At 41.9% G+C, this 57,671-nt stretch carries 51 protein-coding genes, 2 tRNA genes, 1 rRNA gene, 5 pseudogenes and 1 riboswitch (2 of these 60 cut by a window edge); of the genes and pseudogenes, 16 read left to right on the top strand and 43 right to left on the bottom strand.

Annotated elements, in window-relative coordinates:
- The 3 genes from NST16_RS14930 to NST16_RS14940 all read right to left on the bottom strand — a co-directional run.
- Positions 1 to 490: ribosomal RNA gene (locus NST16_RS14930) — 16S ribosomal RNA — on the bottom strand (it extends 1,060 nt beyond the left edge of the window).
- A gap of 103 nt (positions 491 to 593) precedes the next feature.
- Positions 594 to 667: transfer RNA gene (locus NST16_RS14935), tRNA-Gly, on the bottom strand.
- Between the two features lie 13 nt (positions 668 to 680).
- Positions 681 to 757: transfer RNA gene (locus tag NST16_RS14940), tRNA-Arg, on the bottom strand.
- A 335-nt stretch (positions 758 to 1,092) separates the two neighbouring features.
- On the opposite strand from NST16_RS14940, the gene NST16_RS14945 reads away from it, so the two are divergent.
- Positions 1,093 to 1,947 (top strand): manganese catalase family protein, encoded by an 855-nt coding sequence (locus tag NST16_RS14945; RefSeq protein WP_168747074.1) that lies wholly within the window; start codon positions 1,093 to 1,095, stop codon positions 1,945 to 1,947.
- Between the two features lie 55 nt (positions 1,948 to 2,002).
- Here NST16_RS14945 and NST16_RS14950 read toward each other — a convergent pair whose 3' ends face one another.
- The 8 genes from NST16_RS14950 to NST16_RS14985 all read right to left on the bottom strand — a co-directional run bounded on the left by NST16_RS14950 (position 2,003) and on the right by NST16_RS14985 (position 9,249).
- Positions 2,003 to 3,091, bottom strand: coding sequence for a glycoside hydrolase family 26 protein (locus tag NST16_RS14950; protein WP_340887334.1), 1,089 nt, complete (start codon positions 3,089 to 3,091; stop codon positions 2,003 to 2,005).
- A 19-nt stretch (positions 3,092 to 3,110) separates the two neighbouring features.
- A complete protein-coding gene (gene manA / locus NST16_RS14955; protein ID WP_340887336.1) occupies positions 3,111 to 4,058 on the bottom strand; it encodes a mannose-6-phosphate isomerase, class I in 948 nt (315 codons plus the stop codon).
- Positions 4,055 to 4,954, bottom strand: coding sequence for an ROK family protein (locus NST16_RS14960; RefSeq protein WP_340887337.1), 900 nt, complete (start codon positions 4,952 to 4,954; stop codon positions 4,055 to 4,057). Before NST16_RS14960 ends, manA (NST16_RS14955) begins: the two co-directional genes overlap by 4 nt.
- A 28-nt stretch (positions 4,955 to 4,982) precedes the next feature.
- Positions 4,983 to 5,696 carry a transcriptional regulator GmuR gene (gene gmuR / locus NST16_RS14965; protein ID WP_340887338.1) on the bottom strand — a complete coding sequence of 238 codons (714 nt, stop codon included), beginning with the start codon at positions 5,694 to 5,696 and terminating at the stop codon, positions 4,983 to 4,985.
- Positions 5,697 to 5,846: 150 nt separating this feature from the next.
- Complete coding sequence (locus NST16_RS14970) at positions 5,847 to 7,244, bottom strand: glycoside hydrolase family 1 protein (protein WP_340887340.1); 1,398 nt, start codon at positions 7,242 to 7,244, stop codon at positions 5,847 to 5,849.
- 18 nt (positions 7,245 to 7,262) lie between these two features.
- The gene (celB, locus tag NST16_RS14975) at positions 7,263 to 8,588 is read right to left on the bottom strand and encodes a PTS cellobiose transporter subunit IIC (protein ID WP_340887342.1); all 1,326 of its coding nucleotides are present in this window, start codon (positions 8,586 to 8,588) and stop codon (positions 7,263 to 7,265) included.
- Positions 8,589 to 8,605: 17 nt separating this feature from the next.
- Positions 8,606 to 8,938, bottom strand: coding sequence for a PTS lactose/cellobiose transporter subunit IIA (locus NST16_RS14980; RefSeq protein ID WP_010333194.1), 333 nt, complete (start codon positions 8,936 to 8,938; stop codon positions 8,606 to 8,608).
- On the bottom strand, positions 8,938 to 9,249 hold the full coding sequence (locus NST16_RS14985; RefSeq protein ID WP_168747067.1) for a PTS sugar transporter subunit IIB: 312 nt from the start codon (positions 9,247 to 9,249) through the stop codon (positions 8,938 to 8,940). The genes NST16_RS14980 and NST16_RS14985 overlap by 1 nt, the downstream gene beginning before the upstream one ends.
- Before the next feature lie 177 nt (positions 9,250 to 9,426).
- Positions 9,427 to 9,526: riboswitch (purine riboswitch) on the top strand.
- Positions 9,527 to 9,580: 54 nt separating this feature from the next.
- Between NST16_RS14985 and pbuE the strand changes: the two genes are divergently transcribed.
- A complete protein-coding gene (gene pbuE / locus NST16_RS14990; protein WP_168747066.1) occupies positions 9,581 to 10,747 on the top strand; it encodes a purine transporter PbuE in 1,167 nt (388 codons plus the stop codon).
- A gap of 16 nt (positions 10,748 to 10,763) precedes the next feature.
- Here pbuE and NST16_RS14995 read toward each other — a convergent pair whose 3' ends face one another.
- Both NST16_RS14995 and NST16_RS15000 read right to left on the bottom strand, forming a co-directional pair.
- Entirely contained in the window at positions 10,764 to 11,384 is a 621-nt protein-coding gene (locus NST16_RS14995; protein WP_168749393.1) for a YdhK family protein, read from the bottom strand.
- A 143-nt stretch (positions 11,385 to 11,527) separates the two neighbouring features.
- Positions 11,528 to 12,505, bottom strand: coding sequence for an HD domain-containing protein (locus tag NST16_RS15000; RefSeq protein WP_340887345.1), 978 nt, complete (start codon positions 12,503 to 12,505; stop codon positions 11,528 to 11,530).
- Positions 12,506 to 12,827: 322 nt separating this feature from the next.
- Here NST16_RS15000 and phoB point away from each other — a divergent pair, with 322 nt between their 5' ends.
- Both phoB and NST16_RS15010 read left to right on the top strand, forming a co-directional pair.
- On the top strand, positions 12,828 to 14,216 hold the full coding sequence (phoB, locus tag NST16_RS15005) for an alkaline phosphatase PhoB (RefSeq protein ID WP_168747064.1): 1,389 nt from the start codon (positions 12,828 to 12,830) through the stop codon (positions 14,214 to 14,216).
- Between the two features lie 64 nt (positions 14,217 to 14,280).
- Positions 14,281 to 14,988: a DUF4352 domain-containing protein gene (locus NST16_RS15010; RefSeq protein WP_339182058.1), complete on the top strand. Its 708-nt coding sequence runs from the start codon at positions 14,281 to 14,283 to the stop codon at positions 14,986 to 14,988.
- Positions 14,989 to 15,301: 313 nt separating this feature from the next.
- Here the strand turns inward: NST16_RS15010 and NST16_RS15015 are convergent, their stop codons facing one another.
- The 4 genes from NST16_RS15015 to NST16_RS15030 all read right to left on the bottom strand — a co-directional run bounded on the left by NST16_RS15015 (position 15,302) and on the right by NST16_RS15030 (position 20,386).
- Entirely contained in the window at positions 15,302 to 16,468 is a 1,167-nt protein-coding gene (locus NST16_RS15015; protein WP_340887348.1) for a collagen-like protein, read from the bottom strand.
- Between the two features lie 365 nt (positions 16,469 to 16,833).
- Entirely contained in the window at positions 16,834 to 18,018 is a 1,185-nt protein-coding gene (locus tag NST16_RS15020) for a macrolide family glycosyltransferase (RefSeq protein WP_340887349.1), read from the bottom strand.
- Positions 18,019 to 18,310: 292 nt separating this feature from the next.
- The gene (locus NST16_RS15025) at positions 18,311 to 19,573 is read right to left on the bottom strand and encodes a glycoside hydrolase family 18 protein (RefSeq protein WP_268471644.1); all 1,263 of its coding nucleotides are present in this window, start codon (positions 19,571 to 19,573) and stop codon (positions 18,311 to 18,313) included.
- 138 nt (positions 19,574 to 19,711) lie between these two features.
- On the bottom strand, positions 19,712 to 20,386 hold the full coding sequence (locus NST16_RS15030; RefSeq protein WP_339179887.1) for a GntR family transcriptional regulator: 675 nt from the start codon (positions 20,384 to 20,386) through the stop codon (positions 19,712 to 19,714).
- Positions 20,387 to 20,637: 251 nt separating this feature from the next.
- Between NST16_RS15030 and NST16_RS15035 the strand changes: the two genes are divergently transcribed.
- On the top strand, positions 20,638 to 21,375 hold the full coding sequence (locus NST16_RS15035) for a sulfite exporter TauE/SafE family protein (protein WP_340887352.1): 738 nt from the start codon (positions 20,638 to 20,640) through the stop codon (positions 21,373 to 21,375).
- A 41-nt stretch (positions 21,376 to 21,416) separates the two neighbouring features.
- Here the strand turns inward: NST16_RS15035 and NST16_RS15040 are convergent, their stop codons facing one another.
- The 3 genes from NST16_RS15040 to NST16_RS15050 all read right to left on the bottom strand — a co-directional run bounded on the left by NST16_RS15040 (position 21,417) and on the right by NST16_RS15050 (position 23,871).
- The gene (locus NST16_RS15040) at positions 21,417 to 22,622 is read right to left on the bottom strand and encodes a Bcr/CflA family efflux MFS transporter (RefSeq protein ID WP_010333181.1); all 1,206 of its coding nucleotides are present in this window, start codon (positions 22,620 to 22,622) and stop codon (positions 21,417 to 21,419) included.
- A gap of 203 nt (positions 22,623 to 22,825) precedes the next feature.
- Positions 22,826 to 23,149, bottom strand: coding sequence for an AzlD domain-containing protein (locus NST16_RS15045; protein WP_286058975.1), 324 nt, complete (start codon positions 23,147 to 23,149; stop codon positions 22,826 to 22,828).
- Positions 23,146 to 23,871, bottom strand: a complete 726-nt coding sequence (locus NST16_RS15050) for an AzlC family ABC transporter permease (RefSeq protein ID WP_168747056.1) — start codon at positions 23,869 to 23,871, stop codon at positions 23,146 to 23,148. The genes NST16_RS15045 and NST16_RS15050 overlap by 4 nt, the downstream gene beginning before the upstream one ends.
- A gap of 117 nt (positions 23,872 to 23,988) precedes the next feature.
- Here NST16_RS15050 and NST16_RS15055 point away from each other — a divergent pair, with 117 nt between their 5' ends.
- From NST16_RS15055 to NST16_RS15065, 3 genes and pseudogenes are all read left to right on the top strand, one after another.
- Entirely contained in the window at positions 23,989 to 24,546 is a 558-nt protein-coding gene (locus NST16_RS15055; RefSeq protein WP_010333178.1) for a helix-turn-helix domain-containing protein, read from the top strand.
- Positions 24,547 to 24,628: 82 nt separating this feature from the next.
- A pseudogene (locus NST16_RS15060) lies at positions 24,629 to 25,122 on the top strand (MarR family transcriptional regulator).
- Between the two features lie 15 nt (positions 25,123 to 25,137).
- Positions 25,138 to 25,767: a nitroreductase family protein gene (locus tag NST16_RS15065; RefSeq protein WP_229150107.1), complete on the top strand. Its 630-nt coding sequence runs from the start codon at positions 25,138 to 25,140 to the stop codon at positions 25,765 to 25,767.
- Between the two features lie 40 nt (positions 25,768 to 25,807).
- On the opposite strand, the gene NST16_RS15070 is transcribed toward NST16_RS15065, so the two are convergent.
- The 3 genes from NST16_RS15070 to NST16_RS15080 form a co-directional block, all read right to left on the bottom strand.
- Positions 25,808 to 26,098, bottom strand: a complete 291-nt coding sequence (locus NST16_RS15070; RefSeq protein ID WP_340887354.1) for an SDR family oxidoreductase — start codon at positions 26,096 to 26,098, stop codon at positions 25,808 to 25,810.
- Between the two features lie 142 nt (positions 26,099 to 26,240).
- Positions 26,241 to 28,898, bottom strand: a complete 2,658-nt coding sequence (locus NST16_RS15075; RefSeq protein WP_340887356.1) for an MMPL family transporter — start codon at positions 28,896 to 28,898, stop codon at positions 26,241 to 26,243.
- Positions 28,895 to 29,353: a MarR family transcriptional regulator gene (locus tag NST16_RS15080; RefSeq protein ID WP_340888383.1), complete on the bottom strand. Its 459-nt coding sequence runs from the start codon at positions 29,351 to 29,353 to the stop codon at positions 28,895 to 28,897. Before NST16_RS15080 ends, NST16_RS15075 begins: the two co-directional genes overlap by 4 nt.
- Before the next feature lie 166 nt (positions 29,354 to 29,519).
- On the opposite strand from NST16_RS15080, the gene dinB reads away from it, so the two are divergent.
- The 3 genes from dinB to abc-f all read left to right on the top strand — a co-directional run bounded on the left by dinB (position 29,520) and on the right by abc-f (position 33,567).
- Positions 29,520 to 30,029, top strand: a complete 510-nt coding sequence (gene dinB, locus NST16_RS15085) for a damage-inducible protein DinB (RefSeq protein WP_340887358.1) — start codon at positions 29,520 to 29,522, stop codon at positions 30,027 to 30,029.
- A 188-nt stretch (positions 30,030 to 30,217) separates the two neighbouring features.
- The gene (locus tag NST16_RS15090; protein WP_010333171.1) at positions 30,218 to 31,594 is read left to right on the top strand and encodes an amino acid permease; all 1,377 of its coding nucleotides are present in this window, start codon (positions 30,218 to 30,220) and stop codon (positions 31,592 to 31,594) included.
- Between the two features lie 338 nt (positions 31,595 to 31,932).
- Positions 31,933 to 33,567 carry a ribosomal protection-like ABC-F family protein gene (gene abc-f / locus NST16_RS15095; RefSeq protein WP_340887360.1) on the top strand — a complete coding sequence of 545 codons (1,635 nt, stop codon included), beginning with the start codon at positions 31,933 to 31,935 and terminating at the stop codon, positions 33,565 to 33,567.
- Positions 33,568 to 33,884: 317 nt separating this feature from the next.
- On the opposite strand, the gene NST16_RS15100 is transcribed toward abc-f, so the two are convergent.
- The 6 genes and pseudogenes from NST16_RS15100 to NST16_RS15125 form a co-directional block, all read right to left on the bottom strand.
- On the bottom strand, positions 33,885 to 34,358 hold the full coding sequence (locus NST16_RS15100; protein ID WP_340887361.1) for a GNAT family N-acetyltransferase: 474 nt from the start codon (positions 34,356 to 34,358) through the stop codon (positions 33,885 to 33,887).
- 590 nt (positions 34,359 to 34,948) lie between these two features.
- Positions 34,949 to 35,287 carry a thioredoxin family protein gene (locus NST16_RS15105; protein WP_010333167.1) on the bottom strand — a complete coding sequence of 113 codons (339 nt, stop codon included), beginning with the start codon at positions 35,285 to 35,287 and terminating at the stop codon, positions 34,949 to 34,951.
- A 184-nt stretch (positions 35,288 to 35,471) separates the two neighbouring features.
- Positions 35,472 to 35,861: a DoxX family protein gene (locus NST16_RS15110; RefSeq protein ID WP_340887363.1), complete on the bottom strand. Its 390-nt coding sequence runs from the start codon at positions 35,859 to 35,861 to the stop codon at positions 35,472 to 35,474.
- Positions 35,862 to 35,987: 126 nt separating this feature from the next.
- Positions 35,988 to 36,932 (bottom strand): ring-cleaving dioxygenase, encoded by a 945-nt coding sequence (locus NST16_RS15115; protein WP_340887365.1) that lies wholly within the window; start codon positions 36,930 to 36,932, stop codon positions 35,988 to 35,990.
- A 26-nt stretch (positions 36,933 to 36,958) separates the two neighbouring features.
- A complete protein-coding gene (locus tag NST16_RS15120; RefSeq protein WP_010333164.1) occupies positions 36,959 to 37,579 on the bottom strand; it encodes a nitroreductase family protein in 621 nt (206 codons plus the stop codon).
- Between the two features lie 303 nt (positions 37,580 to 37,882).
- Positions 37,883 to 38,068: pseudogene (locus NST16_RS15125) on the bottom strand (PLP-dependent aminotransferase family protein); the annotation flags it as partial.
- Between NST16_RS15125 and NST16_RS20870 the strand changes: the two are divergent.
- Positions 38,058 to 38,179 (top strand): annotated as a pseudogene (locus NST16_RS20870) (MBL fold metallo-hydrolase); the annotation flags it as partial. The pseudogenes NST16_RS15125 and NST16_RS20870 sit on opposite strands and share 11 nt — an antisense overlap.
- A gap of 86 nt (positions 38,180 to 38,265) precedes the next feature.
- Here the strand turns inward: NST16_RS20870 and NST16_RS15130 are convergent.
- Complete coding sequence (locus NST16_RS15130) at positions 38,266 to 39,039, bottom strand: GNAT family N-acetyltransferase (protein ID WP_340887366.1); 774 nt, start codon at positions 39,037 to 39,039, stop codon at positions 38,266 to 38,268.
- 207 nt (positions 39,040 to 39,246) lie between these two features.
- Positions 39,247 to 40,695 (bottom strand): MocR-like pyridoxine biosynthesis transcription factor PdxR, encoded by a 1,449-nt coding sequence (pdxR, locus tag NST16_RS15135; RefSeq protein WP_340887368.1) that lies wholly within the window; start codon positions 40,693 to 40,695, stop codon positions 39,247 to 39,249.
- A 132-nt stretch (positions 40,696 to 40,827) separates the two neighbouring features.
- On the opposite strand from pdxR (NST16_RS15135), the gene NST16_RS15140 reads away from it, so the two are divergent.
- Positions 40,828 to 41,721 carry a DMT family transporter gene (locus NST16_RS15140; RefSeq protein WP_340887369.1) on the top strand — a complete coding sequence of 298 codons (894 nt, stop codon included), beginning with the start codon at positions 40,828 to 40,830 and terminating at the stop codon, positions 41,719 to 41,721.
- 204 nt (positions 41,722 to 41,925) lie between these two features.
- Here NST16_RS15140 and NST16_RS15145 read toward each other — a convergent pair whose 3' ends face one another.
- The 4 genes from NST16_RS15145 to NST16_RS15160 form a co-directional block, all read right to left on the bottom strand.
- Entirely contained in the window at positions 41,926 to 42,351 is a 426-nt protein-coding gene (locus tag NST16_RS15145; RefSeq protein WP_010333159.1) for a MaoC family dehydratase, read from the bottom strand.
- A 392-nt stretch (positions 42,352 to 42,743) separates the two neighbouring features.
- On the bottom strand, positions 42,744 to 43,691 hold the full coding sequence (gene manA / locus NST16_RS15150; protein WP_340887370.1) for a mannose-6-phosphate isomerase, class I: 948 nt from the start codon (positions 43,689 to 43,691) through the stop codon (positions 42,744 to 42,746).
- 13 nt (positions 43,692 to 43,704) lie between these two features.
- Positions 43,705 to 45,645 carry a PTS fructose transporter subunit IIABC gene (locus tag NST16_RS15155; protein WP_340887372.1) on the bottom strand — a complete coding sequence of 647 codons (1,941 nt, stop codon included), beginning with the start codon at positions 45,643 to 45,645 and terminating at the stop codon, positions 43,705 to 43,707.
- 150 nt (positions 45,646 to 45,795) lie between these two features.
- Positions 45,796 to 47,748, bottom strand: coding sequence for a BglG family transcription antiterminator (locus NST16_RS15160; protein WP_340887375.1), 1,953 nt, complete (start codon positions 47,746 to 47,748; stop codon positions 45,796 to 45,798).
- A gap of 500 nt (positions 47,749 to 48,248) precedes the next feature.
- Here NST16_RS15160 and NST16_RS15165 point away from each other — a divergent pair, with 500 nt between their 5' ends.
- Positions 48,249 to 48,707, top strand: coding sequence for a GNAT family N-acetyltransferase (locus NST16_RS15165; RefSeq protein WP_340887378.1), 459 nt, complete (start codon positions 48,249 to 48,251; stop codon positions 48,705 to 48,707).
- Positions 48,708 to 48,847: 140 nt separating this feature from the next.
- On the opposite strand, the gene NST16_RS15170 is transcribed toward NST16_RS15165, so the two are convergent.
- The 5 genes from NST16_RS15170 to pdxR (NST16_RS15190) form a co-directional block, all read right to left on the bottom strand.
- A complete protein-coding gene (locus tag NST16_RS15170) occupies positions 48,848 to 49,738 on the bottom strand; it encodes a Vgb family protein (RefSeq protein ID WP_340887380.1) in 891 nt (296 codons plus the stop codon).
- A gap of 188 nt (positions 49,739 to 49,926) precedes the next feature.
- Positions 49,927 to 50,799, bottom strand: a complete 873-nt coding sequence (locus NST16_RS15175; protein ID WP_010333153.1) for a YitT family protein — start codon at positions 50,797 to 50,799, stop codon at positions 49,927 to 49,929.
- A 491-nt stretch (positions 50,800 to 51,290) separates the two neighbouring features.
- Positions 51,291 to 51,704, bottom strand: coding sequence for an ArsI/CadI family heavy metal resistance metalloenzyme (locus tag NST16_RS15180; RefSeq protein ID WP_340887383.1), 414 nt, complete (start codon positions 51,702 to 51,704; stop codon positions 51,291 to 51,293).
- A gap of 64 nt (positions 51,705 to 51,768) precedes the next feature.
- On the bottom strand, positions 51,769 to 52,077 hold the full coding sequence (locus tag NST16_RS15185; RefSeq protein ID WP_168747036.1) for an ArsR/SmtB family transcription factor: 309 nt from the start codon (positions 52,075 to 52,077) through the stop codon (positions 51,769 to 51,771).
- A 206-nt stretch (positions 52,078 to 52,283) separates the two neighbouring features.
- Entirely contained in the window at positions 52,284 to 53,675 is a 1,392-nt protein-coding gene (gene pdxR / locus NST16_RS15190; RefSeq protein ID WP_268450662.1) for a MocR-like pyridoxine biosynthesis transcription factor PdxR, read from the bottom strand.
- Between the two features lie 155 nt (positions 53,676 to 53,830).
- On the opposite strand from pdxR (NST16_RS15190), the gene NST16_RS15195 reads away from it, so the two are divergent.
- Complete coding sequence (locus NST16_RS15195) at positions 53,831 to 54,694, top strand: DMT family transporter (RefSeq protein WP_268450666.1); 864 nt, start codon at positions 53,831 to 53,833, stop codon at positions 54,692 to 54,694.
- Positions 54,695 to 55,086: 392 nt separating this feature from the next.
- Here NST16_RS15195 and NST16_RS15200 read toward each other — a convergent pair.
- Positions 55,087 to 55,680: pseudogene (locus NST16_RS15200) on the bottom strand (type 1 glutamine amidotransferase family protein).
- Between the two features lie 517 nt (positions 55,681 to 56,197).
- Between NST16_RS15200 and NST16_RS15205 the strand changes: the two are divergent.
- Positions 56,198 to 57,088, top strand: coding sequence for a DMT family transporter (locus NST16_RS15205; RefSeq protein ID WP_326332646.1), 891 nt, complete (start codon positions 56,198 to 56,200; stop codon positions 57,086 to 57,088).
- A 136-nt stretch (positions 57,089 to 57,224) separates the two neighbouring features.
- Here NST16_RS15205 and NST16_RS15210 read toward each other — a convergent pair.
- Both NST16_RS15210 and NST16_RS15215 read right to left on the bottom strand, forming a co-directional pair.
- Positions 57,225 to 57,402: pseudogene (locus tag NST16_RS15210) on the bottom strand (MFS transporter); the annotation flags it as partial.
- Positions 57,403 to 57,443: 41 nt separating this feature from the next.
- Positions 57,444 to 57,671 carry the end of an FMN-binding negative transcriptional regulator gene (locus NST16_RS15215; RefSeq protein ID WP_340887392.1) on the bottom strand. Its footprint extends 396 nt past the window's final position, so 228 of the gene's 624 nt are visible here — the last part of the coding sequence; the start codon falls outside the window, past its right edge; its stop codon occupies positions 57,444 to 57,446.

Below are 57,671 nucleotides of genomic sequence, written 5' to 3' on the forward strand. Positions count from 1 at the left end.
GTCAAGGTACCGCCCTATTCGAACGGTACTTGTTCTTCCCTAACAACAGAGCTTTACGATCCGAAAACCTTCATCACTCACGCGGCGTTGCTCCGTCAGACTTTCGTCCATTGCGGAAGATTCCCTACTGCTGCCTCCCGTAGGAGTCTGGGCCGTGTCTCAGTCCCAGTGTGGCCGATCACCCTCTCAGGTCGGCTACGCATCGTTGCCTTGGTGAGCCGTTACCTCACCAACTAGCTAATGCGCCGCGGGTCCATCTGTAAGTGGTAGCCGAAGCCACCTTTTATGTTTGAACCATGCGGTTCAAACAAGCATCCGGTATTAGCCCCGGTTTCCCGGAGTTATCCCAGTCTTACAGGCAGGTTACCCACGTGTTACTCACCCGTCCGCCGCTAACATCAGGGAGCAAGCTCCCATCTGTCCGCTCGACTTGCATGTATTAGGCACGCCGCCAGCGTTCGTCCTGAGCCAGGATCAAACTCTCCGATAAAGTAGTTTGACTGACTACGCACATCGCTGTGCGATTTATTTAAAACTTGAATTAACAGGTACGTTTTGTCTTGTTTAGTTTTCAAAGATCATTCAATAAATAATGGAGCGGGTGATGAGAATCGAACTCACGACATCAGCTTGGAAGGCTGAGGTTTTACCACTAAACTACACCCGCGTGTGTATTATATTGGCGCGCCCGAGAGGAGTCGAACCCCTAACCTTTTGATCCGTAGTCAAACGCTCTATCCAATTGAGCTACGGGCGCTTATCGAGCGACTTAACTATCATACTATTAATTGATGTTAAAGTCAAGATGTTTTTTTCGAATGTTTTTTTAAAAATCTTTTTGATTCGACTTTATCTATTATACACATTCTGAAGTGTTTGTAAACACCTTCGAAAAACTTTTTTGTTTTCATTTTTTTGTGCTGTTCATCAGCGACATTTAATACTATACCATGTGTTTTTTCATTGGTCAACACTTTTTCTATATTTTTATTTCGATTTTCTCATTTTCTTTTCCGCTGTTTGTTAGTCCGTATATTTTATCTGATTGAACAGATGATATAAAAACAAAATAATATAGAAAAGAGGCATGTTATGTTTTACTACAAAGAAGAATTGATCAATATCATTAAACCCGATAAGCCAGATCCGGCCGCAGCTAAAGTACTGCAGGAAATATTAGGCGGACATTATGGAGAAATGCGTACAATGATGCAATATTTCTTTCAAAGCTCCAATTTCAGAGGAAAACAGAAACAATATCGTGATTTGCTGCGCGGTATCTTCTTAGAAGAAATTGCCCATGTAGAGCTTGTGCAAAATACAATCAATGCTTTGTTGGATGAATCAGGCGGTGCTGGTGTCGGCAGCCAGGGTATAGATCACGCTCCCCTTGATGAAGCAGTTAAACATGCTAACCCCCATCATTACATTATTGGCGCACAGAGTTCACTCCCGGTTGATGCGGGCGGCAATCCTTGGAACGCCTCCTGGGTGTATAATCACGGAAACTTAATCACTGACCTGTTGGATAACTTGTTGCTTGAGTCTACTGGTGTTCTCCAAAAAACAAGAATTTATGAAATGAGCTCTAATCAGACGTTCCGGGAAACGCTCGCTTTTCTTATTGTACGTGACAATGCTCACCAAAATGCTTTCGCTAAAGCGCTTGAGACTTTGGGCGTTGACTGGGCTAAGCTTTTTCCTGTTCCGAATTACGACATTAATAAATACCCAGAGTGCAGAAAGTATGTTGATTTGGGCTACCATAATGTACAGTTTAACTTCAGATTAGATGAAACAAGAATTGCAGAGATCTTCCAAGGAAAATCTCCAAGCAGAAATGGCGGCGAGCTGCAAGTAACCGAACCTCCTGCTGGATTCCCTGTTCCGGTTCTTCCAGAAATGCCGAATGAACATAGTCCCGGCTTAGGGGATATGAACGCTTGATGAGCAAAAGGTTCTCAAGGATATCCTTGAGAACCTTTATTAATGTAAAACGTTTTTATTCAACTATAGGTGTTAATGTATCACCGTTCCATACTTCTCCCTTATTTAATGTCCAGCTATCATTATAGAGAGCGGAAGCGCCTTTGTTCACAGCCGGGCTCCATTCATCATTCCAGGCCAGATAATAAGTGGTTTTAGGGTATTTCTGTTTTATCGCACTCATAAACAGGCTGTAATCAAAGCTGCCGGTTGCTGTTTGCGGACCCACTTCCGTGAAGGCAAATGGTTTATTAAGTGCTGTCAGCTGGTCGTATCCGCTTATCGAATATGGATCTTGAAAGTATGCATCTAACCCAACGATATCTACGTATGAAGCTCCCGGGTAAAAATCTGTTTTAAAATCTCGATTAGCGTCGGGGGAGTAAACCCATAATAAATGATCCAATCCTCTTTCGTCAGTCATATAATGATAGATTTTGATATAGAGCTGTTTATATAAGAAGATTCTTTCATCATCCTTTTGATTATATGACGTAAGCCCCCACCAAAACCACTCGCCGTTCATCTCATGCAGCGGCCTGAACAGAACGGGCACGCCTTGGTTTTCCAGCTGTTGAAGTCCGTCAGCAATTTTGCTGAGCATGGCGTTCAGCCGCTTCCCCTCTGTTGTGGTAGAGTCTAACAGTTTTTTATACTGATCGTTGGTAATCGGTGTTTTAAAATGTCCTGACTGATAAGCAGGATTTGCTAGATGCAGACTGATCTGCGGAATCCCTCCGCTTTTCCAGTACGATATTAAATCACTGTTGCAGCTCACGTCTATAGAATCTTCAATATTTGAGGTTTCAAGCCATCCCCTCGCGTAATCGCAGCCGTAAATGGCAGGTGATTGTCCGGATGCGTTCAGGATTCTTTCTGCTTCTGCCATAGAGAATGTGTCATGACTGTAACCGCCAAACGCACCGGAAAGCACCCTGTTTTCAGAGCGATTCGGCAGGTGGGCAAGCCAATTCATCACATCTTTTGTTGTCTGCTGTGCTTTAGGATTAACAGGTGACACAGTATGTGCTTGGATCGATTCAGCCAAAACGGCAGACGCAAATAAAAATAAGATGAACAAACAGATGATAGGTTTCTTTAACACAGAAATTCCTCCGTTCTTATTAGGGATGAGATATGATCAGCTCGCAAGTTCCTTCTATTGAAAACTCGCCAAAATGGGCAGGCAAAATAAAGTGTGAGCCTTTCTTGCATTCATACTGCACACCGTTGTTTTCTATTATCCCTGAGCCTTCGACAACACTGCCCAGCAAATAGGTTTGATGAGAAGGGAAAACCGGCTTGCCGCTGACGTTCCATTTGTAAACTGAGAAATAATCTGACTGAACATAAGACGTAATCACGGCATCTTTGATCTCTTTCACCGACGGTATTGGTTCAGAGTCCGTATGCGGTATGTTTACGACTTCCATCGCTTTCTCTATATGGAGATCCCTTTTTTGGCCATGGTCATTACAGCGCTCATAATCGTATACGCGATATGTGGTATCGGAATTTTGCTGAATTTCAAGGACGAGGGTGCCCTCACACAATGCATGCAGCGTGCCGCTTGGCACATAAAAGAAATCTCCGGGCTTTATGTTGATGCGCCTAAGCAGCCCGTTCCAGTCACCGCTTTCTATAAGCTGTTTGAATTCTTCCTTCGTGCCTGCATGATGTCCCAGAATCAGTTCTGCGTCTTCTTTGCAAGCAATAATGTACCAGCACTCTGTTTTTCCAGGGTCTCCGTTTTCGTGTACCATGGCATAATGATCATCAGGATGCACTTGTACAGAGAGGTCCATGTTGGCATCTAGTACTTTCACCAGTAATGGAAACACGCTTCTTTGCGGAAAGCCGAAAAACTCCGGGCATTCTTTCCACACTTGATCCAGTGTTCTTCCTGCCAACCGGCCATTTTGAATAGTCGATGATCCATTGGCATGGGCCGAGACAGCCCAGCATTCACCCGTTTTTTCTGAAGGGATGCTGTAGTCGAATCTATCACGAAGCGCTGTGCCGCCCCATATCCTTTCTTTAAAAATCGGCTCTAAAAATAAAGGATGCTTCATGATGGAACCTCCCCGGATGCTTCTTCTGCTTTTAATGCCTGATGGGCTAAAACAAACGTTCCGATGATTCCGGCATTTCTCCCTAAACGGGGAGATACAATATACTCATTTATATTTTCTGATAATTCAGAAAAATTAAAGTAGCTGTTCATTATTTTAGGTACATATTGATATATATAAGGGAACAGCTGGCTCTGATTCATGACGCCGCCGCCAAGAATCATTTTTTTGGGTGCCAGGATGAGGATATATTGTGCCAGAGCCTGCGCAATATAATATCCTTCAAGTTCCCAGACCTCATTTACATGTGATAAATCTGCGGCCTTGTTTCCCCATCGTGCTTCTATAGCGGGACCGGAAGCCAGACCTTCGAAGCAATCCTTATGATAGGGGCACTTTCCTTGATACGTGTCATCCGGATGGCGGCGAATATAGATATGGCCCATTTCAGGATGTGACAATCCTTGCAGAAGCCGCCCTTCTATGACCGCGCCTGCACCAATGCCAGTTCCGATCGTGATATATAAGCAGCTGTCGAGGTCTTTAGCTGCTCCGAAAAGAGATTCTCCGAGCGCCGCAGCGTTTACATCTGTGCTGAATCCGACAGGAATATTCATTTCTTCTTTTATTGTTTTCAAGAATGGATAGTGCCTCCAGCCTGGTTTAGGCGTGGCAGTAATGGTTCCATATGTTTTACTGTTTACATCTATATCAACGGGACCAAAGGAGCCGATGCCGATTGCCTGTAGCGAGAATTGGCGAAAATATTGAATCACCTTCTCTATCGTTTCATCCGGCATCGCTGTTGGTAGCTCCACTCTGTCAATGATCGTTCCATCTTCTGTTCCGACGGCACACACAAATTTTGTGCCGCCTGCTTCAATACCGCCAAGCATGCAGATGGCCTCCTTGTTATCTCCGCGATCAGCGCCTTACATTTACCGAAGTGACGACAAATTTGTCATGCCGATGACGTGAAAAGGAATATTCAAATGGAATTCCGTTATCTAAAAAGCCCACGTGCTCCACTTCAAGAATGGGATCATCCTGTTTGCAGCCCAGATGCTGCTGATCTATCTCATCAGATTTACAGGCTCTGATTTTCCGGTGCGTTCCGGCAATCTTTAGCTGAAGCCTGTTTGTAATGTGTTCATAAATAGAGTGGTGCAGCACCTCATCATTAATGCCGGCTATTAAGTGTGTCGGCATATATGTTTTTTCCAACACATATGGCTCGCCTTCCACAATCCGCAGCCGTACAACATAATAAACCGGCGTTTTCTGATCAATTGATAAATGAGCAGCCACTTCCTCAGTGGGAAATTGCACCTCGAACTGAATGACCTTGCTTTTGATTGTTTTGTCTTTTAACAAATTGGTCAGTCCGAGGATTTCATTGCTGACGACATGGACATGATCATCCTGTATCGCAGATTGAATGATAAAGGTTCCATGACCGCGTTTTCTGAATAACAGTCCTTCAGCAACTAAATTATCAAGAGCTCTTTTCATCGTCATGCGGCTTGAATTGAACTCTTTTGCAAGAGATATTTCATCGGGAATCGGCTGATCGATGGGATATACGTTATTTTTGATTCGTTTTCTCATTTCATTTGCAATGATTTCATATTTATTCATTGGTATCCTCCGGCAGCTGTAAAAATTTTGATATCAAATAAGCTTCTTTACCGATATCATAAGTTCTTTTGCCTGTTTCATCAATGTTATGGCTATTTGTTGTCTCTATTAGAAATCTTGACCGCCGGAAGACCTTTTTGCTATAGCAACCTAAAAACCATTTTTCTCAGCAACCTCTTTGAACCATTTTCCGCTCTTTTTGACCGTTCTTTCTCCGTCTTTCTCCAGATTGACTGATACAAATCCGTATCGGTTTTTATAAGCGTTTGTCCATGACCAATTGTCCATAAACGTCCATAAGTGATAGCCTTTTACGTTTGATCCTTCCTGTACAGCGCGGTAAATCCATTTTAAGTGCTCTTTGATAAATTCAATTCGGTAGTCATCCTGAATCATGCCCTGTTCATCTCTGAAACGCTCTTCCCCTTCAACTCCCATGCCGTTTTCAGAAATAAAGCACTCGATATTCCCGTAATTTTCTTTTAGATTGATCAGGATATCATAAACGCCTTTTTCGTAAATCTCCCAGCCTCGGTGAGGATTCATTTTTCGGCCCGGCATGACGTAAGGATCGAAATACCTGTCAGGCAAAAACGGCGCATCCGGATTTGGCAGGTGCTCTTTGGCTTTTACACGTCTCGGCTGATAATAATTCACACCTAATAAGTCAACCGTATGCTGTTTAATGATCTCAAGATCTTCTTTCTCGTATTCAGGCATAAAGCCTTCAGTTTTTAAAATTTGTATGAGTTCTTTTGGAAACTCGCCTTTTACAGAAGGGTCTAAAAAAGATCGGTTAAAGAACGCATCTGCTATTTCTCCCGCTTTTACATCTGCCGGGTGGCTGCTTCTCGGGTAGGATGGCGTCAAATTTAAGATGATGCCGATTTTTCCATCCTGCCTCATCTCTCTGTAAGCCTGTATGGCGCGGGCGCTTGATAACATTGTGTGAAACCCGACTTGAACGGCTTCTTTAAAATCTACCTTGTTCGGATAATGAAAATCATATAAATATCCGCCTTCGACCGGCACGATCGGCTCGTTATGGGTGAACCATTTTTTCACGCGATCGCCAAACAAACGAAAGCACGTTCTCGCATAGTTTTCATAAGCGTCCACCGTTTCTCTGTTTGCCCAGCCGCCGATGTTTTGAAGTTCCATCGGCATATCGAAATGAAATAAATTGACAAAGGGTTCTATTCCATTAGCTATGAACTCATCAATGACGCTGTTATAAAAGTCCGCTGCTTTAGGGTTGATCTCGCCTGTTCCGCCCGGTATTAAACGTGACCATGAAATCGACATACGGAACGAGTTGTGGCCAAGCTCCTTCATCAGCCTGATATCGTCTTTATAGTTGTCATAAAATTTCGATGTGGATGCAGGTCCTACATGTTCAAAAAAGCGATAAGGCTCTTTTTCAAACCAGTAATCCCAAATATTCTTCCCTTTTCTGTCTCGATCGGCGGCACCCTCCGTTTGTGTCGCTGAAGCAGATGATCCCCACCAAAAATCTTTCGGAAAACGATACTGTTCTGTTTGAGTCAAGTTCTCTCTCTCCTTATGTCACATTTTGATGCTGTTATCATTTTGCTGTGCTGTTTCCTGAACAGCCTGTTCCTTTTCTTTTACCAAATGTAATTTATCCATCGCTTTCAGGAACGGGAACCATATCACAAAGACAATCATCAGATTGACAAGCTGCATCACGCCGCCCATGATTGAGTTTGTCGCCATGATGCCATTAATAAATAGCGGAACCGTCCATGGTACCGTGACACCTGTTGGAGGCGGAACAAGCCCTGCGGACATGGCCAGATAGGTGACGAGTGTGACAACCATCGGCGCCAAAACCCAAGGCACAAGGATGATCGGATTCATCACAATCGGCAGCCCGAAGATAATCGGTTCGTTTACGTTAAAAATCCCTGGAGCAAGGCCGAGCTTTGACACTTGCTTCATCTGCCTGCTTTTCATAAATATGAGAATCGTAAACACAATCGCCAGCGTCATTCCGGTTCCGCCCATCCCCACTGTATAAATCTCCATAAACGGTTTCGAGATGATGTGCGGCACTTCTTTCCCCGCTGTGTAGGCTGACAGGTTTTCCACCTGAAGTGTATTCCAAATCGGGTCCATCACAGAGTTGATAATGATTTGCCCATGCAATCCGAAAAACCAAAGAATTTGAATAAAAAATACAGCAATCAGCGTCGGTATGATACCGCTTCCAAGTCCGACAAGCGGAGCCTGAATCGCATGATAAATGACATCATGCATATTGGTTTTGAAAAGCTGGGTGACCACAACGTTAATCAGCAAAAACACAGTCAATGTGATAAAAGCCGGAATAAGTGCGGCAAATGATTTTGCTACAGCCGGCGGAACCCCGGCAGGCATTTTGATCGTCAGGTTTTTTTGAACGATTCTTCTGTAGATTTCACCAGAAAGAAATGCCGTGATCATTCCCAGAAACATTCCTTTGGCACCGAGGCGGTCTACCGGAATGACGCCGGTTATGGCATCTCCTGTTTCCGGCTGAACAATAAAAGGCGTCAGCAGGAAAAAGGAAACCAAAGCGATCGCACCGCCAAACACAGCTTCGACCTGATAGCTTTTTGAGAGATAATAGCCTATACCGAACACGACGAAGACAGACATAATCCCCATGGTCGCCGTAGACGCAATGCCAAAATTGGACTGAAACGATGTGAGCATTGAAGCATTCATGATTTTATTTAAAAACGGCAGGTTCGTTAATACCACAAAAATGGACCCGAATATCGTAAGCGGGAAGGCCAGCATAAACGCATCGCGCAATACCTGCAAATAACGGTTATTATTTAACCTCCCTGCAATTGGAACAAGGAATTGGCTGATTTTCTCGAACACCCTATCCACCCCGATTTTTATAGATTCTTTGTTTTAAAGATGCCAAGCAGCTCTTTTACCAATTCTTTCATGGTCAATGTTGACATCAGGTGATCTTCCGCGTGCATAAGCAGCAATGAGAAATTGGCTGCCTCGCCGCTTGATTCTTTCTGTATCATTTGAAAGTGAATGTCATGGGCTGCAGATAGAGCATCCTCAGCCTGGGCAATAAGGGCATCTGCCTCCCCCCTGTTTCCTTCCTTGTAGGCGCGCAGTGATTGAATGATACAGCTGCGGGCATTGCCGCTGTGGAGAATAAGCTGAAAGCTGATTTGTTCGTCTGTTAAGTCGGCAATTTTTATGTGCTCCATCATTGTTGCCCCATTAATGACAAAGCCTGTTCATATGCTTTTTTGCCATCTGCCATTCCGTAAGCCATCATGTCAATGACCTCAACCCGAATGTTGTATTGGTCGGCTGCTTTTTGCAGTTCGCTTTTCAGAAAGCTCATTTGCGGGCCGATTAAAACCGCGTCTGCCTTTTGCATATCTTCTTTCGCTTTATCCTGGCCGACTGCCCAGATCTCCGCTTCCTCTCCAATGGATTGCGCGTATTCTTTCATTTTTGTCACCAGCAAACTGGTGGACATTCCCGAACTGCACGCAAGTAAAATTTTCTTCAATGGATGTCCCTCCCCTTGTATTAAAACGCTTACAAAATTAATTATAGTCAATTAATTTTAAATGTCTATACTTTTATACAATAAATATATTCATATTATTTTCGTTCAACTATTTATCAAATTTTTCTATGGAAGATTCGCTCACAATATGTTAAACTCATCCTCGGAAACTAAATCAATTAAATAGCTATTTTTACTTGTATAACCTCAATGATATGGATTGAGGGTGTCTACCAGGAACCGTAAAATCCTGATTACAAAAATTGTTTATCACTTTTTTTGTAATCAGGATTTTTTTATTTGTTAAAAAATTGAAGTAAAGGAGTTTGTTATGAATTTTAAAGTTTTTCTGCTTGCAGCTTCTACGATTGCAGTTGGATTGGTTGAGTTAATTGTGGGTGGGATTCTTCCTCAAATCGCAAATGATTTACACATTTCCATTGTTTCGGCCGGACAGCTGATCAGTGTGTTTGCGCTGGGATATGCTGTTTCAGGGCCGCTGCTTTTGGCATTGACCGCGAAGGTTGAACGGAAGCGTTTATATTTAATTGCGTTATTTGTTTTCTTTTTGAGTAACCTTGTCGCCTACTTCAGCCCTAATTTTGCGATGCTGATGGTATCAAGGGTATTGGCGGCGATGAGCACAGGGCTGATTGTTGTGCTTTCCTTGACGATTGCGCCGAAAATTGTGGCGCCTGAATACAGAGCCCGCGCAATTGGCATCATTTTTATGGGATTCAGTTCTGCCATCGCATTAGGTGTGCCGCTTGGCATATTGATCAGCAATTCCTTCGGATGGCGCATTTTGTTCCTTGGCATCGGACTTCTGGCGCTTATCTCTATGCTGATTATTTCGATCTTTTTTGAGAAGATACCGACGGAGAAAATGATTCCATTCCGGGATCAGATGAAAACAATCGCCAATGCTAAAATCGCCAGCTCGCACCTTGTGACGATGTTTACATTAGCGGGGCACTACACTTTATATGCTTATTTTGCCCCGTTTTTAGAGACGACTCTCCATCTAAGCTCTTTTTGGGTCAGCATTTGTTATTTCCTATTTGGAATATCTGCCGTGTGCGGAGGTCCTTTTGGAGGAGCGCTTTCTGACCGGCTCGGTTCCTTTAAGAGCATCTTGCTGGTGACCGGTTCCTTCGCCATCATTATGTTCTTATTGCCGCTGTCAACGTCGTCTATGATTTTCTTTTTGCCTGTTATGGTCATTTGGGGATTGCTGAGCTGGAGTCTGGCTCCCGCACAGCAAAGCTACTTAATTGAGATTGCACCCGACACGTCTGACATTCAGCAAAGCTTTAATACGTCTGCGCTGCAGATTGGGATCGCCCTTGGTTCAGCCATTGGCGGTGTTGTATTGGATCAGACGGGGACTGTTGTGTCAACAGCTTGGTGCGGAGGATCGATTGTTGTGATCGCCGTTCTGTTTGCTTTATTTTCTTTAACAAGACCTGTTCATACCGTAAAAAAATCCTCCTTGTAAAGGGAGGATTTTTTTATTATTTAGCTGAAAGCTCGTCTTCAGTTACCCACTTATGATTTTTTACTTTTTCTCCGCTTGTTGTCGATGTATAGTCCACCATGTATACCGTTGTTTTTTCTGCAGAGTCGATTTCAGCAGTTGCTCCCTTCATGCCTTTCATGTGAGAGGCCTCTAAGAGTACCTGATCTCCGGGATTGAGGGGTTTATCTCCTGCATCTTTTATCTCTTCTTGGATCACCCATTTGTGATGATCAACTCGCTGCCCTCCGGTTGTCGGTGTGTAAGAAACAACATATGCCGTTGTATCGTATGCGCCTGTAACTGTTGCTTCGGCGCCCTTCATCCCTTTCATATGAGAAGCATTGATGATGACCTGGCTGCCTATTTTATATTTAGGATGTGTCGATTCCGTTAATCCCTCTGGAACTTCAGCAGATCCGGAATGATCCATTTCTTCGTGTGAGCCGGAGTCCGAATGACTGTCATGAGTGCTTTCTTTTTTGCTATCGCTATTGCCGCATGCTGATAAAACAAAAATAAGAGACAGCAGTAAAATTCCAAGTGCCTTTTTCGAAATCTTCATGTTCATTCTCCTTTGCTTCATTTTTTGGTGTGAACCTTCACATCTGCCTGTCATACATGATCTTTTCAATAATACGATACCCCCGAAAGGTATGTAAATGCGCTAATATTCTCATAACATATGCTGCTGTTTGTCCTATTCCCCATGATCCGCAGAATAAAACGCGCTGGATAAAAGCCGCGGTTGCGCGGCTTCGGTTAGTTTTCGATTACTTTGACATACACTCCTTTTTTGGCTTTCCGATAAGCGGCCTCTCCCATTTTTCTGATATGTTCAGATACTGATGAGGATGTGATCCATTCATTATGAAAGAAAATAGAAGGGTCGATGAGACGCATTTTCGTTTTTCGATGAAAATCATAATGAATGTCATCCTCTTTTACTAATATGTGAGGATGTATTTTTTCAAGCAGTCTCAGTACTTCGTCATTTTCTGATGAATGCAGAATGCCTAGTACCTCTTGGTCTGTTTTCAGCAAATCTTCGGCGGCGATGACATTGTGCTTCAGCGCAGCCTTCAGTGTTTGCGCTAAGTATTCATACCCATATACATTCACTGGGTTCATAAAGAAATCAATCACTTCCTTGTAATACACGCGCACAAACCATTCAGCTGTTTCAATACCATTTGGAAACACCCTTCCGTTTCTCACAACGAGATGATCCAAAAAGATTTCAGCTTCGCGCAGCGTGATCTGTCTATATTGATACATGTCACGCAGGGTGTAGTCGATGCGATCAGCACACAGCTCCGGTGCGGGCTGTTCGAGCAGTGTCCATCTTGTATCATTTAATAAAAGATCGTCAGCATCATAACCATGTTTTTTTAGAATTCCCGGGATCTCGGATTGGTCAATGACTTGTTGAAAAATGTTTTCATGATAATCTTCCGCTTCATTTTTAAATACAAAATCAATTACATGAGAAAATGCTGTGTGCGACACATCGTGGAGAAGACCGGCGATCTGCTCTTCTATGGTTCCCCCCAGCCTTTTGATTAGAAGCATAACGCCAATGGAGTGCTCATACCGGGTCACATTCCACTTTGGATTGACTAAAAAGCTGGCGCCGCCTTGATAAACCCCTTTTAATCTTTGTACGGGTGCGCTTTTTATGAGTTCTTCCAGTACTCCGTCTATTTGATGCCTGCCGTATAGCACATCGTTTATTTCCATCCTGTCACCTCAACATCTATTCTCTTCTTCGGGTGCATTGCCGGTCACATGTTTTCCTTTAATATCCACTCAGTAAGAAATATTACCTCTAGCAAACTCGATTTCTTTTTGAGTTCTATATCAAGGGATTGATTGACATCTTCTAGTCACATACATAATCACTAGCCGGTCAGATTTGCACATCATATTTACTTTCGGCACTGCCTTTTCATTTCCTTGTCATCTTGTAAATTCAATCTTTAAAAACGATTAATACTAGCTTAACACTTTAAAAATATAATGAGTTTGTCATTGAGGATCATATTTTTAGGAGGTTATTCAGTTGAAAAAATTCCCGAAGAAGCTGCTGCCTATTGCGGTGTTATCATCTATTGCGTTCAGCAGCCTAGTCAGCGGCAGCGTGCCTGAAGCCAGCGCCCAGGAAAAGAAAAAGGGGAATCAAAACGAAATTAAGAATGTCATCGTCTTGATCGGTGATGGGATGGGTGTGTCTTATACGTCCGCTCACCGTTACTTAAAAGATAATAAAAAGACAAAGGTTGTAGAGCCTACGGCTTTTGACCAATACCTTGTCGGACAGCAGACCACTTATCCTGAAGACCCTGAACAAAATGTAACGGATTCTGCTTCCGCCGCAACGGCTATGTCAGCTGGGATTAAAACATATAATAATGCAATTGCTGTGGATAATGATGGTTCAGAGGTCAAAACAGTTCTTGAAGCAGCAAAAGAAAAAGGAAAATCAACCGGGCTTGTCGCCACTTCAGAAATTACACACGCCACTCCGGCTTCTTTCGGCTCGCATGATCACAGCCGGAAAAATATGAATTCTATTGCAAACGACTATTTTGATGAAATGGTGAACGGCAAGCACAAAATTGATGTCCTTCTAGGCGGTGGAAAAAGCAATTTTGACCGCAAGGACCGTAATTTGGTAAAGGAATTCAAAAAAGCGGGATACAGCTATGTGGATAACCGCAAGGACATGCTGAAAAACAAGGACAGCCAAGTTCTCGGCCTATTCGCTGACGGCGGCCTGCCTAAAAAGATCGACCGCACGAAGGATATTCCTTCATTAAAAGACATGACAAACACAGCCCTCAAAAAATTAAGCAAGGACAAAGACGGTTTCTTCCTCATGGTTGAAGGAAGCCAGATTGACTGGGCCGGGCATGACAATGATATTGTCGGCGCCATGAGTGAGATGGAAGATTTCGAACAAGCCTACAAGGCGGCAATTGATTTCGCCAAAAAAGACAAGCATACTTTGGTTGTTGCAACGGCTGACCATTCAACCGGCGGATACTCCATCGGTGCGGACGGCATTTACAACTGGTTCAGTGAACCAATTAAAGCAGCAAAGCGTACACCTGACTTTATGGCAGAAAAAATTGCCGACGGCGCAGATGTTGAAAAAACTTTAAAAACGTATATTGACCAAAAGAAATTAGCTTTAACTGCATCTGAAATTCAATCTGTTGAAAACGCGGCAAAATCGAAGGAAGTCCTTGATATTGATAATGCGATTGAGGAGATTTTCAACAAACGCTCCCACACAGGATGGACAACAGGCGGACATACCGGCGAGGATGTTCCTGTCTATGCGTACGGACCGTCCAGTGAGAAGTTTTCCGGCCAAATCGATAATACCGAAATTGCCAAAAATGTTTTCGACGCTTTACAATACAACATTAAAATTAAAGATAAGTAAGAGAATACAAGGTGTCCCGTTGCTTGTATAAGGAACGGGCTCTCTTTTTAATGGAGGACTTATGATGAAAAAGACTCTATCGATCTTATTTTTTATCGTCATACTTGCGGGCTGTTCCTCAAACGTCAATTCTGAAAAACAAAATACAGCCGGAGAGCAAACAGCAAAAGCCACACCGCAAAGCACTTCGTCTCAAAAAGACAGTATAGATGAGTATCAGCCTAATGCACAGGTAACAGATGACCGGTCATTGCTGAAGGTCAATCAAACGTTTTCTGATGACAAAGGAGAAGCCGTCTTAAAAGATATCAAACAAGTCAATCAAACTTATAAGATTGGAAACGTAGAGTTAACAATAAAAGAAATGAAGCTGATCCACTTACGTCCGGATTACAGCATGATTGATTATTTTCATGTATTAACACACGATGAAGAGTTTGATTTCGTTAAAGTTTTCGTTGATATCAAGAACACATCTTCCGAGAAAGTGAATTTTGCCCCGGTTGCATTGATGAAAACAAATACAGGAGAAACCTTTGATTGGAACAAAGATATTTACCTAGAAGAGTTGAATGGTGAATTAGAAGCCGGCGCCGAAAAATCCGGCAATCTCGGCTTTATTGTAAACGCAGCAAGCGGCCATGCTCACGATGAACCATCAGCTGATAAGAAGAAAAAAGAGATCAAGTGGATTGAAATCACAACAAGTGACGTTTTTGACCAAAACCATAAGAAAATCAGTGATTCTCAAAAGATCAAAATTGAATTTTAACGATTGCCTTCCAACACGGAAGGTTTTTTTATTGGTGAAGTTAAGCTGTCACCTTGTATGCCCATTTGATATCCAGTTATCACTAAAAAAGATAGAGTAAATCGAACTTCTTTTTCTTTCCTATAGTGATAAAAGTCGTTCAGTGAGCTATGAAATTCGTATTTTGTCTCTTTTCCGCATACACCTGAGGTAAAAAGAAACTGGAGCGTTTGTATGGTCAACTTAAATCAGGTCAAAAAAAGCACTGTTGAACGATTAAGTACTAGTAAGATCAATAGAGTACTTTTGTTTGTCCATGACACAGTGCTAATTGTTAATCTAATTTTTTAATTACAATTGAAGCGTTTACGTTAGTTTGTGTCCCTCCTGCCAAAGTCTGCAGAGTCACTGCGGCAGCGGACGTATGATTTCGAAGAGTGAGGACATCGCCGGCTGCTATGGCTATAATAGCCTGGCCGTTGTTTTGCTGAGTACCTGCACCTGAACCGTAGACTGTATTCGTAATCGGTGCACCATTTAAAAATAATGTAAATTGGTTAGGCTCTACTCCCGAAACAGAAAAAGTGACCTCATAGTCTCCCGGAGTGGTAATTGCAATTTGAGAAGTCCCGGGGGCATGTGTAATTCCAGGGGTGGTTATCCCTGTTGAATCAAAAATGACATCAGCCTCTATAGCTACTGTTTGAGCACTAAAGTTATAAATATACCCGTATTCGGATAACCCAGCTGCTCCTGTGCCGGTAGCTCCTGTGGCTCCCGTTGCTCCTGTGGCTCCCGTCGCTCCTGTGGCTCCGGTTGGTCCGGCGTCTCCTGTGGCTCCCGTGGCTCCCGTCGCTCCGGCTGGTCCGACGTCACCGGTTGCTCCTGTGGCTCCCGTCGCTCCGGCTGGTCCGGCGTCTCCTGTGGCTCCCGTTGCTCCGGCTGGTCCGGCGTCTCCTGTGGCTCCCGTGGCTCCCGTCGCTCCTGTGGCTCCCGTCGCTCCGGCTGGTCCGGCGTCTCCTGTGGCTCCCGTGGCTCCCGTCGCTCCTGTGGCTCCCGTCGCTCCTGTGGCTCCGGCTGGTCCGGCGTCTCCTGTGGCTCCCGTGGCTCCCGTCGCTCCTGTGGCTCCCGTGGCTCCCGTCGCTCCTGTGGCTCCCGTCGCTCCGGTTGCTCCGGCTGGTCCGGCGTCACCGGTTGCTCCGGTGGCTCCCGTAACTCCGGGCAGCCCTGGTGGTCCTGGTGGTCCGGTGGCTCCCGTAACTCCGGGCAGCCCTGGTGGTCCTGGTGGTCCGGTGGCTCCCGTAGCTCCGGCCAGTCCTGGTGGTCCGGTGGCTCCCGTAGCTCCAGCCAGCCCTGGTGGTCCGGTGGCTCCCGTAACTCCGGGCAGCCCTGGTGGTCCTGGTGGTCCTGGTGGTCCGGTGGCTCCAATACTGCCTGGTATACCGCGTAATCCGCGTGGTCCCTGCGGCCCTCTTGCTCCCCTTACACAACAGCAGCACATACATGAATGTTTAGGCTCAGGATTTTTTTTAGGGCCTACTCTACAACTGGGGCTTGAAGAGTTGGATCCACAGTAAGGGCATCTATGTGACGGTTTTCGAGACATATTTTCTATTCACATCCTTTTATAACTGTATTTTCCATACACTTATTCATAATATGAAAAATGACGTTGAGTGTGAATGAATACGAAAGTATTTCTCCTGCTGCCATCGCCCTCAGAAAATGAACCCTTACATCTATAATCCTCTTGACAAAACCGTTGATCCGCAAATTGACTTCGGTTATTTCCGTAATGCCAGCAAGACCCTAAATGAAAAAAGAGTGAGAACATATAAATCTCACTCTTTTTCTTATTTTTGCTGTTTATTTTCTCTGATCTATAAATTGATCGATCTGCTCCATTACCTCTTCCATATTCATGCAACCCTGAAAGCTTTGATTGATTTTTTGAATCCCTTCCTTGTATCGGTCGTTATTCAACACTTCTTCCACTGCATGTTTTAAAGACTGCGCGGTTACATGGTCTTTAGATACTGTATAACCGGCTTGTAATTCAGTCAGCCGCTGGGCCACCATTGGCTGGTCCTTATCGTGCGGCATTACAACCAAAGGAACATTAAAGTGAATGCCTTCATTTACACTGTTCATTCCCCCATGAGTGATGAAAACATCTGATTGTTCCAGCACTTCCAATTGAGGCACATATGAAGCAATGATAAAGTTTTCCGGCGCTTGCTTTAATCTTGTCAGATCAGCTTTTTCTCCCGCAGCTATCACGACCTTGCCCCTGACATCAGAAAAAGCATCTATACATAAGTTGAAAAACTCCTCAGTTTCGTCTAATACCGTCCCCATTGAAATATAGATAACTTTCTCACCTTTCAATTTCTCAATCGGGAAATCAGTTTTTTCCGCTCTCTTTGGAAAGCTTGGACCGATAAATAGAAACTCATTGCCGAAACGATGGCTTTCCGGCTGAAAATATCGGCTTGTGTACACTACATTTAGGCCACCTTTATTATTCATGAATTGAACCATATTTTCAGGTGATACACCGTAATTTTGTTTCATCTCTAATAATAGATCTTCACACTCTTTATCCAATTGTAAAGGCACTTCTGAATCCGGATGCAGAGGCAATATCTTCAAATGCTCTTCATCGAATAAAAAGGAAGCAGATGAAGAGATGCCCGGGATGTTGAGATAATCTCTGACCAGCTCTCCCGCACCGAATTTATCATAATAAACAAAATCAAACTGAATGCTTTTTGACAGTTCTTTCACGATATTTAATATGGCCAGAGATGTCTTTATATGAATTTTTAAGAAGGAGAGAATACCGTCAGGGGAACCTGTACGAACGGGAACTGTCCTCAGCAAATCCTGATGAAGGTGGACAGTCGCTCCTACCGCTTCTAATCTTTCTTTATACCTTTCAGTGGAGATATAGTGGACATCATATCCCCGATTGGCAAAGGCTTTCGTAATGCCTAATGTAGGATTTACGTGGCCTTCTGCAGGAAAATTTAGGATCAATACTTTTTTCATTCTGACAACTTCCTCTCACTCGTATTCCGTAAGCTTTCATAAGACGATATGCAATTTGTGCCTGATTAGACTGATGATAGTTATCACTATCGATCATAATTGGGGAGACCGACGCCATGCAAGTGACAAATGCACGAATTATTCTGCCACTTTAGGCTGATACGGTTTTATGGCTTTCAATCTGTTACGATAAAAGATATCGCCAGCGTCAGTGAAATGACAATCTATCCGGAACTCAGAGCTGCACAAAGCAGCTTAAAACATCACTAAAAAGACACCGTGTTCGGTGCCCTTACACTTTTCTGATCGTAAAAAATTTACGCAGAAGCCACGGAGCTGGTGTGAATCCGAGTGTTAACTGCCAGGCGCCAATGGCTTGTAATCCATATTCTCGGACGATCAGCATCTTTTGGCTCATGCTCCTGACATCTTCAAACCATACTTCATGCGTCCGTCCCTGCTCATCTCTGTAGCGAAAAAATGGCGATTGATATTCGTTTGAATATTGAATGGGTGCTTGGTACCTCATCGCTGTTTCAATTGATTTTTGATTTGAAATAGCTGAAGCCACTGTTCCCGGCTGATAAGGGATGATCCAATTGTAGCCGTAGAGCGGGACACCGATGATGATTTTTCTCCGCGGCACCTGGGCAATCGCAAATTCAATTGTTCTTCTTATTTCAGTAATCGGCGCAACAGGCCCCGGCTCGCTTCCCGCATGATGCCAGTCATACGCCATAATAAACATATAATTGACAACCGCTCCGATCCCTCCGTAATCATAGCCCCTCAGCCATGAAATATCATCACTTGTTTTTGCCGGAACAGCTATGGTCAGCACATAGCCACCCGGCTGCAGACGATCTCTGAGCTGACGCAAAAATCCTGTGAACAGATCCCGATCTGCGGCGCTCACTTTTTCAAAATCGATCATCACGCCGCCATATCCCCTTGTGGATACCAAGTTATAAATATTGTTAACCAAATTGGTTCTCGCAGTTGGATTGTTTAACACTTGGCGTACGAGTTCCGTGCTGAAGCCTGCTGAGGTTAAATTTGTTATTGTTGCAAGCGGCGTCACTCGTCTTCTCCATGTGGTTTCAATAGCGGCTGCGTCATTCAATTGGTTTGCAATGTCGCCATTAGGCGCAATATGGTATTCGAAAATGGAAATCGAAGACGAATATGGTGCGTAATCATTGATTAAATCGCGATCAAGATCCGGATTACGGAGCACATAAAAGCTTAACGTTCCCGCAATATAGTTTGAGATATTAGGGATCGTTAGTCTCATTCCTGCTTGCAAGGCATTTGGGTTTATAGCGGGATTGGCGGCTCTTAGCCGTTCTGCTGGAACAAACGCTTTTGCCGCAATAGCTGTGAGCGTGTCGCCCGGCTGTACTGTATATACATAAAGAGGGATAAGCAGAGCCTGCCCCGGCACAATATTCGTTTCTTCTAACCCATTCACACCCCGTATTTGATCAACAGAAGCACCGTATCTTCTGCCTATGGAAAACAAAGAATCACCCGGCCGGACGATATGGATAAACATGTCTAACCCCCATTATTCGTTAGTCAATCATCATAGAATCTTATTAATGGGCTTCCTTATATATGATTTGCGATTTATTAAGTGGATGAGAGCAATAAAAAATACCAAGGACTCTTCCTTGGTATCCGTACATGTCATTTAATTTTCTTTTCCTTCTTCAAGCACACGTTTCAAATGTTCTGAGTCATGATTGAAATGAGCCATCATATATTCTTTGGCTGCTTCTTTGTTTCTCTTTTTGACTTCTTCAAATATGCTGCGGTGTTCACGCAGGATCGTTTCAGGGCGGTTGTCCCCTTTATAATTAAGGATTCTGCAAAAGTGAATCAGATCATTAACATGCTCAAGCAAATTTTTCAAATGTCTGTTATGGCTAAAATCGACAAGCAGCTGATGAAACTTTTGGTTTAAGCTGATCATTTCAGTTTCTTCCGCTCCGTTACGAATCGCGTTTTCTGTTTCTTCAAGCTGTGTTTCAAGCGTTTGAAGCTCTTCGTCATTCGCTTTGTCTATTACCAATTCGACAGCAAGCAGCTCGAGAGGAATTCTGATTTTATAAATTTCGTCTACATCTTTAGCTGTTAAAGAAGCGATTGAAAATCCATTCCGGTCATCTGCCCGTAACAAGCCGTCTTTTTCAAGCAGCCGCATAGCTTCCCGTATCGGAGAGCGGCTGACGCCGAAACTTTTAGCCAGCTGTGTTTCATTGATCCGTTCCCCCGGCTTAAAAGTTCCGTTAAAAATCATTTTTTTCAGCTGGAAATAAAATTGCAGGTAATAAGGAGTCGGCTTGTCTAATTTAAATTCATCCATATACATAATACCTCTTTTGAATAGATTCAGGGGTCTGTTCTTCATCAAAATCATATAACAGATAATAAAGGGAAGCAACAAACTGCCTTGTCAAATCCCAAAATTTGCGGTACGATATTTTTGCTAAACGACGGTCGACGGACTACTGTCAACCAATGAGATGATCCTCTCATGTGCTACCGAACAGTTCACCTCAGCTACAATCACTAGATCATTACATTTACAGCTCAGTATACAATGGAGGAAAAGCTATGCTCATTATTCTTGTTATGTTTCTTCTTGGAATCATTTTAGGCTTTATTGGTGCCGGGGGTGCCGGCTTTGTTATCGCTCTTTTAACCCTGGTTTTTCATATTCCGATTCATACGGCTTTAGGCACTTCCCTCGCCGGTATGGCTTTCACCAGCTTATCAGGGGCCTACAGCCATTACCGGGAAGGCAACATCCAATTGAAAATCGGTTTAACGGTCGGATGCTTCGCTGCCGTTGGATCATTTTTCGGGGCAAAGCTGACATCTTTTATTCCGGCCGATTTGCTTCATTATTTGACAGCGGGAATGTTATTTTTATCAGCGATTCTTATTCTAATCAGGTTATTTATCTTAAAAGAAAAATCTCAAGTGAATCAAAGCAATGTATCAATGTATACAAAAGCCGTGATTTTAGGAATCGTATCAGGCATACTTTCCGGCACATTCGGCATCGGTTCTGCTCCTTTTATCCAGATCGGTTTAATGATTATGCTGAACCTGTCCATCCGTCATTCTGTCGGAACGACGATGCTTGTCATTATCCCTCTTGCTGTAGGCGGAGGCATAGGGTATATCTCGGAAGGATTTGTTGATTACGTATTGCTGGTCAAAGTCTTGATCGGAACCATGTGCGGTGCGTATGTTGGCGCGAAATTCACCAATCTCATGCCAAAGGCCGTCTTGAAATCCGCAATCTTTTTGACTCCGGCCATCGCCGGCCTGCTTTTGCTATTTTAATGAGATCAAAAAAAACCTGACATGCCGTCAGGTTTTTTTGATTAATTTTGTTTCACGCTCTCCTTTGTTAATCTAAAAAAGGCGAGCGAACCGATAACTGCTGTAACAAACATGATCGCTCCCATCGGAACAGCTGTCGTCTCATCAATGCCCACAAGCGGCGAAACGATGGAGCCAAGGAGCAGCGGGAGCATTCCCAGCAGCGCACTTGCACTTCCGGCGCGGTGCCCCTGTTTTTCCATGGCCAGCGTAAACGTGCTCGTCAGAACCATGCCGATCGTAATCATATAGACAAAAATAGAGATGACCAATGCAGCGAGAGGGCCGTGAATCATCGTCATCGTTAATAGCACAGCAGTCGCAATCATAGCTGTAATGACCGCCATGCGGAGCAGGCTTTTTTCATGAATGATTCCGCCAAAGCGCCCGATCATAAAGCTTCCCGTAATAATCGCCAAGCCGTTTATGCCGAATAAAATACTAAACACCTGCGGCGACACCCCATAAATATCCTGGTACACAAAAGGCGTACCGGATACATAAGCAAAGCTTCCTCCGTGAATAAATCCGACAGTTAACGCGTAGCCCATAAAAGAACGATCCTTCAGCAGGCTCCCCATCGTTCTGACAGATGTTCCGATTGAGCTTGGAATCCGCTTTTCCGGCGGCAATGTTTCTTTTAACTTCAGCGCAATAATCAGTACAAGTACAAATCCGATGATCGTTAAAAAGTGAAAAATCGTATGCCACGTTGCAAACGGCAGCAATAAAAGAGCACCGCCTGTCATTGGCGCAATCATTGGCGCGACTGCAGTAATCACCATTAACAGTGAGAAAAATTTAGAAAGCTCTCTCCCTGTAAACACATCCCGCACGATTGCCCGAGACAGCACAAGTCCCGCAGAGGCCGTAATCCCCTGTAAAAAACGGGCTGCCACCAGTGTTGTAATGTTTGGTGAAAGCGCACAGAACAGAGAAGATAACGCAAATAAGAAAATACAGATTAATAGCGGTTTCCGTCTTCCCTGCGCATCACTGACCGGCCCGACAATCACTTGACCTATGGTAAGCCCGATCAGACAGGCTGTTAAACTTAACTGTACAAGCGAGGCACTGGCCGATAAATCATCGGCAATGTCAGGAAAACTAGGCAAATACATATCTATATTAAGCGGGCCCAATATAGCAAGCATGCCGAGCAGAAACGCCAATGCCAAACGCTCTTTTCCAGTTGGATTTTGCAGCATTCTATCAAAACCTTCCCTTTAATCTAGTATTTATTTTCAATAGATGTCACTCCAACAATTGATTGAAGCTGTAAAACATTTGTATATTGTACCATAACTTTCAGCTAGTGAAAGCCGCTTAAAGATTGAATCATAGACACAAAAAATACCAGGGTCTGCTTCCCCCTGATATCGTGGTTTTAATGTAAATGTAAACAGCTGTTTTATACCCATAAGCGCAAGCCGGCCATAAGAACAACACCGCTGATAACTGTCATAGATAAACTTTTTGTTTTCAATGCAATCAATAGAGTAGGAACCAATACAACAGTTACCTGCCAATTCAATGTAAGAGAATCATTGGATTGAATCATGCAATCCTTCACAACAAGTGCCGTCAATATACAAACCGGCACATAGGAGAGCCATTTCAGCACAGGCTCCGGCAAGGAAATATTCCGGACAACTAAAAATGGAACCACGCGGGGAATCATTGTGACCAGCGCGCAGCCGATAATCACCGTCAGGATGTATGCATTTATGCTCATTTATCTGTCACCACCCCGATTGTCGCTACGATGATCGTTGACATGATGACAGCGAGATGAGACGGCATAATGAAAGAGAAAATAATCATCGCAATCACCATATAAATGATGAGAGATACATAGTGTTTAACCTTCGCAGGCACAACATGTTCCATCTGCAAAATCAGCAGTGCTAAAAACATAGCCGTCACCGCAAAGTCGAGTCCGAACATTTCCGGATCGGTAATCCATTTACCAAAGACTGCACCTGCCACACAAGAAAGCACCCAGCACGCATATGCAGTGAGATTTAAACCGAACATCCATCGATCACTAATCGGTTCTTTTTTTACAATCTTATTTGAAGCAACACCAAAGGACTCATCTGTCACCATCATGCCGATCCCCACATTTTTCACTAGCGAATACTTTGAAAAATGAGGAGCAAGCGCAGCACTTAATAGAAAATTTCGTAAATTCACAATAAATGTTGTCAGGATAATAGCGGACATCGGACTGTTTGCTGCTAACAAAGCACAGATAATGAACTGGGCGCCGCCTGCAAAAACCAAACCTGACAACAGTGTAATTTCAAGGACACTTAAATGCGAGGCAATCCCCACGATACCGGCAGCCAAACCTATACTGATATAGCCGATTAGCGTAGGGACACAATCTTTAAACCCTTGTATGAACGATGGCTCGCATGTTTGGGCATGAGTTAGTTCCTTCTCTGATATCATTCTGTTCCCCTCCTAGTCTAACATATTATACACATATACGTTATAGCTTACAACAGTATATAAGAGCTGATTTTAATGTGCTATAATAAAGCGAATATGACGTAAGGAGATACATGTATGGATGATATCCAAGCCATTATCGCAAAGAATCTTGCCAAACTCAGAAAAAGCAGAAACCTGACTCTTGATCAAGTTTCTGAGTTAACAGGCGTCAGCAAAGCGATGCTCGGACAAATTGAGAAAGAAAAATCGACCCCGACTGTCACCACTCTCTGGAAGATCGCAAATGGGCTGCAAGTATCTTTTTCTGTTTTTCTGAAAGAAGACAAGCCGAAAGTAAGAAAAATTAATCTCAAAGATATTGAACCTGTTACGGATAATGAAGAAAACTACATCGTTTACCCCTTTTTTCCCTACAATCCTGAAACAAAGTTTGAAATTTATGTTGTCGATCTAAAACCGGGGTGCATACATGAAGCAAAAACACATTTAGGAGAAGAATACATTTTAATTAAAGAGGGCGAGTTAACCGTCAATCTGCAGGACCAGAAGCATACGCTTGTTTCCGGAGACGCCTTGCAGTTTACGGGATCCACACCGCACAGCTACATCAATTCATCACAGGAAACGGCCAGCTTTTTTCTGCTGATGTTTTATCCTGAGCCGCAAGGATAACAAGAACCTCCCAACTTATATGTTGGGAGGTTTTTCAAATGTGCAAAAGGCTTGCAAATTGAAATCAATCGTTGTATATTAATTGACGTGTCAATCATTGATATATCAATTATTTTTTTGACAAGAAAGAAGGGATGGGTTTTGGCATCATTTTGTTCTGAGGAAGCCGAGATTTTATATCAGCTGCAAGGCGTGAACAAAGTGATTGGCGTGAAGTTCGAGGCATGCACGGGCATCAGCCAATCTCGTTTGGAATTGCTGACATTGCTTTATCATGCGGATGAGATTAGTCAAAGCGACCTTCAAAAGAAAGTCAATATCGATAGCGCGGCCGTCACAAGACACCTAAAACAGCTTGAAGCAAAAGGCATGGTATCAAGACGGCGCAAGCCCGAAGACAATCGGATTACCCTTGTGCGGTTAACAGATCAAGGAAGAAAACGAATCGAGTCTTCTAAGAAAGAAAAGGAGCGTTTCATGAAAGAAATGCTCGCTAATGTAAGTGCTGAAGAGCGCCGCGTGCTTATTGATGTGCTTGGGCGCATGCGAAACAACATAGATAATATCGAAGCTTAAAAGGAGTGTATCAACATGATTAAAACAAACGATTTTATGGAGATTATGAAAGGACGCCGTTCCATTCGCAATTATGATCCGACAGTGAAAATCAGCAAAGAAGAAATGACAGAAATCCTAGAGGAAGCTACAACTGCACCATCCTCTGTCAACGCGCAGCCATGGCGTTTTCTCGTCATCGACAGCCCGGAAGGAAAAGAGAAGCTCGCGCCGCTAGCAAGCTTTAACCAAACACAGGTCACAACTTCATCTGCCGTCATCGCTGTTTTTGCAGACATGAACAATGCAGACTATTTAGAAGACATTTATTCAAAAGCCGTTGAGCTCGGTTACATGCCGCAGGAGGTAAAAGACAGACAAATCGCTGCCCTGACTGCTCATTTTGAAAAGCTTCCTGCACAGGTAAACCGTGAAACGATCCTGATTGACGGCGGCCTTGTTTCTATGCAGCTTATGCTGACTGCACGCGCGCATGGCTATGACACAAACCCGATCGGCGGCTACGATAAAGAAAACATCGCGGAAGCCTTCGGATTAGACAAAGAGCGTTATGTGCCTGTTATGCTTCTTTCTATCGGAAAAGCTGCGGACGAAGGATACGCATCCTACCGTCTGCCGATTGATACCATTGCAGAATGGAAATAATACAAAGCTCCCAAGAATGACTCTTGGGAGCTTTTTCATTTTAGATAAATCCGCCATGCACACGGATCGTCTGGCCTGTGATCCATTGGGATTTTTCGCTCACCAAAAAGTCAATCACATTTGCGATATCCTCCGGTTCGCCAATGCAGTCGACTTGTTCGGTCCTTCTAGCTGCTGCTCGGTTTTGCCTCATGAAACAGCTCGGTGTTCTCTGGCCCTTGTGCAACCGCATTAATGGTGATTTGTTTCCGGCTAATTCTTTGGCTAGCTGACGGGCGAATTGCTCAACCGCGCCTTTTGTTCCCGCATATACGCTGTACGCAGGAGACATTTGCCTGACAACAGATGCAGAAAAGTTGAGGCTTTCCCCCCTTCCCCTCCATGTATTTCATCGCTTGCTGACAGACGAAAAACGGCCTCTTCCATCTACAAAAAAGAGTGATGAACAAATGAATTGTCACCACTCTTTTTTTCTATTCTATATTTTTCTTTCTGCCAAACGGCCACCAGTTTCCTTCTCCAAATGTCACAATGATTGCCGGCATCAAGAGCGGAAGAATGACAAGGCCGTAAAGCAGCAGCCCGATAATGATGACACTTGCCACCTGCATCAGCGTATTGACGCCTGATGGCATCATCGCCGCGAATGTACCGGCCAAAATAATAGCCGCGGTGATGATGACAGAGCCCATTTTGCTCATTGACCTGATGACACCTTGATGAATGCCAAGGTGCACCTCTTCCTTAAATCGGTCCAGCAAGAAGATCGAATAATCTACGCCTAACGCGATCAATATGACAAAACTGAAGAACGGTACTGCCCAGCTGACGCCGGCGTTACCTAAGCCGTTTACAAAAATTAATTCTGTTAAGGATATCGACGTATAATACGTCAGCAGCAGTGACGCGATCATATAAATCGGCATGATCATGGAGCGGAACAAAATCGTTAACACAATAAACAGGCCAATAATCATGATCACCATTGTTCTGGAGAAGTCCGTTGTGGAAAGCTCTTTTAAGTCAGCATTCACACTCGTGACCCCGCCGTATACGATCTGTGCATCCTCGAGAGGAGTGCCGTCCACTTCGTTTGCTACAGCTTTTTTAATTTGGTTTATTGTTGTAATGGCTTGTTCTGAATAAGGATTAGAATCCAAGACGACGCTTAATTGCACGCCTTTGCCGTCTTCAAAGGAATATTGGTCGATTGACTTCTTAAAGTCTTTATCCTTCATGACTTGATCAGGAATGAATATCCCTGTATCCCTTACGGTTGAGCTTTTGCTCATGTCCTCTAACATATCACTGGAAGCTGTCATGCCGTCAGAGATTTTCGTCAGGCCATCATTTGCACTCTTCACGCCCCCTGCAAGCTTCTTCAGGCTTTCTGTCAGTGTTCCAGCTTGCGCCTGCTGGCCTGAGATCTGCTGGTTCGCTTGTTCAAGTCCGGTTTGAATCTGTCCAAGCTGTCCGCTGATTGCCGTAAGCTGCTGCACGGTCTGTGCAGTATTGCCGGTTTGGGAAATCTGTTTACTTACGAGCTGCAGCTGCTGATTGATTTTGCCCAATCCGTCTGCCGCATCGCCCAGTGAACCGCCGGAGCTGCTATTTGAGTTTGAGCCAGTTTGACCCGCCATTTGATTCAACCCGTTTTCGATATCAGTTAAACCGCTTTGGACATCGGCAATTCCTTTTACCGTCTTATCTAGCCCGTCTGAAACCGAGCCTAGCTGTTTATCAATATATAAATCTTTGATTTTTTCACCAGTCGGCTGCGTGATGGTCAAGACAGAGTCAACATGCTCGACTTTCTCAATCGCTTTGCTGATATTTCCGAGATAAGGGATTGTATCAGCTGTTGTGAGATCTTTGTCTCCTTTTATGACAACATTGATCGGGAACGCTTTCCCTTCACCGAATCCATCCTTGATGGCCTCGAGAGCTTTTACTGATTTATAATCGCTGCTGATTTCCGCAGTCGCATCGAAGGAAATCTGGTCATCATAGGTCAAAATAAACGGAAGCGTGATAAACACCGTGATGACAATAAACAGAAACGGACGCATAACGGAATGTCTGCCGAGAAACGCCCATAATTTGTTGTCACTGTGCGACAGCACTTTCTTAGAAGGCCAAAATAATTTTTCACCCAGCGTTACCATAAATAATGGCAGCAGTGTATAGAGAATGATCATTAAGATCCCTACACCGACTGCGACTCCTACTGCGGATTGGAAAATCGCAAACTTCGCAAATCCTAAGGCGGAAAAACCGACCAATACCGCAAATCCACTGATAAATAAGGTTTTTCCTCCTGTACGGTAAGCGATAAGCGCCGCTTCTTTTTTATCATGCCCGTTTGCTAACTCTTCACGGAATCGGGTAAGAAGCAGAATGCAGTAATCTGTTCCGATGCCGAACAGGATGGCAACTAAGAAGGTTTGCGTAAACGTCGAGATCGGAAAATCCACATTGTATACAAGGATGCCCAGTATAGATTGACTAATCAGATAAGAGAAACCGACAACTACAATCGGGATAAAAGGGGTCACTACAGATCGGAACACAATCAGCAGTAAACCGATGATCAAGCAGACTGTGATCACTTCCGTTTTCTTGAGCCCTTCTTCTGAGCTATGAGCGAAATCCTGATTGATGAGAGAGGCTCCCGTAATATATGCAGTCAAATCATTAGGAACGATTTTATAGATGTCATCCGCGATTTTTTCCGCTTTTTTATCAGAGCCTGTAATCGTGACAGGAATGAGAATCGTTTTCTTGTCTTTTGAAATCAATTGGTCTTTGACTTCTTTTTCTGCTGTTAGAGGAGACGTTACTTCTTCTACACCGTGGATCTTTTTGACTTTATCAATCATTGTCCTGAGCTGATCCTCTGTTTCTTTCTTCAAAGCGTGGTCTAATGTAAAGACGATACTGAGCGAATTATTGTCTTCGCCCGCTTGTTTTAAAATCGCATTTGCTCTTTCTGAAACCGCATCAGCAGGAAGCTGGGCCTGCCCCTTTTGATTGGCCAGCTCCGTTAAGTTCGGAGAAAACAAACTCAATACGACGGTAAGTGCTAATATAGCTGCTGCAATGGCCCACTTGAATTTGATGATTGCTCTCATTCTGCAGAATCTCCTCCTTTAAATTTGCTTTTTAGAATGGTGAATATCTCTATGATAGAATTTAAGTGTTTCTCATCTATATCATCGATCAGCTCTTTGAGAGCATTAAAAATGGCTGAATCTAATTCTTCCAGTATGGTTTCACCGCTGGCTGTGATGTTAATAAGCTTAGAGCGCTTATCACTTTTTGCCGGACAGTCATCCCATTCAACCAATCCCTTATCGATCAGCTTTTTCAGCCTGTTCGAAATCGCGCTTTTATGTACATTTTGATACATGGCCAGGCTGCCGGGAGACGTTGGGCCCTTGACTTTTAAAATTTTTAACAGGTCTGCCTGCTCCCTTGAGATATTCTTGAAGACATCCTGATTGATTTCACGATGCACAAACTCTGTCCCTTCAAGTAATACTTCTACAAACAGGTTTATCGCCTGACATAGCTTTTGTTCATTCAACATCTGCCCCTCCTCACTATAGTTTACCCCTCTAAACTTTATGACCGATGTCAATTAGTTTATTGCCCTAAACTATGTCTGTCAACATATTTTATTCACGAACACGACAACAAGAACACTCGTTCGTGTATAATAGATTCTATAAACGCGAAAGGGGAAAATTAACATGTCGGATTTTTCGTTAAAATTGTATGAATATAACGTCTGGGCCAATCAGCAAATATTCAACCGATTAAAAGAGCTTCCAAAAGAGGTGTACCACCAAGAAGTTCAAAGCGTGTTTCCATCGATATCGCATGTGTTGTCTCATGTTTATCTTTCTGATCTCGGCTGGATGGAAGTGTTTTCCGGCCAAAGCATGACCGATGCTTTGGCGTTAGCTGAACAACTTAAAGAACAGACAGAAGCAAAAGAAATGGAGGAAATGGAAGCCCAGTTTCTTACATTATCGGAGCGTTATACATTATTTTTACAGCAAAAAGAACAGCTCAATAAGCCCCTCCAGATTATAAATCCCTCAGGCGGAATCATGAAAACGACTGTTTATGAGCTGGTTCCCCACGTTGTGAATCACGGGACATACCACCGCGGCAACATAACAGCGATGCTGCATCAGATAGGGTACGCATCTGCTCCGACTGATTATGGGCTTTATCTGTATATGAAAAAAGCATAAAATGGCGTAAACAAAAGCGGCTCCCACAATTGAGCCGCTTTTTTCGTATCATGTGAAGCATCGATAAACCTTAAAATTTCCTTCCATATTTCCTGTATAGTAAAAAAGATCGAAATTTTAGTGTTATAATAATCATTAAAAATATATTGCTGACTCAATAAACAATTTTCAATGGAGGAACACACAAAGTGACAGACGACATGACGAAAGACAATATAAATCAGCAAAAATTGGAAAGAGGCCTGAAAAACAGGCACATCCAGCTCATCGCCATCGGCGGGGCCATTGGAACGGGCTTATTTCTCGGCTCAGGAAAATCCATTCATTTTGCCGGACCGTCGATTCTATTTGCTTACATGATCACAGGGATCATTTGCTTTTTGATTATGAGATCTCTGGGTGAACTGCTGCTATCAAATTTGAACTATCACTCTTTTGTTGATTTTGTACAAGACTATTTAGGCGATATGGCAGCCTTTATCACCGGCTGGACTTATTGGTTCTGCTGGATTTCGATTGCAATGGCTGATCTGACAGCCGTCGGGCTCTACACTCAATATTGGCTCCCTGGTGTGCCGCAATGGGTGCCCGGCTTAATCGCTCTGATTATTTTACTGATTATGAACTTGGCAACCGTCAAGCTTTTTGGAGAATTAGAATTTTGGTTTGCTTTAATTAAAGTCATTGCCATTTTGGCGCTGATCGTCATTGGCCTTGTCATGATCTTTAAAGGTTTTTCCACAAGCTCAGGCGTCTCCAGTTTCACAAATCTCTGGAGCCACGGAGGTATGTTTCCAAATGGCATGCACGGGTTTATCCTGTCGTTCCAGATGGTTGTATTTGCCTTTGTCGGCATTGAGCTGGTCGGACTAACAGCCGGTGAAACAGAAAACCCTGAAAAAGTCATCCCTAAGGCGATCAACAATATCCCTGTCCGGGTGCTGCTTTTCTATATCGGTGCTCTTCTCGTGATTATGAGCATCTATCCATGGGATGTCATCAACCCTAGCGAAAGCCCATTCGTACAGGTGTTTGTCGCGGTTGGCATCGTCGGGGCAGCAAGCATTATCAACTTTGTTGTATTAACGTCAGCTGCCTCAGCCTGCAACAGTGCTGTATTTAGTACAAGCCGAATGGTCTATTCACTGGCGAAAGATAAGAATGCGCCGGAATCAATGGCAAAACTGACACCGCGCAAGGTACCGAGAAATGCATTGTTCTTTTCAGCTATTGTGATTTTAATCGGTGTCACATTGAACTACATCATGCCGGAAGGCGTATTTACCTTGATCACAAGTATTTCCACCGTATGTTTTATCTATATTTGGGGAATTACTGTTATCTGCCATATGAAATACCGTAAAACAAGACCTGAATTGGCGAAAGCAAACAAATTTAAGCTGCCGCTTTATCCATTTACGAATTACTTAATTTTGGCGTTCCTGGCGTTTGTCCTTGTTGTACTGGCATTAGCACAGGATACTCGGGTTTCCTTATTTGTTACACCGGTTTGGTTTATTTTGCTGATTGTGATTTATAAAGTAAGAAAATTAAAGCAGCAATAACCCTCTTACAGCTCCTGCCCTCAGAAATGAGAGCAGGAGCTTTTTTAATTGAATATCCAGAGGAGTTCCAATTTTTCTTTGCTCAAATTGAAAAATATGCTATATTGTTTGTAATAAATTGAGAAGGGATGATGGGTGGACAATGATTAACTAATCTTATTTTTCACGTTTGAAATTGTATATTTCAAATCATAAAAAATAGGATTAGTCTGCCCATTTTCTATATACGTAAGCGCTATTTATGAAGAATAGCTTATTTCATCATGGCAAAGGCACGGCTAATCCTTCCAAAACATTTGGGAGGATTTTCTTGTTCTCCCTTAAAGCGAGGGATATAGATGAAAGAACAATTAAAACTTACAAACGTCAGCTATGAAGTGAACGATCTTACCATTTTTAATCACATACATGCAAGCGTTCAGCAAGGCGATATCATTGGGATTATCGGTAAAAATGGAGCTGGAAAATCGACACTGCTTCACCTGATCAACAAGGACTTAACTCCGTCACAAGGACAAATCCAATGGATGCAGCACGGCTTAAAAAAGGTGCTGGTTGAACAGGAGACTGAATCGTATTCCTTTGAGAATCAGACACCTGCCGAAGTGAAACTGCTGGAGAAATGGCATGTGCCAGCCCGTGATTTCAGCCAGTTAAGCGGCGGAGAAAAACTGAAAGCACGGCTGGCAAAAGGACTATCAGAGGATGCAGATCTTTTCCTGCTAGATGAACCGACAAACCATCTTGATGACATAAGCCTGCAATTTCTCATTCAACAGCTGAAAAATGTTAGCGGCACTGTCATTCTCGTTTCGCACGATCGGTATTTCTTAGATGAAGTTGCCACGAAAATATGGTCAATCGAAGGCCACACGCTGACTGAATATAAAGGGAATTACTCTGGTTACATGAAGTTCCGGAAAGAGAAAAGACTGGCACAGCAACGTGAATATGAAAAACAGCAGAAAATGATTGAACGGATTGAAGCACAAATGACAGAACTCACTTCATGGTCGAAAAAAGCCCACGCACAATCGACGAAAAAGGAAGGGTTTAAAGAATACCATCGTGTAAAAGCAAAGCGCACAGATGCCCAGATCAAATCGAAACAAAAGCGGCTTGAAAAAGAACTCGAAAAAACAAAGGCTGAACCTGTCGATCCGGAATATACTGTTCGTTTTTCAATTGATACAGCTCATAAAACAGGAAAACGGTTTTTGGAGGTTCAAAACCTGACGAAGTCATTTGGTGAAAAGACACTGTTTCAAAACGCCCGCTTTACGATTCAGCACGGAGAAAAGGTTGCCATTACAGGCCCAAACGGCAGCGGAAAAACAACCTTATTGAAAGTCATTCTTGGACAGGAAACGGCAGAGGGAAAGGTATGGATATCACCATCTGCAAAAATCGGTTATTTAACACAGGAAGTATTTGATTTGCCTTTAGCACAAACACCGGAGGAGTTATTTTATCAAGACACGTTCAAGGCGAGAGGAAACGTGCAGAATATCATGACGCAATTGGGATTTACAGCTTCTCAATGGACAGAACCAATTCAACATATGAGTATGGGTGAGCGTGTAAAGTGCAAGCTGATGGCATATATCTTAGAGGAAAAAGACGTGCTGATATTAGATGAACCGACCAATCACCTCGACCTGCCGTCACGCGAACAGCTGGAAGAAACACTGTCACAATACAGCGGCACACTGATTGTGGTATCACACGACCGTTATTTTCTTGAGAAAACAACGAACAGTAAACTCGTTATTTCAGACAATGGCATCGAAAAGCAATTGAAGGACGTTCCTTCAGAAAGGAATGACCGGGAAGAGCTTCGTTTAAAGCTAGAGACAGAAAGACAAGAAGTGCTGGGAAAGCTTAGTTTTATGACGCCAAATGATAAAGGGTACAAGGAGCTTGATCAGGCGTTCAATGAGCTTACGAAACGAATGAAAGAGCTGGATCAATAGTGTGTAAGGGATACCAAGGGCTGTTCGCCCTTGGTATTTTTTAAGCCTTCGCCAAAAGATAGAGCCTTTAATGACATTGCCTGCAAAAGGCTACATTTAGCACATGCTTCCGGGACTTAAAAAATCAATGATAGACGCCACTTCTTCTTCAACAACCTCAGACATCTCAATGATTTTGGAATTCCTCATGACTCTATCGATTCCCATGACCTTAGCGTCTCAAAGGAGGGAATAAAATACGCCGCGACGCTATCCAAGTAGTCATTGTCTTTTATCGGACTAAACGCGTCCGCTAAGCAGACCGGCATTTTCACCTGCTAGCACAGCTGTTTCCGCATACGTATGTTGGTCATGGCATATCCCATCTTCTGATAGAGATGGACGGCTGTCTCGTTGTGCGCAAACACATGAAGCGCAAGTCTTTCCACGCCCATCTCTCTTGCTCTTCCATCCAGCGTTTGAAGCGCCAATTGAGCCAGCCCTTTTCCGCGATAGGCTTCATATAATCCAAAGGAATAAATAAACGCTTCCTTTTGTGGATGGAGCGGATCAGCATATAGCCAGAGCCAGCCTATCCTTTCCCCTTGTTCATTTGTAATGTTCCAAAAGGTGTGATTGCTGCTGTTTCGTCCATCCGGAATCATTTTCTCATATGCTTGCTCCGATTTCTCAATCGCCTCTTTTTCTGTCCAAGTTCCCGACGCTATGTTTTGTTTCGCATAATTTTGCACGGACATCCCGCGAAATGCTTTAAACTCTTCCACAGTCATATCTTCCAAAGTTAACGCCATCCTGTATTCCTCCTTATAAAAAAAGTCCAGCCAATGCCGGACACTCACCGCGTACAAATGAAAAGCTCTTCAATAACCCGTTTTAAGCCTCTGACTCTCTATCATTCGATAAGAGAAAAAGATTTCCTGCAAACCAGTATAAAAGACTGTAGGGATATAAGAGAAAAAATGCATCATCTTTAAAAATGCAATGGCCCTGCCGCGGCGAAAAGTTTTTGGTCCATGATGCTGTGAACCGCCTCTGCCCTTGTGACGATCCCCACGATGATGCTCTTCTTTCTTAAATATCTTTACTCTTCATTAATAAAGCCCCCTTCCTACATTATTTGAATATTACATTTCTAAAAAATCAAAAAGGATGCTACACCTTGTAACACCCTTTTTTGCTTCACTTATTGGTTTGTTTAGAAATGATGTGATGTTTCTATGCAAGCCCAATGATATTCTACTAGATGACGGCTGAAGATATGATGAAATGAGGAAATCATTTATATCCCCTGATTGATCCTCATGTATGATACAGAACATCTTGATTCATTTGCTCCAGCCCCATTTCAGAGAGCTCCTTTTCATTTGGAAAGCGTAAAGCTTTATTCATCTTCATATAAACGATAAACCCTTTTCAGCCTTTCTTCGAGCTGTTCAAAATGAACAAAACGAGCTTCTCTCAGAAACTCAGTCCCATCGATAAACAAAAGAAGCACAGGGACGGTGAAGACCGAAAATCGGCCGGCGACCTCTTCTACATCGTCAGCATTGATATGCCCCAATGTGATGTTTGGAAACTGATCCAATAATATTCTGAGCTGCGGCAGAACAGCATGACATACTGTACAGCCGGGTCTTGATATATAGATAAAACTGAATTGATGCTGCTTAATAAAATGCTCTATAGCATCTAATGAATGTAATTCTGTCATCTCTTTCATCCATTTACTCCTTCAAATTGGTCTATTTTTCATGACCAAGCATCGATACGTATCATTCACTATACACATTTATATTTATGATATCCGCTTTTTTGCTTTGCAGGGCACCTGCAAGTTTGCATGAAAATGGCAAAACAAAAGAACAGTTACCGCTTGCCAGTAACTGTTCTTACATACTTTCGTATTAAAAATGCAAAGCGTAAGCCCCTGAACCGATGAGTGCAACCCCGATGGAGACTGCAATCAACACCACGTTATATTCAAAACCGCCCGCGCCATTCGCAAATCCTTTCGCTCCATGGACTTTTACGATGGCACCGAACATAATGATCGTTATGATAGCAGCTCCAAGCGGGAGGAATACACCTAAAATAAATAAAATTCCGCTTACTAATTCCCCAAGACCTGATAAAGCGGCCGCGACGTTACCTGGTTTAACCCCAATTGATTCGAACCATTGTCCGGTTCCTTTAATCCCGTATCCGCCAAACCAGCCGAATAATTTTTGTGATCCATAAAACAGAAACACCACACCAATCATAATACGAATAAGCAATAGTCCTGCATCTTCCATTTTTATCTCTCCTTATTTTTGATGTAACATGATGTGCTGAAAGGCAGCACATCATGTTATTTACCTCCAGTAAATTCCAGCGGTCATCTGTTGAATATATGTCTCTTTATTTCTCTTCATGCGTTATTACAATCCGTCTAACTCTCTCACTTCAAACGGCAGCAGCCCTTGTTCAATTTGTGTTCGATGCGGTTCATACTGCACAGGCAGCATCAACCTTCCACCCATTGTTTCTGGTGATTCATCATGAGCAAAGCCCGGCGAATCAGTTGCGATTTCGAACAGGATTTCCCCATGTTCTCTGAAGTAAACCGCATTAAAATAATTTCTATCCTGAACAGGAGTCACACCGTATCCGTGAGAAGCAATATATCTTTGCCAATCTAATTGATCTTCGTCATCGCTAGCACGCCAAGCGATGTGATGCACCGTGCCGACTCCCATTTGTCCGCGGCCAATAGGCGTTAATTTAAGGTCAATCACATTTCCGATATCACCGGCAGAACGAAAACGAACGAAGTCTCCTTCCTTGCCGACTTGTTCCAGTCCCATGATATTTTCTAATAGCTCAGCGGTTTTATCAGGCTGTGCTGATAACAGGGTTGCACCGCCAAAGCCTTTAATGGCAACATCAGGTGTTATATCTCCAAACGTCCACGTATTGGCTTCTCCTTCTTCTCTTTCCACGATTTCTAAGTGCAGACCGTGCGGATCATCAAATTCTACATATTGTTCTCCAAAACGCTCGATTTTGGTGTATGGAACGTTGAACTTTTCAAGTCTCTTTTCCCAAAAAGCCATAGCTCCCTTCGGCACGACATAAGAAGTCACGCCAACTTGACCGTCCCCAATGATGCCTTTGCGGGCTCCTGCCCACGGAAAGAAGGTGATGATTGTTCCCGGCTTCCCGCCTTCATTTCCAAAATAAAGATGATACGTACCTGGATCATCAAAATTGACAGTTTGCTTGACCAATCGAAGCCCCAGGACTCCTGCGTAAAAATCTGCGTTCTCTTGAGGGTGACCGACAATTGCCGTAATATGATGTATTCCCATCGTTTTTTTAGCCATTTTTATCCACTCCTTTACATGTTCATTTAGATATACTCAACAAACTCATTCACAGGTTTCCGGTAACCGCGCGGCCTTCTGCTCTCTGTTTTTTCTTTCCCAATTGTAATCATCATGACAACCTCAAATTGATCATCTATATTCAAAATCCGTTTCACGGCTTCAGCATCAAAGCCGATCATAGGGCAGGTGTCCCAGCCCTTTTCCTTAGCACTCAGCATAAACATCATCGCAGAAAGTGAAGCATTCCTTATCGCCTCATCCCTCTTAAATTGTTCTCCCTTGCTTTCATAAAATGAAACGGTGTCTTGAACCATGTGGTCATACTCTTGCTTATTTAGCACCCCCAACACCTTTAATCCTTCATAGATGTCAGCCGCTTGCTGATATGCCTGCTTATCTCCTAATACCAAAAGAACCGCAGATGAGCTAAACACTTTATATTGTCCGTTTGCGGCCTGTTTCAGCTTTTCTTTTACACCCGGGTCTAGAACCGTCACATATTTTGTATGCTGTAAATTAAAAGCCGATGGAGCCAATGCAACCCATTCAAACATCTCATTAAGTTCTTCTTTCGTGATTGGATGATCTGATAGGAAGTTGCTTGCAGATCTTCTTTCTTTGACTAGCTGTGAAAATTCAGCCATTTACGCCACTCCTCTTTTATCTCGAATTCGAGATATTATTTTAAAAAAAATCACATTAGAAGGATTGAGATTCTATATACAAGCAGGTTTACGCTTGGTCATGGCTATTTATCTCGAATTAAAATATCTTGAATATGAGATAATAATAAAATATGGATGTTCAAATGTCAACAGTTTTTAAAAAATAGTGGAATTTTCCACTGAAGCTGATGTTAATTGGTGTGCCATCACCGCTTGTTTCATAAGAACCTATATGTTTGGTGTGTGATCTTTTAGCCCGGCTCCAACTTTTTTTCTTTCACCTTACTTCCTTGCCAATTCTTTAATCATCAAACCCAATTCATAAATCCCCTTTTGAAGGTCTTCAAGCGATGCATAAGCATGTGATAAGCGAACATAATTCCCTTTTTCCTGAGCATAGATACTGCTGAGATTGAAAAGAATCCCTTTTGATAAAGCTTTTATATAAAGGGATTTCATTGATATGGAGACTGTCAACCATTGGGCGTTATCTAGAGAAGAATTAAAAAACTTTATTCTTTAAAGGCATGTCATCTCATGTACCTGGTACCGGATGATGGCGAATCCTATTCATTTTAAAATGGAGAAAAGGGTCCATGTGGATAAACATGGTATTCTCCGTCAGCTTGGTGCTTAAGAAAAGACCCTTCCTAAGAAGGGTTTTTTTAACCTGATTTTTTAAAAAAGATGGAGTATTTGGTTGATATCTTAAATCCTAGTTTTTTTGCTAAATGAATAGATGACTTGTTGCTGACATCACAATCCCAGCTAGGGGTGACGCCTTTTTCGAGACAATCATTTATAAAGGTACTCCCAGCAATATAAGCGAACCCCATCCCTCTATATTCTTCGCTTGTATAGATATCCATTTCCGCATGATCGCCGCCTAGAAATATGGAAGTGCACTCACTGACAACATGATTGTCATACAAAACAGCGAATCCAAATCCGTTTTTTAAAAAATTCGAGACTGAACCCCAATACTCCTCATAATAAGCTTTATGAAATTCAGTGCTGGTTGTAATGATATCTTCATTTATTCTTTTTAATGTAAATCCCTTTGGAAGCTGAAAAGCCTTTTTGGCAGAAATTTGTTGAGAAAGCGCATATCGCATCATTTGGTTCAATTCATCACGCAATACAGTTTTTATTACGCTGTCCCATGAACGATTGGGAGAATACAGCGTAAATCTTTTTTTGGATTCTGCTCTCTTTTTGTGTAATTCAACGATACATTCGTTGACATTTTGATTCCTTTCATCCCCTGCAACATAATAAATTCCTGAACTGGTTCCTATCAGAAATGATTGATCATCTGCATAAACAACTCCTGGAATGGTTTGTTCTAATATTGAATAAACAAATGTCGGGCAACATGTTTCTTTATGATGGATCAATGCTTTGACATCACTATATTGTTCTTTCTTTACCTCCTGCAAACTGTACCCTCCTGTCACTTTCTCTCTTTTATTCTATCCATAAAAGCATTCCCCTCTTTTAAGGGACACTTCTGTTTTTTAGAACAGCCCAGTAAGATGAGGAGATACCTACTCCTCTACATATTCATCTTACATTTCTAAGAACGCATAAAAATAAAAACATACCAACATTGCTTGATAGATAGGTTCTCAACATTGAATGCATATTTATTTACTTGCAAGTTCCTTAATGATCAAACTTAATTCATAAATTCCCTTTTGGAGATCTTCAAGGGATGCATAAGCGTATGACAAGCGAATATAATTCCCTTTTTCCTGAGCATAGATACTGCCAAGATTGAGAAGAATCCCTTTTGTTAAGGCTTTTTTATAAAGTAATTTCATAGATATCGAAGGCAAAATTTTTAACCAAATAAAGAATCCCCCTTTTGGAATAGTCCAAACAGCTGCATTCTTCATATTGGTTTCTAAAGCGCTCGTAACAAATTGCCTTCTTATCTTTAATTGATGTCTCACACGTTCTAAATGCCGCTGATATTGGCCAGATGTGAACCATTCCGCCGCAACTCTTTGAGATAACGAACTGGATCCGTAATCTGTCTGCATTTTAATGTCAGATAAACGTTCAATCACTGGTTCCGGTCCGACTATCCATCCAATCCTTAAGCCGGGGCTTAACGTTTTCGATAAACTTCCTACATATAGCACATGGCCGTTTTTATCTATTGTTTTAATAGGATATGGCGGGTTTTCATCTATCCACAGCTCACGATATATATCATCTTCAATAATGGGAAGCTGTGTTTCCTCGCTTGCTGCAAGGATTTCTTTCCGCCGCTCTTCTGACATTAAGATACCAGTCGGATTATGAAAACAAGGGTTTGTATATAATATGGCTCTCCCCCGCTCTCCCTTTGTCATATGAATATGGTTTGGCAAAAGCCCCTCTTTATCCATAGGAAGTCCGGTCAGATTCATTCCGGCTGATTGAAATACATGTAATGAATAAAGATAAGATGGCTGATCAAGAAAAACAGTTGATCCTCTTTGCAAAAGCCCCATTGATATAAGCTGTAAGGCTTGCAGTGCTCCTGAAACAATAAGAATGGATGAAGGAGAAGCCTGAATCCCGATTGTTTTTAAATAAACACTCAATGCCTTTCTTAAGGGTAAGTATCCTTTTGGTTCCTCATATCCGAACGCCTCTATATTTTGAGATACCTTGCCCATAATCTCTTTCATAGCAGACAAAGGAAAAATTTCATTTGAAAGTTCTCCTTTGCTGAGCTGTATAAGATCGGAATTTGATTCTGATTTATTGATCTCTTGAACAATTCTTCGGCTTGGCTGCTGGATTCCAGAAGTTACATATTTCTCCCAATTAGGTGCAGAATTCTTAGCTAACAGTGTCCAAGTATTGTTGATGACAACTGTCCCTTTACCCATTCTGCCTTCAATCAATCCATCTGCCATCAATTCCTCTAACGCTGTGATAACAGTGCTTCGATTTACCTGAAATTCTTTTGCAAGCGTTCGCTGACTAGGAATCTTACTTCCAATCGGCCATTCTCCATTTCCTATTTTCTCTTTTATATAGTCAATGATTTGTAAGTACTTAGGAAGCTTTCTATTCGTTTTTTCTTCTGTAAAGCTCATCAAAAGCAGTCTCCTTCTACTAAGTGGTTGGGTCATAAATTGCGTAACTGGTTGAAGTCATTTTATCAAATCTCTATTAGTATATAACACACTAAATCACTGGTTGGTTTTTGTAGAGAAGGAGTGAAGATCATGAAAAAGAAAACTGTTCAACTGATTATATCTTACAGTCTTATGATTGGATTGTGGGCATCAGCTTTTCCTGGAATTCGTGTAGGTTTGGAATACTACACACCAGAACACCTTGCTTTATTTCGTTTGTTAATCGGATCTATGGCGTTGTTACTTTTTGCTGCGCTGACTAAAATGCGCTTACCTGACATGAAAGATGTCCCTGTCATCTTATTATTAGGGTTTTTAGGTTTTGCACTATATCACCTTTTGCTTAATATCGGTGAAAAAACAGTTAGTGCCGGGATTGCAAGCTTACTCGTAACCACAGCACCAATCTTTTCTGCGGTGTTATCTCGACTGTTTTTTGGTGAACATTTTGGTTTTTCTAAATGGATTGGCTCTATCATTAGTTTATTGGGTGTGTCATTTATTACATTTGGGACAGGAGATCATATGCATTCTATGAAAGGGATTTTGTTTATCCTGCTGGCAGCTTTTGCAGAGAGTATTTATTTCGTTTTTCAAGCCCGCTATATAAAAAAGTATGGATTTATTCCATTTGTAACGTTCACAATTTGGGGTGCAGTCATACCAATGCTTGTTTTTCTTCCAGGTTTATGGGGAGAGTTTATACTCGCCTCAATGAATTCCACATTGTCTATCGTTTACTTAGGTTTATTCCCGACGGTTATCCCATACTTTGCGCTTGCATACGTAACTTCAATCGTCGGTCCTTCTGAAGCAACGACTTCACTTTATGTAACACCTGCTTTGACACTGGTGATTTCCTGGGTGTGGATAGGCGAAATGCCTGCATTTATTTCACTGCTAGGCGGAATAGTTACTGTCTGCGGGGTGTGTTTCACCTACATAAATGGAAGCAAAATGAAGGTGGTAAAGGAGATTAAATAGTTCTAATTTTCTTTTCTTTACCGCCTTGATGCAAGTATCGGTACTCTGCTTCCTGTCATTGCAGGAATGACAGGTTCCATAAAAAAATGCATGAACAAAAAAACATACCAATATGATTTGGTATGTTTCTTTCTAAGATGAGCCTTTAACATTGATATCCATATCAATAGGTAGTTGATGATGAAAAACTTTAATTTACATTAGTCACTGCTTAATCAATACCGATAACTCACCTTCAAATACTTTCTCTTCTTTATGATTATAAGTAAATATCAATACAGTAAGTATTCCCGTTCCACTTTTCTTTGGTTTCTTATCTACCACCTCAACAACTGAATGCAATTCATCGTCTGGATACACGGGTTTTATGAATTTAATATGATTCATCTCTGTTCCAGCGATAATATCGTCGCCATAGTAACCCTCTTCAATCCACAGCTTAAAAGAAATGGCTAACGTTTGTATTCCAGAAGCGATGATTCCATTAAATCTGCCTTGATTCGCTTTTTCCTCATCTACATGCATATATTGAGGGTCAAATTCTTCCGCAAACCTCATTACATTTTCTTTTGTTACCCTAAAAGACTTTGTATGAAATACTTGTCCAATCGCAAATTCATCAAACTTCATAAATACACCTCTTATCAAAATATTCCTTCAACAACTAACGCATTAAAAATACTTTATCATATTTCATGTGGATCATCCTTTCCATTCTTACCTATAAAACTTGTCAGATCAAATGTTGGGTTTCGGGAAAGACACATTTGAAATAGCCAACGTGACATACCCAAAGATGATTTTGCGCATGAAATAAAAAAACTGCGTTTATAATAGGATAGCTTGTTTTTTTACAAACAAATCAATCAGAAACACATTTCGTCTTTTCTTTTGCTTAAAGTTTGAAGCGTGAAAAAAGATACCAGTGGTATCTTTTTATATTTAACTATTCATTTAGCTCAAAATGAGATCACTTTGGTTCGTTCTTTATATCAAAAATGAAACTGGTATAAAGTTTTATTTTACAGATGAGATACGATACACTCCGCATCCCCTGTGAGTTTGAATTCCCCAAACCCGTAAGGCAGCAACATATGATCTCCTTTTTTAAAGTCATATGTACGGTCGCCGGAGATTATCCGGCCTTCTCCTTCGATGACACTGACAAGATGGAATGATTTTTGCTGTTTTAAACTTGCTGATCCTGTTAAATCCCACTTTTCCACTGAAAAATAAGGGCACTCAATCAATACGGCTCTGTGCAAATCATCTGTTTGTTCATATTGAACCGTTTGCTGATCCGGTGCAAATGGTACGTCTATCACATCTATGCTCTTTTCCAAGTGGAGCTCGCGAAAATTGCCTTCTGCATCTTTTCGGCCATAATCATATAATCTGTAGGTAGTATCGGAATTCTGCTGCGTCTCTAAAATGAGAATGCCTTTCCCAATCGCATGAACGGTGCCGCTTGGCACATAGAAGAAATCCCCCGGTTTTACCTTTACGCGGCGCAGGAGCTCGTCCCATTTTCCAACTTCTATCATCGAGATCAGTTCTTCCTTTGTTTTTGCGTTGTGGCCATAAACGATTTCTGCATCTTCTTGGCAGTCTATGATATACCAGCATTCCGTTTTTCCGAGCTCCCCTTTTTCGCGCATTTTTGCATACTCATCTTTCGGATGCACCTGAACGGATAAGTCTTGATTGGCATCCAGTATTTTTGTGAGAAGAGGGAAGCGGTCCCCCTTCAGATGTCCGAATAAATGCCGATGATGGTCCCATAATTCGCTGAGCGTAAGCCCCTTGTATATCCCGTTTTGAACAATGCTTTGTCCATTTTGATGTGCTGCAAAAGCCCAGCATTCTGCCGTCCGTTCTGACGGAATGTCATAGCCGAAAGCTGTTAAAGCGGTGCCGCCCCAAATCTTTTCTTTGAAAACTGGCTTGAAAAATAGCGGTTCAGCCATCATGAAATCCTCCCCTTTATATGATTTCATCCAGGAGTTTGTATGCTTCTTCTTTTGTCTGCACAGAGAGCAGCCTTTCCCTATAGCTGTCATCCATCAGTTTTCGAGATAGCATTTGCAGCAGTTTCAGATGCTGGTTCCCTCCGCTATCTTTCGGTACAGCGATCATAAAGATTAACTTTGCTTCTGATCCATCAAGACTGTTCCAGTCAATGCCTGATTGTTTGATTCCGAATGCCACACTAGGCTTCTTGACCGCATCAGACTTCCCGTGCGGAATCGCGATATTCATGCCAATCGCCGTTGTCCCCTCTTGTTCGCGATTCATGATCGCTTGTTTAAAACCGCTCTCTGAATGCAGCATACCTGTTCGGGACAATTTTTGAATCATTTCATCAATAATGTCATCTCTGGTTTCGCCTGATAAAGTTGGTTCAATTAGATCTATACTCATAATATCTGTCAGCTTGTGAATATCCGTCTTCTCCATCTGTCTGCTTTCCGCTTCATTGTGCTGTTTCGGAACGTCATTCGCTGCTGCAGCTTCACTCAGCTCGGCGGGTGAAGAAACCGGAATATCTTTTTTTAGTACATTAACTAAAAGAGCGGTGGTAAGAGATCCGGCAATCACTGCAATAAAAAACATCAATACATGATCAACGGCGCCTAGTACTGCAACTATGGGACCGCCGTGTGCTACTCTGTCTCCGACATTGCCGATCATAGCGATCACAGAACCAGTCATAGAACCTGCCATAATCCCCGGAATGACGCGAAGCGGATCCTGTGCCGCGAATGGAATGGCTCCTTCAGTGATGCCGAAGAGTCCCATGGTAAATGATGCTTTTCCCATTTCTCTTTCCGACTCCTGAAATTTTCTTTTTCCAAAAAACGTTGCGATCCCTAGGCCGATCGGCGGTATACAAATGGCGACGGCAATCGGTCCCATAATTTCATAGTTTCCTTCTCCGATCATGGCCGATCCAAACAGGAATGCCACTTTGTTTACGGGACCTCCCATATCAAATGAAATCATTGCGCCTAAAATCAATGCCAGCAGGATGGAGCTCGAACCTTTCATACCCGCCAGCCATACCGTTAAAGATTCGAAAATTTGGGCTACAGGTGCACCGATCAAAAACACAAACGCCAAACCTACAATTAGTGAAGCGAACACTGGAATAATAATAATCGGCATAATCGGCTGAATCGCCTTTGGAACCTTCAATTTTTTGATCCAAAGGGCAGCATATCCCGCCAAAAAACCGGCGATGATGCCGCCGAGGAAACCGGCGCCGCTTGCACTGCCGTAAAAGCTTCCCGTCGCTGCAATGTATCCGCCGATCATTCCTGGTACAAGCCCGGGCTTATCAGCGATGCTGTACGCGATATATCCGGCCAAAATCGGGATCATGAATGAGAATGAGGCACTTCCGATCTGTTCAATCGTTTTCCAAAAAGATTCATCCGGAATGACTAAGCCTTTCGGTGTTTTCTCACCTCCAAGCGTCAATGCAACCGCTATCAATAATCCTCCGACGACGATGAATGGAACCATAAAGGAAACACCGTTCATTAAATGACGGTAAATCGGATTTTGTTTTTTCTCCTGTTGATTGCCGGCTTCCGATTTTGAAGCTGAACGGTAGACCGGCACATCGCTGCTAAGTGCTTTTTGAATTAATTCTTCCGGTTTGCGGATACCATCCTGAACCCCGACAGACAACAGCTTTTTTCCTATAAACCGGTCTTTGTTTACCGAGCGGTCTGCAGCGATAATGATCGCGTCTGCTTCACGAATCTCCTCTCCGGTCAGCTCATTTTCCACCCCGATTCCGCCTTGGGTCTCGACTTTCATTTGGACGCCTAATCTGTCGGCAGCTTTTTGCAGATTTTCAGCCGCCATATATGTATGGGCAATTCCATTCGGACATGATGTAATCGCTAACAGTTTCATACGAGTCCTCCTTTAAAGTATGAATCATAAGGCCTGTAACAACTGTATATCAAAATCATGCTTGTAAAAGCGCTGTTTTTTACCGTTAATTCCGGAAAAACTAGCATTTTTCCATATACAAAAAAAAAGCAGGGCATCGAAGCCCCGCTTTTAATAATCCAAATAAGATAAAAATCTCATAACATTTGTTTCCTTCGTCAGCTTATGAATGAATGCCGGCTGCTCACTCAGATATGACAGTTCATGGAACAATTGCTTTGTCATGTTTTGATCCTCGTGTTTGACAGCCAGCATAAAGACGAGTGACACTTTTTCGGCCCCCCAATCAAGCGGCTCTTTTAATGTGGCAATCGCAATCGCTGATTGTTTAATCAATTTAGAGTTTGCATGAGGAATCGCAATGCCAGCTCCAATGTTTGTCGCCGACATTTTTTCTCTCATCACAGCATGAATGGCATACTCCTTTTCCACATAGCCTTTCTCGTATAAAACCATTGCCATTTGTTCAATCAGCTTATAGCGATGAACTGACTCTTGCTGCAAAAAAACTAAGAAAGGAGTCGTATTGTTCAGCATCTTAAACGTTTTTTGTGTTTGGCGTTGCGATACGTCAACCTGATCCATAAATGCACTTAGTTTCTTCTCCTCAGAAGGCTCCAACAGCGGTGATACAACAATATGAGGAATCGGCACATGTTCTAACGCTATCGTGGAAATGACAAGATCTACGTCCCCATGCTTTGTTGTGTAATCTGCTAAATCAGCTTTTGCAATACAGGCCTTCACCGCGATTTGATGAAATTTCCGTTCAATTTTTGTTCGCAGCAATTGTGACATTCCAATGCCCATGTGGCAGACGATGATTGCCTTTTTACGCTTCTCGCTGCTGTGGTGCAAACGTTCGACCGCAGCTTGAAAATGCAATGTCAGATAAGCGGCTTCTTCCTCAGGAATAGAAAGAGCAAACGTTTGATTGATATCTTCCAGAACGTCAATGATCATATGAAACAGATAAGGGTACATTTTTTTTATGTCATTTAGCATTGGATTTGATACAGAAAGATCGTAACTAAGCCGGTTTAGCACTGTATTGAGATGGATGTTCAATCCGTTGATCAAATCCTGATCATTATGAAAATCAAACATTTTCAGCTCTGATACACGATCGATTAAATGCCGCACAACCATAGGAAGCAAGGGATTTTCCAGAACCTTTTTCTCTTCTCCCTGAGCTCGAAAACGAACTTTTCCGCCGAGTATATGCAACGTTACATACACGGCTTCTTCTCTAGGGAAGCGGATGGCAAAAACCGCTTCCAGCCGTTTTAAACATGTCATTGCCCACTGATATTCTTTCTTCTTTTCTACTGCTGCCATTTCTGTTGGCGAAATCGAGATGGGCTGCTTCATTTTGATTCGGCGTATCATCAGCAATGTATGCAATAATAGATTCTCGAACGTTTCATCTGTGAAATAGATAGAATGGTGCTTTTGCAATGTTTTGAATTCATTCGCCACAAATTTCACTTCATGACTTAAGAACTTGCTTTTGATAAATTGACTTGTAAACTCTGGATTAACAATCAAATCAGAGATTCTGGCTAATGCTTTTCTTTTATTTCTTTCATTTCCCTCAATCTTTAAACCGAGCCGCTGCTTTGACACCAATTTGAGATCAAATCGCTTTAGCCACTTTTCAATTTCATGTAAATCCCTTTTGATGGAAGACTTATTCAAAAAATGCTGAGCAGCAATTTCTTTTGCTGACACATGTTTTGGGTTCATTAATAATTGATAAGCGATTTGCAGAATTCTTTCTTCATCGGACTGGTGCTTTGAGCCAAAATGTTCAGTACCTAATTGTTGAGTTAACCGGGCCCTTTCATGTTCTTCTATATTTAAATAGACACCTAATCCTGGTTTGCGAATGAGCTGAGCAGGGGAATGTTCATGCAGATAACCTTCGATTGTTTTCAGATCATTCCTGATCGTTTTTTCAGAACACTTTACCCTGTCGGCGAAATCTTGCACGACTAAATAGTCATCAGGTTCAGATAACAACAGATACAAAATGTCTTTTTGTCTAGTATTCATGTATCTCATCTGTTTTTCTATCCTTCCTGTGTTTCACTCAAATGATGTACGATAGTATAAGTATACTATAGGAGAAACCGCTTACATTATAAAGTAAAATACACGCGCTAAAAGTTTCGTTTTTTACCGAAACTTCCGGAAAAATTGGATTTTTGCTCAGGAAATTCACCTGTTCATCAATAAAAAGAAGATGCTCACCATAAAGAATGTTCAGGTAAAACTAATTTATGAAAGAGCACCTAGTGTACCGCAAGACTCCCATACAGGGTTAAAAAAAAGAGCAGCTCCTCAGCTGCCGCGACAAAACTATGAAAAGAAGTGATGTTAGATGAGCTATCAGTTAAAGGTTATAAAAAGGATTTAATGAAGGTTTTGTTCAAAAGTAAAGTTGGGGGATTAACTACAGAACTCATTGTTTTTTATAAGACTACATGATGTGGATGAAAGCGTAACAATTGATCTGAAAAGCTTCTGTCCTTTTCAGATAAACAGATAAAAGGAGAATGACTATGAATATTGAGATAAAGGCGGTAACTGAAGAGAATCGTGAATCTATTCTGTCTCTTCATGTTCACAAGAGCCAAATATCATATATAGAATCAACGAAGCAATGTCTAGAGGAGGCAACAAAATGTCAGTATTATAAACCTGCTGGACTTTATTACGAAGGAGAATTAGTCGGTTTTGCTATGTATGGATGGTTTCCAGAAATTGATGAAGAAAATAAAAACGGAAGAGTGTGGCTTGACCGATTTTTCATTGACGAGCATTTTCAAGGTCAAGGATTAGGAAGCATGATGCTTGAAGCTCTTATTCATCACCTTGCTGAGCAATATACATGTAACAGAATTTATTTAAGCATTTTTGAGAACAACATTCATGCTTTGCGCCTGTATCAAAAATTCGGTTTTACATTTAATGGCGAGCTCGATTATAACGGCGAGAAGGTCATGGTAAAAGAACTATAAGTACTTAATTTTTTGAAAATCTACGTTGATGAAACCTCAGTTTCAGTTAATGTACCATTATTTCAGGGAGATGAAAAAGCATACAATGTTCTAGGTATGCTTTTTAAATCATGCATTGTTCTTAGACTAAACCTCAATGTTTATTTCAGAAAGCGTAACTTTCCGATTTTATTACACTCTAATGCGAACCATACGCAGCCTTCTTTGTCACAGCCAATTCCGTGAGGTTCGCCATTAGGGGTTTGGATTGTATATTCTTCAAAGGTTCTCTCTTTCGTTAACCTTCCTATTTTATTTGCTCCCCATTCAGTGAACCATAAATCCGATTCGACTCCCGCAGCAATAGCATGAGGCCGGGCATTTGGTGTAGGAATATCATATTCCGTTATTTCGCCGGACATCGTGATCCTTCCTATTTTATTCCCCATTATTTCTGTAAACCAAAGGTCACCATCATTTCCGTTTGCAAGACCGACTGGTGCTGCTCCCGGTGTTGAGATTGGGTATTCCGTTATTTCTCCTGATCCTGTTATCTTGCCAATCGCACTGTTTTGATTTTCAGTGAACCAAAGCGAGTCATCGGGCCCCAACGTAATAAAAGAAGGATATGATTCTTTATTCGGCAGTTCATATTCATGAATCATACCTTCTGCTGTCAACCTCCCTATGCGATTTCCATTCATTTCAGTAAACCAAATATCACCGTGAAGACCTTCAGTAATTCCATAAGGCGCTGAATGTGCATGGGGTAATGGGTACTCTGTAAATACGCCCGTTGCTGAAAGCCTTCCAATTTTATCTTTCCCGTTTTCAGTAAACCAAATATCACCTATTGATGATATAGTCAAACACAGCACTCGTGCATCAGGAGTTGGAACAATATATTCTTTGATTGTTCCATCTTGATGAAGACAACTGATTTTATTTGCTTTATGTTGAGTAAACCATACATTTCCTTCACGAGAGACCGCTATCCCATAAGGACCCGAATCCGCTTGTAACATATCTATTTCTTGCAGCTCAATATTCAAATAAATCCCTCCATTTAAGCATAACCTGATACAAAAAAGCCTCCTATTCTCATTATACGAGACAGGAGGCAATGTAATTCCAGTACAGATTTTCTGAGCAAATGACAGAAACAATTTAATATAAAATTTCTGAGGCTTACCATTTTAAAAGCGGTTTCTCGCTTTTAGGTTAGACGTTGTGTTTTTCTCTAATGACTCGTATGTCTTCTAAAATTACTGCCCTTCACTTCAGCTACGTCATATACGGTAACAAAGGCATTTTTATCAATTTCATTAATAATTTCCTTTAGTTTTGTTTCTTCCAGGCGGTTGATGACACATGTAATTTCTTTAAATTTCTCGTGGGAAAAACCACCATACGCTTCTTTATAGGTAGCACTTCGACCTAACTGATCACGTATTGTCTCTACCATTAATTCAGGCTGGGTTGAAATAATTTGAAAGGTTTTAGAACCACTTAAGCCTTCCTCAACGATATGTATAACTTTAGACGCAATGTAGTAAGCAATGACTGACAGTAATGCCCCTTGTAAGCCAAATACAATGGATACAAAAATAAACACAAAAAGGTTTAAGAATAAAATGAGATCGCTCGTTCCAAATGGCAATTTTCGAGATAGCAGCACAGCGAGCATATCAATTCCATCCAATGCGCCGCCATTACGTAAGGCCAACCCCATTCCCAATCCAAGGATAATCCCGCCAACAACGGTTATTAGCAAGGTATCCCCCTCTATGATAGCTGGAGTATGGTGAAAAAACATTGTACCTGCGGCAAGTGATACGATTCCGATAATGGATAATAATGCAAAGTCTTTCCCGATTTGCTTATATCCTAACCAGACAAACGGGATATTTAAAGCTGCAATAAGGACTCCTAATGGCAAATCAAATAGCTGTGAACCAACGATACTAAGGCCTGTCACCCCTCCATCAGACACACTGTTTGGAATCAATACGGTTTCCAGTCCATATGCCGCTATAATTCCTCCAATAATAACCATTATGACTTGCAGAATCCTTTTTATTTTAATATGCTTTTGTTTTTTGTTCGTATTCATATCATTCCTCGTTTCGAATATTTAGTCTTATTTAAATATACCATAATAGAGTTATTTGTACTAAAGACCATATTCAGAAGGTATATGTATATTTCCCAATAGTAAACCAATAAATGAATTCCTCTGATAAGTTCCAGAACTTGCTTCTACATGTTCATAGCCCGGCCGACTTCTTCCCTTGGGGTGCAAAGTATAAGCCGAAAAGGAATTCTGAAAAAACGGTAAACAATCAAAAAAGGTAGAAAATATCATAGTATTTCTGTGAATCGTTGTTTTTATAGACTTCTTCATTGTTGTCGCTTCATTTGCCTCAAGCCGAACCACCCCTAGGTGAAGCTGAGGATATAAAAATGATGAAAAAAAGAAAGGTGAAAAAGAGCAACAAGTGCTGCTCCTTTTTACTATGTTCAGCTAAGCGAGCTTAATGTTTATGTTTACCCACTCTGCCTAGCTGGAGGAAATTTTGACCTTCATCTAAATAATTAACACTTTCACGCAGGTGTTACACAACAAGAGGGAGAAACTTGTTGTGGGTCATCATTATTCGGCTTGGTATAGAAAAACTCCCATTCATTTCCGTCGGTATCTGTAACCCAGAATTTATCTTGGACTGCATAACAGCATGTTGTATTCATTTCCTTACGTGCAAAAAAGCCTTCTTTTTCAAGCCGCTCCTTATGTCTCAACACTTCATCTACACTATCGACTTGGAATCCAAAATGATTCACTTGGTTCCCTTGCACCTGATCACGAACATTCAACGTAAAATTCAATCCCGGTTTATCTAACAGAAACTTTGCATAGTCTGTTTTTACTTTTACAGGTTTCACTCCAAAAACTTTTTCATAGAATGTGATCGAATCCCCTAAATTGGTTACATTCACTCCTACATGAACATACATCATAATGATTCCCCCTTTATTGATATTCATCAAGAAATATTGATTTAATGGTTAAAATGTAACCGCATCATCCCTCCCTGCTCTTTCTAAATACACAACAAACCTCTTCTGACAGTAATTGGTTGAACTCAGGATTATTTACATCATAATAGCTCCATGTTCCCTTAACTTCTTTAGTAATTAAGTTCGCGTCCAGCAATATTTTAAGATGATAAGAAAGCTTTGATTGAGTCATATTAAAGATCTCAGTCAAATCACAAACACAGGTTTTTCCTCTTTGACAAAGTTCATACATGATCTCTAACCGTTTTTGATCTGCTAGAGCTTTAAATTTTTTCTCATAAATCTGAAACAGTTCTAATTTGGTATCATTCATCATATCACCTCTTTAATCAATTTTTTTTGATATATTAATTATAATCATAAATTTTCATAAAATTCAATAAAATGAACCGATTTTTTTGATTAAAGGCAAAATACAAAAGCCGTTTTCGTATGATTTTTCTGCCAACATTGTTAATCTCCGTCACTCGCTCTTTTATTCAACCTGAAGGAATATCAAATGGCAAACCTGAAAGCTCCTTATATCTCCCAAGCAGCTTTCAGCTTTTTTATGCCTTCTCGTATGTTGACTTCCGAGACCCCTGCAAATCCAAGTGAAACCGTTTTTGTAGGAGGATGTTTTTGATAAGAAAGAGAAACCGGATAAATTTTGACTCCATATTCCTTTGCCTTCTCAATTAACTCTTTTTCACTGAATGGCAAGAAAACATCTAGTAAGATACGAAGTCCAGAATTTTCCCCGCGAATCCTGACGTGTTTTCCTAATTCTCTTTGCACAGTCTCTAATAAAATGGCCCTTTTCTTTCGGTATAGCTTTCTCATTCTGTTGATGTGTTTTTGCCACTCTCCATTTTTTATAAATTGAGCCAGCGTCAGCTGACTGTGGCAGGACACTGTTTGCTTATATAAAGAAGTGATGTCATGGCCTTTTTCCAAAAGAGGCGAAGGGAGAATCATATAGCTGATACGCAGCGAAGGAAGAAGAGATTTAGAAAAAGTGCCCATATAAATGACACGGTTATGCTGGTCAAGCCCTTGCAAGGAGGGGACCGGCTGTCCTGTGTATCTAAATTCTCCGTCATAATCGTCCTCTATGATGAATGATTGATTGTCTGCCGCCCATTTGAGCAGCTGCATTCTTCTGTTAATTGTCATGATTGTTCCCAGCGTAAATTGGTGAGAAGGGGTGACATAAACAAGGGTTGGCTGGTGTTCTTTGATCTTCTGTATACAAATTCCTTCATCGTCGACCGGTATAGGAACGATATTCATACGATTGGCTTCAAAAATCTTCCTAGCTCTTGGATAACCCGGATCCTCATATCCTATGAAAATATCCGGTTCAAAAACCTGGCACAAGATTTGCAGAAGAAAAGGGTTCCCGGCACCTATGATCACTTGTTCAGGGACACAATGAACTCCGCGTGATTGATACAGGTACTCTGCAATAAGTGTTCTCAGCTCAAGCTCCCCTAAAGCATTTCCTGGCCGATAAAGCTCTTGGCCATATTGGTCTAAACTATTGACCATACTTTTTCGCCAAGCGGAAAAAGGGAAGTGAGATGAATCTACATTTCCATAGTGAAAATCAATCCATTGTTCATTTTTCTGCGCTTTTTGTCTCACTGGTGATGTGCTAAACATTTTACTATGGACAAAATCAGCATCATTATAATCAGCAAACCATCCGCTTCTTGGCTTGCTCACAATATAGCCTTCAGCAGCAAGCTGTTCATAGGCACGCTCAACAGTCGTTTGACTGATGGAAAGCTGACTCGCCAGAAGCCTCTTTGATGGCAGTTTCATTCCTTTTTGAATACGCCCCTGATGCATGTTTTCTTTGAAATACTGATAAAGCTGCTGATAAAGCGGAATATCCAGATTTCTATTTAAAAAAGGCGTGATATCCATTTGCTCGTTTCCCCTAACTGGTATGCATTTTTTTATGAAAACTGGCTGTTTTTAAAAGGTCAATTACAGTTTATAGTCATTGTAATCCTTAAATACAGGTTTTGCCAGAGAAAAAATGATCTTGTGAGAAGAAACATATGATGGAGTGATTGTAAATGAACAAAGCAACAAATGGCTGGATGAATGGTTTTCTGGGGGTGCTCATTTTCAGCGGATCGCTACCTGCGACCCGCTTGGCTGTGGCGGACTTCGATCCGTTGTTCCTCACCGTATGCCGCGCTGCGATAGCTGGTGTATTGGCCGGGGCGCTCCTTCTCATCTTCCGGCAGCAGCGACCCGCCAAAGGTGACATAACTGCGCTATTGGTGGTAGCGTTCGGCGTGGTGGTTGGTTTCCCGTTGCTGACAGCCTTGGCGCTTCAGTATGTCACATCCGCCCATGCCATTGTTTTCATTGGACTACTTCCGCTCGCGACGGCGATCTTCGGCGTACTTCGCGGAGGGGAACGCCCCCGGCCAGCCTTCTGGATTTTCTCGGCTGCAGGCAGCTTACTAGTAGCAGGATTCGCCCTCATTCAAGGCGGAGTATCCTCCCCGATCGGTGACGCATACATGCTGGCTTCTATTGTCGTATGCGGACTCGGTTATGCAGAAGGAGCACGGCTCTCACGGCGGCTGGGAAACTGGCAGGTGATCTCTTGGGCTCTCGTTCTGTCGCTTCCTCTTATGCTGCCATTATCATTCTATTTTACGCCGGACTCATGGTCGGGCGTCGGCGTTCCTGCGCTGCTCAGTCTTGCGTATGTATCTTTATTCAGCATGCTGATCGGCTTTGTGTTCTGGTATCGAGGTCTCGCCCAAGGCGGTATTGCGGCGGTTGGACAGCTGCAGCTCCTCCAGCCCTTCTTTGGACTGCTGCTTGCCTCAGTGATTCTGCACGAGAAAGTGGGCTGGGCACTCGTAGCAGTGAATATCGCCGTTATATTGTGCGTGGCAGCTGCTCGGCGATTCGCAAAGTAAGAAAGACTATGCAAAAACGGGGAAAACCTTTGTTTATTCCATTTTACTTTAACTGAATGTTGTAACGAGCGAAATAAAAAGAAGTAAACTGTAAAAAGCAAAGAGAACATTAAAAAATACCAGGGGTCTACACCCCTTGGTATCTTTGATGCGGCCGAAAGACTTGAACTTTCACGGATTATTCACCTACTAGTCCCCTAAATCAAAGCTTATTTTCTTTACACTCCGTAGTAGTGGTGTTATGGGCATGTATGCCACATAACAATGGAGGTGGAGGAACCTAAATGTTTCAATCAGTTTCGGGTTAAGAGGTTTGTTTTTATTACAATACATCACTTCTTAGTATTATTAAAATAAGTTTATCATCAAAAAACTCAGTTGAATGATTTCGATCATCTCTCTATTGAATTCATTAATTGGTAGAAGTATTCAGGCTGATGAGTCTTATTGAGGTTATACCATGAATATAATGTACCTGGCGCAAATACATCTAATTTTTTCAGTACTTCCATCGCAAATTCCAGAGGAGCTACGCCTGATGCAGTAATCAAATTCTCATCAGATACCGCAGGCTCCCTCTCATAAAATGTTTCTCCTTTATAATGAGGGCAGACCATTTTAAGATACGCTACATCATTGCTTGTATGCTTTCTAGAATCTAGGTATCCCATATTCGCGAGGCCCTCCGTTGCACCGCAAATTGCAGCAACAATAGTGCCAAGTTCTAAAGCTTCGCCAACTTTTTTCAAGATAGGCTGATGAATATCTTCTCCCCAAGTATTCCCTCCAGGTAATATGAAAAGATCTTTATTCTCAAGGATACACTCATCAATAGAAATATCTGGTTTTATGCTCAGACCTCCCATCGTAGTAACCATTTCTTGATTAGCTCCTACTGTAACTACTTTTAAAGGTACTGCATCTTTTTTGAAATATCTTCCTTAGTTTAGTTCAGCAATCAAATATCCGTATTCCCAGTCTGACATTGTATTACATACATAAAGATAAAATTTTCGTTTGCATTCAATCACACTCCGATCCTATTGATATACCCTATTATAATATGATAAAAGTAAATAAGTTGTATTTTTTTACATCTGAAAAATCAATGCAGAAAAAGTTGCTTACTCCGGAAAAGAGACCTTAAGCAGAACCGTTCTGCGCCAAGGGTTCCTTTTTGTGTGGGGTGAGTTATTATTTAAAAGATGTTATTTTATGAGCCGTAATCAAATATGAAACATTCATATCTTTCAAGAAAAAATTTCATGTATAATCTAGTATAACCATCTTTTCGTCATATCCAGTTTTTCAAAAATACGCATATACATAGGGGGATTCGCATGCCACACTCAAATACAACTCTATACACTTGGAAGCCATTTTCAACTTCACCGCCACCGCCGTTTACTCCAGCTGTTGAATCAGCAGTGAATAAGCTTATATATAAAACAGATTAAAAATCTGCGAAATATAAGCTGTTTCGCAGATTCGAAGGAGTAGACAATGAAATCTAAGATTCAGTTTATATTATCAATGATCATTTTCGGCACAATGGGTTTAGTTGTAAGATACATTGATTTATCTTCGAGTGAAACAGCTTTACTAAGCAGTTCAATTGGATGTCTATTTTTAATAGTCGTGTTCATGATGATGAAGAAAACCATTCCATGGAAATTAGTCAAAGCGAATGCTTATACTTTATTTCTTTCTGGTATTGCATTAGGAGGAAATTGGATCTTTCTTTATCAATCGTACAATCATACAACACTTACTAATGCCACACTAGGGTATTACTTTGCACCTGTATTTGTCATGATCCTCTCACCATTTGTCCTTAAGGAACAATTATCTGTCAAAAAAATGGTTTGTATTGGTGTAGCGATCATAGGCATGGTTTTAATTGTTGGAAATGGCATAATTGCATCTGGAACAGGTGATCTGCTTGGGATCTTTTTTGGATTAATTGCGGCTGCATGTTACGCTGCATTGATGTTACTAAATAAATTTATACACCGCATGGGCAGGTTGGAGATTACAATCATCCAACTTGGATTAACAGCAGTCCTGCTCTTGCCATATGTATTTTTCACAGAAGGATTCGGTATCTTTGGAGTATCTAGATCATCCGTTCCTTTTATCATCATTTTAGGGATTGTAAACACTGGGATTGGATTTTGGTTATTTTTCTCGGGTATGCAAAAATTAAAAGGACAGAGTATTGCTATGCTAAGCTATGTAGACCCATTTGTAGCTATATTAATTTCTGCCATTATCCTACGAGAACAAATGACCATTGTTCAAATGCTAGGTGGCGCACTCCTTTTAGGCTCAACATTTGTTAGCGAGAATAAATCAATCACATTTTCCAAAACAATTAAAGAAAATATCAGCTAAGTACCGTACAAAACAGTGGGAAGCATTTGTGACCCGCTGTTTTGTTCTTTTGTTTGGAACTTGTCCCAAACTAGGTGCCGATTACTTCTATTACTATTGTGACTTGTTAAACCTGATGAGATATTAATAGGAAATGCTATACGTGAAGTGCATAAAAAAATAGATTAGAGTCACTCCGAGATAGCAGGGCATAACTTGTATTAAAGATCAACACCCCCGAAAGAGCCCCGCCAGAAGCACCCGCTAATAGAATTAAAAACATCAAGTGTTCCTCGAACTTTCACACAAGTTGAAGGCGTAGAATCAAAAATTTGATTACTATTCATTAATTCAAATTTCGCTAATAAAAGTGGACTTATATTTCATCTTTTAATCGCTTTTCCATCAGTTCTGCCATTTGTTTTGAATTTGAATCTCCTTCATTTCGTAATTGATCAATGATATTCATATAATCCTCTTCATTTCGGTTCTGACTTAATTTATAGGAAGCCTGAATTTCTCCCACCTTCATCTTAAATCCGACAATACCTTTCAGTTGGCTTTCTAAGAGCTGAGGAGAAAGCTTATCCCATAAAACTGGATT

This window comes from Bacillus sp. FSL K6-1005, assembly GCF_038000225.1.
Lineage (GTDB): Bacteria > Bacillota > Bacilli > Bacillales > Bacillaceae > Bacillus > Bacillus mojavensis.

Bases quoted from the DNA above. Each gene is read 5' to 3' on its own strand.
- NST16_RS14945 (WP_168747074.1), top strand. From the start codon at position 1,093: ATGTTTTACTACAAAGAAGAATTGATCAATATCATTAAACCCGATAAG.
- manA (WP_340887336.1), bottom strand. From the start codon at position 4,058: ATGAAGCATCCTTTATTTTTAGAGCCGATTTTTAAAGAAAGGATATGG.
- NST16_RS14960 (WP_340887337.1), bottom strand. From the start codon at position 4,954: ATGCTTGGCGGTATTGAAGCAGGCGGCACAAAATTTGTGTGTGCCGTC.
- gmuR (WP_340887338.1), bottom strand. From the start codon at position 5,696: ATGAATAAATATGAAATCATTGCAAATGAAATGAGAAAACGAATCAAA.
- NST16_RS14980 (WP_010333194.1), bottom strand. From the start codon at position 8,938: ATGGAGCACATAAAAATTGCCGACTTAACAGACGAACAAATCAGCTTT.
- pbuE (WP_168747066.1), top strand. From the start codon at position 9,581: ATGAATTTTAAAGTTTTTCTGCTTGCAGCTTCTACGATTGCAGTTGGA.
- NST16_RS14995 (WP_168749393.1), bottom strand. From the start codon at position 11,384: ATGACAGGCAGATGTGAAGGTTCACACCAAAAAATGAAGCAAAGGAGA.
- NST16_RS15000 (WP_340887345.1), bottom strand. From the start codon at position 12,505: ATGGAAATAAACGATGTGCTATACGGCAGGCATCAAATAGACGGAGTA.
- NST16_RS15010 (WP_339182058.1), top strand. From the start codon at position 14,281: ATGAAAAAGACTCTATCGATCTTATTTTTTATCGTCATACTTGCGGGC.
- NST16_RS15015 (WP_340887348.1), bottom strand. From the start codon at position 16,468: ATGTGCTGCTGTTGTGTAAGGGGAGCAAGAGGGCCGCAGGGACCACGC.
- NST16_RS15020 (WP_340887349.1), bottom strand. From the start codon at position 18,018: ATGAAAAAAGTATTGATCCTAAATTTTCCTGCAGAAGGCCACGTAAAT.
- NST16_RS15025 (WP_268471644.1), bottom strand. From the start codon at position 19,573: ATGTTTATCCATATCGTCCGGCCGGGTGATTCTTTGTTTTCCATAGGC.
- NST16_RS15030 (WP_339179887.1), bottom strand. From the start codon at position 20,386: ATGGATGAATTTAAATTAGACAAGCCGACTCCTTATTACCTGCAATTT.
- NST16_RS15035 (WP_340887352.1), top strand. From the start codon at position 20,638: ATGCTCATTATTCTTGTTATGTTTCTTCTTGGAATCATTTTAGGCTTT.
- NST16_RS15040 (WP_010333181.1), bottom strand. From the start codon at position 22,622: ATGCTGCAAAATCCAACTGGAAAAGAGCGTTTGGCATTGGCGTTTCTG.
- NST16_RS15045 (WP_286058975.1), bottom strand. From the start codon at position 23,149: ATGAGCATAAATGCATACATCCTGACGGTGATTATCGGCTGCGCGCTG.
- NST16_RS15050 (WP_168747056.1), bottom strand. From the start codon at position 23,871: ATGATATCAGAGAAGGAACTAACTCATGCCCAAACATGCGAGCCATCG.
- NST16_RS15055 (WP_010333178.1), top strand. From the start codon at position 23,989: ATGGATGATATCCAAGCCATTATCGCAAAGAATCTTGCCAAACTCAGA.
- NST16_RS15065 (WP_229150107.1), top strand. From the start codon at position 25,138: ATGATTAAAACAAACGATTTTATGGAGATTATGAAAGGACGCCGTTCC.
- NST16_RS15070 (WP_340887354.1), bottom strand. From the start codon at position 26,098: ATGTCTCCTGCGTACAGCGTATATGCGGGAACAAAAGGCGCGGTTGAG.
- NST16_RS15075 (WP_340887356.1), bottom strand. From the start codon at position 28,898: ATGAGAGCAATCATCAAATTCAAGTGGGCCATTGCAGCAGCTATATTA.
- dinB (WP_340887358.1), top strand. From the start codon at position 29,520: ATGTCGGATTTTTCGTTAAAATTGTATGAATATAACGTCTGGGCCAAT.
- abc-f (WP_340887360.1), top strand. From the start codon at position 31,933: ATGAAAGAACAATTAAAACTTACAAACGTCAGCTATGAAGTGAACGAT.
- NST16_RS15100 (WP_340887361.1), bottom strand. From the start codon at position 34,358: ATGGCGTTAACTTTGGAAGATATGACTGTGGAAGAGTTTAAAGCATTT.
- NST16_RS15105 (WP_010333167.1), bottom strand. From the start codon at position 35,287: ATGAAAGAGATGACAGAATTACATTCATTAGATGCTATAGAGCATTTT.
- NST16_RS15110 (WP_340887363.1), bottom strand. From the start codon at position 35,861: ATGGAAGATGCAGGACTATTGCTTATTCGTATTATGATTGGTGTGGTG.
- NST16_RS15115 (WP_340887365.1), bottom strand. From the start codon at position 36,932: ATGGCTAAAAAAACGATGGGAATACATCATATTACGGCAATTGTCGGT.
- NST16_RS15120 (WP_010333164.1), bottom strand. From the start codon at position 37,579: ATGGCTGAATTTTCACAGCTAGTCAAAGAAAGAAGATCTGCAAGCAAC.
- pdxR (WP_340887368.1), bottom strand. From the start codon at position 40,695: ATGAGCTTTACAGAAGAAAAAACGAATAGAAAGCTTCCTAAGTACTTA.
- NST16_RS15140 (WP_340887369.1), top strand. From the start codon at position 40,828: ATGAAAAAGAAAACTGTTCAACTGATTATATCTTACAGTCTTATGATT.
- NST16_RS15145 (WP_010333159.1), bottom strand. From the start codon at position 42,351: ATGAAGTTTGATGAATTTGCGATTGGACAAGTATTTCATACAAAGTCT.
- manA (WP_340887370.1), bottom strand. From the start codon at position 43,691: ATGATGGCTGAACCGCTATTTTTCAAGCCAGTTTTCAAAGAAAAGATT.
- NST16_RS15155 (WP_340887372.1), bottom strand. From the start codon at position 45,645: ATGAAACTGTTAGCGATTACATCATGTCCGAATGGAATTGCCCATACA.
- NST16_RS15160 (WP_340887375.1), bottom strand. From the start codon at position 47,748: ATGAGATACATGAATACTAGACAAAAAGACATTTTGTATCTGTTGTTA.
- NST16_RS15165 (WP_340887378.1), top strand. From the start codon at position 48,249: ATGAATATTGAGATAAAGGCGGTAACTGAAGAGAATCGTGAATCTATT.
- NST16_RS15175 (WP_010333153.1), bottom strand. From the start codon at position 50,799: ATGAATACGAACAAAAAACAAAAGCATATTAAAATAAAAAGGATTCTG.
- NST16_RS15180 (WP_340887383.1), bottom strand. From the start codon at position 51,704: ATGATGTATGTTCATGTAGGAGTGAATGTAACCAATTTAGGGGATTCG.
- NST16_RS15185 (WP_168747036.1), bottom strand. From the start codon at position 52,077: ATGAATGATACCAAATTAGAACTGTTTCAGATTTATGAGAAAAAATTT.
- pdxR (WP_268450662.1), bottom strand. From the start codon at position 53,675: ATGGATATCACGCCTTTTTTAAATAGAAATCTGGATATTCCGCTTTAT.
- NST16_RS15195 (WP_268450666.1), top strand. From the start codon at position 53,831: ATGAACAAAGCAACAAATGGCTGGATGAATGGTTTTCTGGGGGTGCTC.
- NST16_RS15205 (WP_326332646.1), top strand. From the start codon at position 56,198: ATGAAATCTAAGATTCAGTTTATATTATCAATGATCATTTTCGGCACA.